Consider the following 56343-nt stretch of genomic DNA (forward strand, 5'->3'; position numbering starts at 1 on the left):
GCCGCGCAAGACAACGTGGCCGCCCTGCTCGCCGCCCTCTCCCAAGTGGCCGGCAGCGGGCTGGTGCGCGTGCTCTCCCTGTTTTCCTACATGGCCATCGCCTCCTCCTTCCTCGGCGTAACCCTCGGCCTGCTCGACTACCTCACCGACCTGTTCGGCTTCGGTACCAGCCGCGCCGGCCGCAGCAAAGCCGCCGCCCTCACCTTCCTGCCTCCGCTCGTTGCCTGCCTGCTGTTCCCCACCGGCTTCGTGCTCGCCATCAGCTACGTCGGCTTCGCCGCCACCGTATGGACGGCATTCGTGCCCGCCCTGCTGCTCTACGCCTGCCGCAAAAAATTCGGCGAAGGCAAAGGCTACCGCGTATATGGCGGGAAATGGCTGATGGCTTGGGTGTTCCTCTTCGGCCTGGCCAACGTGGCCGCCCAAATCCTCAGCCGAGCCAATATCCTGCCCGTGTTTAACGGCTGATACCCGCCAAAAATTTCAGGTAGCCTTCGGATAGCGGCTACCTGAAAAATGGTGGGGAACAGACTTTCCTCCATCTACAACAAAACGAAAGGCTACCTGAATTTTTTCAGGTAGCCTTTTGCTCTTGGTTCTACTCAACTTTCGTGCACTGCCGCCCCGTCCGACGCCGGCAGCAACTTACGCACCAGCAGCGTCAGCGCAAACGTGGCCGCAATCACCGGCAGCGTAGTGCCCAGCGGCGGCTGCCATTGCAGCATCAGGCGGTAGAACACAAAGCCCGCCAGCCACAAGGCCAGGCTCACCCAATCCACTTCCCCCGAAGCCGGCTTGCGTTTCAGCACAAAATAATCCGCAATCTGCACCGCAATCATCGGCGCAAACACCGAGCCGATAAAATACAGAAATCCTTCAAAACGGCTCACATCAAACACCAGCGCCAGCAGCGTGCCCAGCAGCGTAACCACCGCCGCCACCGCCACTTCACCAAAGCGGCTGCTGATGCTGTGGAAGCTCACCCCGGCCGAATACGCATCCAAAAACGTCGTGCTCACCGTAGACAACACCACCACCAAAATCCCAGCCGCGCCCAGCCCGGCATATTGCAGCATCGGCGCGATTTCGCTCTGGCCGGCAAACAGTGCCGCCGCCAGCCCGATAGCATACATCCACGAGCTGGTGCAGAAATAAGCCAGCGTAGCCGAGAGCGTGGCCGCCCGCGCCTTGGCTGCGCGGCGGGTGTAGTCCGACACCAGCGGCAGCCACGACAGCGGCATCACCGCCGCCAGCTCCACCGCCAGCCCGAAACTCATCGCCTCCGCATCTGCCTGCCCGGCTGCCGCCGGTTCGCCGGAGGCTACCTGAACACTCAGCCACAGCGTTAACGCAAATAGCGTGCCCATCGACACAAAATTGATTTTGCTGAAATTCCGCATTCCAATACGCAGCCACAGCAAAATCAGCACACCGATAATCACGCTCCACCCTATCTGTGCGGCGCTCCAGCCCGCCGTGAGCGCCGCCGCAGCCTGCGCCCCGGTGAAAATCATAATCGCCGTCCAGCCCACCAGCTGCACCACGTTGGCCGCCGAAAACAGCAGCGAGCCGCGACGGCCGAAGGAAAGCTGTACCGTTTCCATCGCACTGCGCCCCGTTTGCGCCCCAATCAGCCCGGCCAGATAAAACAGCACCCCGCCGATCACATGACCAATAGCCACTGCCAAAAGGCCCATGCGCCAACCCAATGGCGCAAACAGCATGCCGGTGAGAATTTCCGCCACCGACACCGCCGCCCCAAACCAAATCACCGCCGAAGCGGTAACCGAAAGTTTATCTGCCTGCTGTTCCATCAAACTGTTTCCTCTATATTGTGAAAAACTATTCCACCGAGCCGCGTATCAAATGCGCACAAAAAAGCCCGGCACACCAAGCCGGGGGAGCAGAGCAAAGCAGAGAAGACACCCATCCGTTCCGGATGGGGCAAAGCAACCCGAACAGCACCCGCCGCCCGCATTCCTCTGCCTGATAGTTCCCTACGCCGGTGCTAACCGGATCAGGTACAACGGGTATCCTCTCAGCCGCCCAAAGCAGCACCCCGACTAATTGGACGCGATTATACCCAGCCCGCCCGTTTTTTCAAACTGCGGCAGCAAAAGCAGCCGACACGCCAAATGGTTGAATGATTCCAACGGCAAAAATGTTTCTACACCCAGTCGTTGCGCTTCCGCACACCTGCAAATCCAAACGGGAAGCATGATAACGAAACGGAGTAATCGGGGCAGATTGCTGTTTGGCTTTAGAACTGTCGAGAAGCAGCCCATATGTTTTCAGGTAGCCCCTTTCCCCCACAGGCTACCTGAAAAACTTCAGTCAACTCTTACCTCATCACCGTAGTTCAACTTTGCCACACCAGACAGTTCCCTGCCTGCTAAGAATGCGGCAGCATTCAGCTTAGAAGCTAGCTGAAAGAGGATATAGTGAGCTTTCAGGTAGCCTTTTGCATACTCCTAACGACGGCCGCAAGGATGCTGGCGAGCCCTGCCCGGCCGCGTATCGCACAGCGACATGCCGCGCAGACGGCGTGCCGCATCGGTCAGTTCCTCCCGGCTCGGCAAGTGGCGGAAAGCGTATTGCGCCACATAAAGCGCACGTTCGCCCCGGATCGCTTTTATCCAAGTATATTCCGGCCTGCCGCTTTGCGGGTTGCGTTCGCAGGTCATTTGCCAAAAAGCGAAGGGATAGCCGTTTTCCTGCCCTTCGCTCAGATTGATTGTGTTGCCTCCCGGGCAGGCGCTCCGCCAGCTGTCCGACACCGCGCGGCGGAAATCGCTTACCGATTGGGCGTTGCCGGCGAAGGTTTGCAGGGTAACCATCCGCTCCCAGTTCTGCACCGTTTGCCCTCTCGGCACCAGCTCCACAATCGTCTGCCCGCCTTGCGAAGCCCGATACCCGATTTCAAAACCTACCGGCGGCGTGCTGAAATAAACGATTTCTTCACCGCGCTGGGCAGGCTTGGCCAGAGCCACCACGGGCAACAGCACCAATATGGCCGGCCATATGTTTAGTTTCATGTTTTCGTCCTTTTATTGGAGTGTGGATAGATCCAACCAGATAGCTGCGGGCAACGCACAATGTTTCCAAAATCTGCTTGCCCGTTGCCAAAAAGGCTACCTGAAACCTTATTCCCATTTTCAGGTAGCCTTTCTTCATACGATCAGCCGTGAAATTCTTCCACCCAGCCGCCTTCAAAGAAGCCCTGCAAAATCGCCTGTGCGGCCACTTGGTCGAGTACGGACTTTTGTTTGTGGCCGCGCAGGCCGGTTTGGTTGAGGAGTTCGGCGGCATAGAGCGAGGTGAGCCGCTCGTCTGCCCAATACACGGGCAAGCCGAAGCGGCCATTGAGTCGGTGGCCGAACTTGCGAGCCAAACGGGTCATTTCATGTTCGCTGCCGTCGGTGGAAAACGGCAGCCCCACCACGAATTGCACCGGCCGCCATTCTGCCACCAGGGCGGCGATGGCGGCAAATTTTTTGTCGTTGCCCTCGCCACTGACGGTGGCCAGCGGGTGGGCAATGCCCACTTCGGCATCGCCCTGCGCCACGCCGATGCGGGTTTCGCCAAAATCAAAGGCCAGCGTGGTGCCGTGTGGGATATTAAGCATGGCCGCCGGTTCGGATGAGTTGTTCGGGGGCGATGTTGAGCAGCGACATGGCGGCGTGGTAGCGCTGCTCGTGCGGCATGCCGAATATGATGTGTTCGCTGGCCGGCACGGTGAGCCAGCTGTTTTCTGCCAGCTCGCGCTCGAGCTGGCCGGCGCTCCAGCCGGTGTAGCCCATAAACAGCATGGCCTGCTTCACGCTTTGTTCGTCGTGCAGGTGGGGAAGGATGTCGCCGGAGGAAGTAAGCGCGAGGTTATCGCCCACGATGATGCTGCTCATCCAGTTACCCGCCGGGCTGTGCAACACAAACCCGCGATCCACCTGTACCGGACCGCCCAAGAAGATATAGTCGTCAAACAAATGCTGCGGCTCGGCGTGCTGCTGGGCAGACAGAATCTGCCGCAACGGCAGCGGCGAGGGCTTGTTGATAATCACGCCCATGCAGCCTTCGGCGGAATAGGAGCAAACATACACCACGCTCTCGGCAAAGAAATTATCCTGCATATCGGGCATGGCGATGAGGAAATGGTTGGTTAAATCCATAATCGGTTTCGGCGTGTGTGGAAATGATTTGATTATATAGCGGTTATGCCCGATTTAATACCGTGCTGTTTTATCTGGGCTGGCAACTTTCAGGTAGCCTCAAAACTGCCCGCTAGCATTCCTCCGCATCCGATATATCTTCAAACCCCACCACATCATCCCCGAAATAATTCACCAAAATCCCATACGGCTCCGCAATCGGAAACACACTTTCCCGATAAACAATGCTCCAACTCTCCGCCCCGCTGCCAAACGCGAATTCAGGGCAAGCAACGCAATCGCGATAATCCGCCAACCGCGCCCCTGCCGCCATGCCCAACCAATCGGGGCGGCTTTTGGCAATGCGCTCAAAAAACAATTCAGTCTGCCGCTTGATATGGGCAAACTTCGATACCTTGTCTTGAATAAAATCAAAATCCACCCGCTCAACATCAGACGATTCAAGCGCCACCGACACCGGCATCTGCAAAAATTTCCCCACTAAGAAAACTCTGCCCGTGGTTTCTTCCCGCACCCGTTCCCATTCGCCCAAGGGCGTTGCCAGCATATCCATACTATTCCTTTTCGTATTCACACCGCATTCTACCAAACCGCCGCAGGCTACCTGAAAGCAAGCCAAGCGAGCTGCTATGCAGCAAAAGACCTGCCCCACCCTACCTACCCACATGATGAAAATTTCGCTCAAGCTTACATTTCAGGTAGCCTGCTCCACCCCGCCCCGCATTCAATTCCCACCCAATCCGCTATATAATGCCGCCATCCCAATTTCCATCTGAAACGCACGCCATGAGCAAGCTCACCAAACCCATCGTCCTCCTCATTCTCGACGGCTTCGGCCACCGCCTCGAAGGCGACGACAACTCCGTCCTTCTCGCCAACACGCCCAATCTCGACCGCCTCAAAGCCCAATACGCCTACGGCACGATCGACGCCTCCGAACGCATGGTGGGCCTACCCTCCGGCCAGTTCGGCAACTCTGAAGTGGGGCATTTGAATATCGGTGCCGGCCGCGTGGTGGCGCAAGACATCACCCGCATCGATATGGCCATCGAAAACGGTTCGCTCGCGCAAAACCCCGCCCTCACCGCCGCCTGGCAAAGCCCCACGAAAACCGTGCACCTGCTCGGCTGCTTCTCCGACGGCGGCGTGCACAGCCACATCAACCACTTCTTCGCCGTGGCCGATGCCGCCCTGGCCGCCGGCATGCAGAAAATCGTGTTCCATCCCTTCTTAGACGGCCGCGACACCCCGCCGCAAAGTGCGGAAGGCTACCTGAAAACCCTGCAAAGCTATTGCGAGCAACACCCGCAAGTGAAAGTGGGCTGTGTGGTCGGCCGCTTCTTCGCCATGGACCGCGACAACCGCTGGGAGCGCGTTGAACAGGCCTACAACGCCCTGTTCGGCCAAGCCCCGTTCCGCGCCGACACGCCGCTGCAAGCCCTGGCCGCCGCCTATGAACGCGGCGAATACGACGAATTCGTGCAGCCCACCGTAATCGACCCCGCAGCCGCTCTGCGCGACGGCGATGCAGTTGTCTTCATGAACTTCCGCGCCGACCGCGCCCGCGAGCTGACCCAAGCCCTGCTGTTCGACGATTTCCAAGGCTTCCCGCGCCAACAGCGCTTCCGCCCCGGCTATTTCACCTCGCTCACCAGCTACGGCAGCCAATACCGCTTCCCGGTGCTGTTTGCCCAAGAAAGCATCCGCAACGGCCTGGGCGAATACCTGTCCGCCCAAGGCATCAGCCAGCTGCGCATTGCCGAAACCGAGAAATATCCGCACGTTACCTACTTCCTCAGCGGCGGCCGCGAAGAGCCATATCCCGGCGAAGAGCGCATCCTCGTGCCCTCGCCCAAAGTCGCCACTTACGATTTGCAGCCCGAAATGAGCGCGCCGCAAGTGTGCCAACACATCCTCGACAGCCTCGCCGCCAAGCGTTTCGACGTGATTCTGTGCAACTTCGCCAACGGCGACATGGTCGGCCACAGCGGCGTGCTGGCTGCCACCATCAAAGCGGTGGAAACGCTCGACGACTGCGTGGGCAAAATCGTGGCTGCCGCCCAGGCAGCCGGCGGCGAAGTGCTGATTACCGCCGACCACGGCAACTGCGAGCAGATGTTCGACCCCGCCAACGGCCAGCCGCACACACAGCACACCACCAACCCCGTGCCCTTCCTGTATGTGGGCCGCCCCGCCCGCATCAAGGCCGGCGGCGCACTGAAAGACATCGCCCCCACCCTCCTCGCCATGCTCGGCCTGCCAAAACCGCAGGAAATGAGCGGCGAGAGCCTGATTGAGTTTGTTTGACCGCCCAGCAGCAGGCTACCTGAAAGCTTCAGGTAGCCTCCACCCGCCATGAGCTTCCTCACCATCCTCGCCCTCGCCTTCGGCATGTCTATGGACGCCTTCGCCGCGGCCATCGCCCAAGGCGCCGCCATCGGCACACCCACCCGCCGGGGCACACTGCGCACCGCCGCCGTGTTTGGCAGTGTGGAAACCCTCACCCCGCTCATCGGCTGGGCAATCGGCTCCGTGGCACAACACTACATCGCCGATTGGGACCACTGGATCGCCTTCACCCTGCTGCTCCTGCTCGGCCTGCGCATGATTTACGGCGCGCTACAGCCGGAACAGCCCGCCGGGGAACAATCTGCAGAGGCACAGCCCGAAAGCGGCCAATCCGGCCGCCGCCCGCCCTCGCCGCTCATGCTCGTCGCCATTGCCTTCGCCACCAGCATCGACTCCATGATCGTCGGCGTCGGCCTGGCCTTCCTCGAAGTCAACATCCTGCTCACCGCCCTCGCCATCGGCCTGGCCACCACCATCATGGCCGCCATCGGCCTGCGCTTGGGCAGCTTCCTGGGCAGTGCCATCGGCAAACGCGCCGAAATCCTCGGCGGCCTCGTCCTCATCGGCATTGGCACGCTCATCCTTGCCGAACACCTCCATTTCCTCTAAATCCTTTTCAGGTAGCCTCTCCTTTTTTCAGGTAGCCTCATGAAGCACAGCCAAATCCTTATCCTCCTCGCCCTCCTCTGCAGCGCCCTGCCCGCCGTTGCCGCACCCAAAGACGACCTGCGCCAAGTGCAGCGCGCCATCGGCGAGAGCAACCGCAAACTCCAACAGCAGCAAAGCGAACAGCGCCAGCTGCAAAGCAACATCCGCCAAACCCAAAGCGAACTCGATACCGTGCGCCGCGAGCTCGACCGCCTCACCCGCAGCCGCCAAACCGCCTGGCGCGAGCTGCAAGCCATGCAGGCCAAGCTCGACAGCCTGCAAACCCGCATCCAAAACACCCAAGCCCAAGCCGCCCGCCTGCTCAACAGCCGTTATCGCAACCAGCAGCCCAACGCCGTAACCCTGTTTCTGCAAAACGCCGACCCCCAGCAGAAAGGCCGCCACCTCGAATACCTGCGCCACCTCAACCAAGCCAACGCCCAGGCTCTTACCCAGCTGCAACACAACCGCCAAGAGCTCAAACAGCAGCAAGACAGCATCAACGAGCAGCTGAAGCGGCTCGACGCCCTCAAACGCCAACAGCAAACCACCGCCGCACGCCTCGGCCGCCAACAGCAACAGCAGCAACGCCAACAGCAAAGCCTCGAGCAAGATATCAGCCGCGAAACCGCCAAGCTGCAAACCCTGCGCCAAAACGAAAGCCGCCTCAACGGCCTCATCGCCAGCCTCAGCCGCCGCTCCGCCCAACGGCAGGAAGCCGAACGCCAGCGACGCGCCCAAGCCCTGCGCCAACGCCGCCAGCAGCAAGCCCAAAACAGCAATAAACCCGCCCCACGCCCCCGAAGGCTACCTGAAAACGAACACAACGGTTCGAACCAAAGCGATCTCCGTCCAAACGAAACCCGCCCCGCCCCGCCCGAACAGCCGGACACCCCCAACCGCAACACCCTCACCGCCGAAGACCTCGCCCTCGAAGCCCCCGAAGCCCAAGAGCCGCAAAACCACGGCTTCAGCCGCATGCAAGGCCGCCTGCAACGTCCAGCTAGCGGCAGCATCAGCGGCCGCTTCGGCCAAGCCCGCCCCGGCGGCGGCACCTGGAAAGGCCTCTTCATCAGCACCCCGCCCACCGCCGTGCGCAGCATCGCCGAAGGCGAAGTCGCCTACGCCGCCCCCCTGCAAGGCTACGGCAACACCGTCATCGTCGACCACGGCAGCGGCTACCTCAGCATCTACACCGGCCTCTCCCAAATCAGCGCCGGCGCAGGCAGCCGCGTATCCGCCCGCCAAACCATCGGCCGCAGCGGCAGCCTCCCAGACGGCGAAAACGGCCTCTACTTCGAAATCCGCTACCGCAACCAAGCCATGAACCCCGCCTCATGGGTAAACTAGCCAAACCGGTGAGCGAAAATTTCAGGTAGCCTTTAATTCGCGTCAAAGGCTACCTGAAAATATAGCGCCAACACCCGCCGTATTTTCCAGCCAGCCTTGCCATCCATCTCCCCCCAACAATCCATCCCCGCCCCGTTTAACATTTATTTTCCCCCACCCCCTTGCTGGAACAAGCAAATTTGCCTAAAGTTCAGCCTTTCGAGCCACACGGCAGGCTACCTGAAAAAACACAGCTACCGCCACCGCCGATTATCCGGACTCAGATTAACAAAACCCGAAAGACCAACACTCATTATGTCCAACAACACCTTCAAAAAAATCGCCCTCTACACCCTGGGCACCTTCAGCGGCATCGCCGTGAGCCTGAGCATGCAGAGCTTTGCCGAAACCCGCAGCCAGCAGCCCCTGCCGGTAGATTCCCTGCGCACCATGGCCGAAGTGTACAGCCAGGTGAAAGCCAACTACTATCAAGACAAAACCGACGACGAAATCCTCGAAGGCGCGCTCAAAGGCATGGTTTCCAACCTCGACCCGCACTCCGAGTATATGAACCTCAAAGACTACGCCGACATGCAGGAATCCACCAAAGGCGAATTCGGCGGCCTGGGCATGGAAGTGGGCAGTGAAGACGGCTTCGTTAAAGTAGTCTCACCGATTGAAGACACCCCTGCCGAACGCGCCGGCATCCAAAGCGGCGACTACATCATCAAAATCGATGATGCCTCCACCCGCGGCATGAGCGTAAACGATGCCGTGAAACGTATGCGCGGCGAGCCGGGCACCAAAATCACCCTCACCCTCACCCGCAAAGACGCGCCCCAGCCCATCGTGGTTACCCTCACCCGTGCCGTGATTAAAGTGCGCAGCGTGCGCCACGACATCATCGAGCCCGGCTACGGCTACCTGCGTATCAGCCAATTCCAAGAGCGCACCGTGCCCGCTATGACCGAGGCACTGCAAGCCATGCACCAAACCAACGGCGGCCCGCTCAAAGGCCTGATCATCGACCTGCGCGACGACCCCGGCGGCCTGCTCAACGGTGCCGTGGGCGTATCTGCCGCCTTCCTGCAAAACGGGCAGCTCGTGGTGAGTACCAAAGGCCGTGACGGCAAAGAAAACATGAATCTCAAAGCCCAGCCCGCCGACTACCAAATCGGCAGCAGCAAAGACCCGCTTGCCGGCCTGCCTGCCGAATTTAAAACCATCCCCATCACCGTGTTGATTAACTCCGGTTCCGCCTCCGCCTCCGAAATCGTGGCCGGCGCCCTGCAAGACCACAAACGCGCCGTGATTGTGGGCACGCAAAGCTTCGGCAAAGGCTCCGTACAATCCGTAATGCCCCTTTCCAACGGCGGCGCGCTGAAAATCACCACCCAGCTCTACTACACCCCCAGCGGTCGTTCCATCCAAGCCCAAGGCATCGTGCCCGATGTGGAAGTGGCCGATAAAACCCGCCGTTATGAAAGTCGCGAAGCCGACCTCTCCGGCCACCTGAGCAACCCCAACGGCGGCAACGAAGTGCGCGGCCGCGCGCTGAACAACCACAGCGCTGAAAACAAAGCCGCCTCCGAGCCCGCTGCTAAAGACGAGGCCGACAACAACCCCGCCACCCGCTACAAACCCAATCCGGCCAAAGACGACCAACTGCGCCGCGCTTTGGAACTGGTGAAAGCCCCGCAACAATGGCGCGCCGCCCTAGGCCAAGCCGCCACCCGCCCGGCCAAACCGATTGAGCACTAAGCGGATTAGGCAAGCAAACAAAGGCTACCTGAAAATTTTCAGGTAGCCTTTTACGTTGATGCGGCCCACGCCACGTTTTCCAAAATATAGCGGAATAAAAAAGTAGGACAAAGCGGCTAGCCGCAGCAAGTATAAGCAGCACGGCAAAGCAAACCAACGCGCAGCAGCGTTCCTTTTCAACCCGCTATAAATGCCCGCCCCATTGCCTTATATCAACACCGAACCGCATCCCCTAGTGTACAATACAACACATTGTATTAAATGCTTTTCAACCAGATAGGAGCCCATGCAATGAAACCGATTTATCTCGCCGCCTTCCTACTCGCCGCCTGCGCCGCCCGCCCCAATCCGGCCGACAGCGCCCCCCCGCCCCCCGCAGCCCCTGAGCAGCCTGCTCCCGTGGCGCAGCCTGTTGCCACAGCGCCCAATGCAACCGCAACCGAACTCTCCCGCCACGGCTGGCGCATCATCCGCATCGGCCGCCACGCCGCCAACGGATCGTTGGCGTTCAACGCCAACAATCGCGTGAACGCCTCGTTCGGCTGTAATTCCCTATCCGGCCACTTCAGCCACCAAGGCCAAAACCTACAAATCGGCGAGCTCGCCACCACGCTGATGCTCTGCCCGCCGAATGTTCAGGCGCAGGAAGAATGGCTCTCAGCCGCCTTTGCTCGCACCGCCGCCTACCGCATCAACGGCAATAAGCTGGAACTGCTCGACCGCAGGCAGCATGTCATCCTGCAAGCCGAACCGGCACGCTAAGCCCCAATCAGGCTACCTGAAGATGGTTTTTCAGGTAGCCTGATTTGGGCTGTTGACAGCTACTTTTCCAAGCGGATTTTTGCCCCAAAGGCAGCAGATTCAAGTCGGAAACCGCAGTAAGGCTGGGCACCTTGCGAGGATTTCCAACGCGGAAAATGCCGTCTTTGGGGTGAAAAATGCGGAAACCAGCAGTTATCAACAGACCCTAACATAAGAAAAGATTAGTTAAACTCCAGCACATTGGCTATAATCTGCCCGTTGTTTCCCTTTTATTACTTTTTTAACCAAAAGGAGCATTCCATGCAGAAATTTACTCTCGCCGCCATCGCCGCTCTGATGGCTGCTGCCCCTGCCTTCGCCGCACCTGCGCAGGCCGACGACTGGCTGCCCGAAGCACAAAGAATCAACCGCGAAATCGTGCGTCAACGGAGTAGCGATGCGCGAGAACTCCAGCTGTTCAATGGCAATCTGGCACAAAACCGCAGCCAAAACCATACCATTCAGCTCCAAGCCGGCAAATCCTACGTATTTTTTGCCGACTGCGACCGCCAATGCTCCGACATCGACCTCAAGCTGACCGATAGCAACGGCAAAACCATCAAAGAAGATGACGACGACGACGACAATCCCGTCATCAACAGCGCTATTGCAACCAGCGGTACCTACACCCTTACCGCCAACATGACCAAATGCGAAGCCTCCTCCGGCTGTGCCTACAGCATCCAAGCCTTTGAAAACGGCCCATGGCTGCCTGAAGCTCAAAAAATAAACCGTGATATCGTGCGTAGAAAAGACCCCCAAGCCCGCCAAGTTCATCTGTTTAACGGCCGTGCTGCCAAAGAGCAAAATCGCAGCCACCAAGTACAGCTCACCGCCGGCAAATACTACAGCTTCTTCGCCGATTGCGACTACTCTTGCAGCGATATCGACCTGACCCTCAAAGCAGCCGATGGCCGCGTAATTAAAGAAGATAACGACGACGACGATTCTCCAATATTCGGCTGGCGTGCCAACCGCACCGGCAGCTACACCCTCACTGTTACCATGCCGAAATGTGACACCGAACAATGCGAATACAGCAGCCAAGTATTCATGGGCACCAAACCCGTGTTTGATCACTAAACTCTAGTGTTCTTAAAGAAGGCTACCTGAAGATTTCAGGTAGCCTTTTGCCTTCCTTACTCAGCCAAAAATACTAGCATTCAACCGTAATCAAATGATTTAAAAAGAATATAAAAGTAGAGTATTTCTCTAATTTACATTATAATGCGCACACTCTTTCACTTAACCAATCAAAAGGAAGACATATGAAAAAATTTGCCGTTTTAGGCCTGGTTGCCCTGATTGCCGCTCCTGCCGCCCTGGCTGCACCTAATGGCTCATGGCTGCCCGAAGCCCAGCAATTCAACAGACAAGCTGTTCGCTCTAAAGACGAGAGCGCCCGCCAAGCCGACCTATTCCAAGGCGCAGCTAAAGTGAGCGAGACCAAAAACCACCAGGTTCAGCTCACTGCCGGTAAATACTACACCTTCTTCGCCGACTGCGACCGCGACTGCGACAACATCGACCTGACCCTCAAATCAGCCGATGGCAGCGTAATTAAAGCCGACACCGAAGATGACGACGCCCCCATGTTCAGCTGGCGTGCCAATCGCACCGGCCGCTACACCCTGAGCGTAGCCATCCCCGGCTGCCATACCGACAGCGGCTGCAAATACAGCGGTCAAGTATTCGTTGGCAACCGAGATATTTTCGCCGACTAATCACGCTAAATCATGCAAACAGGCAGGCCGCAAGCTTGCCTGTTGTTATTGCCCGGAACCATCTGATAAAGGCTACCTGAAACTTTCAGGTAGCCTTACTGCATCCGTACCCCATAAAACACCAAATATATAAATAATAGAATGATTTTAAAAGAATAAAAAATTACAGTGTTCCCTAAGCTTACATTATAATGCGCACACTCACCTAACCAATCAAAAGGAAAAAACATGAAACAATTTGCCGTCTTGGGCCTAGCCGCTCTGATTGCCGCCCCCGCCGCCCTAGCTGAGCCTAGGAGCTCATGGCTGCCCGAAGTCCAGCAGGTTTACAAACAACTTATGCAGGAAAAAGACCCGGGTGCCCGCCAAGCAGAGCTGTTCCAAGGCAGCGCCAAAGTGGGCGAAACCAAAACCCACCAGATTCAACTCACCGCCGGCAAATACTACACCTTCTTCGCCGCCTGCGATCACGACTGCAACAACATCGACCTAACCCTCAAATCAGCCGATGGCAGCGTAGTCAAAGCCGATACTGAAGAAGACGACGCCCCCATGTTCGGCCTGCGCCCCACCCGCACCGACCGCTACACCTTAAGCGTAACCATCCCCGGCTGCAAAACCGCCTCCGGCTGCCAATACAGCAGCAATGTATTCGTGGGCAACCAACAAATCTTCCGAGATTAACCGCCCAACTTACAAACAGGCATGCCTCAGGCTTGCCTGTTTTTTATTTGCCTTGGTTCAAGCTGCCAGCTGGAAGGCTACCTGAAACTTTAGCTTCGCGGAAACTCACAAGCTCGTTTTCAGCCAGCCTGTAAAGCAGAAACCCAGCCCATCCGCTATAATCAGCCACAGCCCATCTGTGCAGGAAACCATCATGCCTCAAACCATCGCCACCGTCAGCGAAATCCGCATTGCCCAGCCCAAACCCTTTGCCCGCGGCCAAATCAGCGGCATCGACAAACAGCCCGTAGCCGGCCCCATCGAAGCCACCCCCACCGGCCTAGTAGGCGACGGCGTGGGCGACCCGCGCTACCACGGCGGTGCCGACAAAGCCCTGCATTGCTACGCCCAACACCACTACGAACACTGGCAAGCCCAATTCCCCGGCAATCCGCACTTCCGCGCCGGCGGCTTTGGCGAAAACCTCTGCATCGAAGGCACAGACGAATGGCAAGTCTGCCTCGGCGACCAATGGCAAATCGGCAGCGCCCGCTTCGAAGTCAGCCAAGGCCGCCAGCCCTGCTGGAAACTCAACGAACGCTTCGGCGTGCCCGACATAGCCGCCCAAGTACAGCACAATCTGCGCTGCGGCTGGTATTTGCGCGTATTACAAAGCGGCCACATTCAAGCGGGCGACAGCGTGCACCTCCTCGCCCGCCCCTATGCCGAATGGCCGCTCAGCCGCATCCTCGAACTCATCGATAGCCGAAACTGCCAGCCTCAGGCCATGCGCGAAGTGCTGCAACTGCCCCTGCCCCCTTCCTGGCAGCATATGTTCCAACGCCGCCTCGACACCGGCGAATGCGAAGATTGGCAACGCCGCCTCTTCGGCTGAACCACCATTTCAACCCTACTAATACTTCGCTTCAACCGCATTAAAACCCTGCTTTCAGGTATAGCTGAATAATGATTTCTTCATACAGCTAGCCACAAACCGTATGGCAACGCAGTGAGCAACCGTTTTGAACTTCATACCAATATGAGCAAAATCTTCTTTACCTCCGACCTCCACTTCTCCCACAAAAACATTGCCAAATTCTGCCCCCAGTTCCGCCGCTTCGCCAGTGTTGAAGAAATGGACGAACACCTTGTGGCCATGTGGAACCGCACCGTCTCCCCCGAAGATGAAGTGTACAACTTGGGCGACCTCAGCTTCTCACACGACCTCAAGCACATCACCCACCTGCTCTCCCGCCTCAACGGCCGCCACCACCTGATTTTCGGCAACCACGACGACCTCATCCAACGCCACATCAGCCGATTCTTTCAAACCACCAAAGCCGACGGCCACCCCCTGCTTGCCTCCGCCCAGCCCTATCTCAAACTCAAGCTACCCGAAATCAACAATACCCTGATTTTATTCCACTACCCCATCAACGAATGGGACGGCTGCCACAAAGGCTGGTATCACCTCTACGGCCACCTGCACGACCGCCTCGCCCCCCTCTCCGGCCGCGCCCTCAACGTCGGATTCGACCTGCACGGCCGATTTCTAAGCCCGCAAGACATCGACACCCTCCTGCGCCCCCTGCCCGCCGTGTCCCACTTCGGCGAAGCCGAACCCATGCCCGATACTCCCGATACCGCCAGCATCTGGGTGGAGCAGAAACTGGCCGAATTCAATCCCCGAGCAGCCGAATAGAGTTTTCAGGTAGCCTGCTCCACGAATGTAGAAACTGCCCGTAAGAGGCTACCTGAAAATATCAACACCTGGTAAAACCGACCTCACAGAAACAAAACCCTATGCCCAACGCCGACCTAATCCGTACTTTCGCCCAAACCTTCGGCTTGCCTTACACACCAGAACCGCAAAACCTGCCCGCCTTGGCCAACCACCGCCACCTGCATTTAGGCAAGCTGGCAGATTTCTACCGCCATATGGATGGCACATGGCAGGGCGAAAATCCGCGTGCCGACTACTGGCTGGAAATGCAAACCTTATTCCTGCAATGGCTGCCTTATGCGGGTTTGCCCGAGATTTGGAACGATTGGGCGTTCGGCTGGAACAACAAGGCGAAACAATATTTGCCAACCGACGGCTGGCGAGAAGAATGGGCGGTATTTGGCAATATGTTTGACGACTCAATCCTATTTGCCGACACCGCCGCGCCCGGCAGCCCCGTTTATTGGCTGACGACCGGCTACAGCACCGTGGAAAACCGCCGCCTGATTGTACCGTCGGTGGCAGCCTTAATACACACACTACTGGCCATACACCGCTTCGAACAAGAATGGCAGGCCGCCGGCGGGCTGTTTTATGATGAAGCAGAAGGTGGCAAACCCGAAGATTTGCTTACAGCCCTGCACGATTTGCTGCTCCACGAATTACCGCCGGAATGTGCGGTAGGATTTGAAGCGGCATTTTGGGGTTGAGGCGGCACGCACGCTTTACTTTTTCTGCTGCCAAACACCGGCACTCCATGCAGATGGAAGAGTTTGGCCGGTTCGGATGAAAAAAGGCTACCTGAAACTTTTCAGGTAGCCTTTAACACGAGCATTTCTTGCTACGCCAAGACAACTTTCATCCTGCCGCCAGTTAATCCAACAGCGCCATCAGTAACAGCATCAGCGCAATCAGTGCGAGCCACATATTCTGCCGCTGCTGGGTGCGCACCAGGTGCAGGTAGGCATCGCGCATTTCCTGTTGGCGGGCTTCATCCACTAGCATATTCAGTTTGCGCGGCAGGGCGGGCAGGATTTCCGCCCAGTCGGGGGCTTCCTGCTTCAGATTGCGCCACAAGGCTTTCACGCCAACCTGTTCGTTCATCCAACTCACCAAAAACGGCTTAGCCGTTTCCCATAAATCCAGCTGCGGATCCAGCTGGCGGCCCAATCCTTCGATGTTGAGCAGGGTTTTTTGCAGCAACACCAGCTGCGGCTGAATTTGCACGTTAAAGCGGCGGCTGGTTTCAAACAGGCGCATCAGCACGAGGCCGAAGGAGATTTCGGCCAACGGCTTGTTGAAAAACGGCTCGCACACGGCGCGCACGGCAGCTTCCAACTCTTCCGGCCGCGTATCTGCCGGCACCCAGCCGCTTTCAATATGCGCCGTGGCCACGCGGTGATAGTCGCGGTTGAAGAAGGCGAGGAAATTGATGGCGAGATAGCGTTTGTCGTAGTCCGTGAGGCTGCCCACAATGCCGAAATCCAGCGCGATATAGCGGCCTTCGTCGTCCACCAGTATATTGCCCGGGTGCATATCGGCGTGGAAAAAGCCGTGTTTGAACACTTGGGTGAAGAAGATTTCCACGCCGTAGCGCGCCAACCGTTTCAAATCCACGCCGCGCCGCTGCAGCTCGGCCACTTCGGCAATCGGCGTGCCGTCCATCCACTGCATGGTCATCACGCTTTCGCTGCAATAGTCGTAATATACCTTCGGCACGCGCAGCATGGTGCTGCCGCTGAAATTGCGCCCGATTTGGCTGGCATTGGCTGCTTCGCGCAGCAAATCAAGCTCGTCATGCAGATATTTGTCGAACTCGGCCACCACTTCGCGCGGGCGCAGGCGTTTGCCGTCGGGCAGCAGCTTTTCAATCAGCCGCGCGGCGGTGCGCATCAGGGCCAAATCCTGCTCGATCACCGGCTCCAGATTCGGCCGCAACACTTTCACCGCCACCGCCTCGCCGCCAAACAGCCGCGCGCGGTGCACCTGCGCCACCGAAGCCGCTGCCACCGGCTCGGCTTCAAACTCGGCATAGATTTCTTCCACCGGCCGCCCGAACGATGCTTCAATCTGCTGCCGCGCCAAATCCGCATCAAACGGCGGCACTTTGTCTTGCAGTCGGCTCAATTCCAGCGCATAGGCCGCCGGCAGCAAATCTGGCCGGGTGGAAAGCACCTGACCGAGCTTCACAAAAATCGGCCCCAAGCTCTCCAACGCCAAGCGCAGGCGCACCGGCAGCGGCGTATCCCGCATTTTGCCTGAGCGCGGCAATAGTTTGACAAACCAAGGGGTTTTGCCACGCGCAGCCAAAAGGTCGGCCAGCCCGAAGCGGTATACGGTTTTGAGGATGACGGCCAGGCGGCTCAGCCATTTCATAATAGAAGTCCGAAGGGGTGGAAAAGGAAGCGATTATAAAACAAAGCCTGCGGCAGGGGCAGCAGGCAGCGAATACGAAATGGAGCAGACAATTTTTCAGGTAGCCTTAGTCAGGCCTAAAGGCTACCTGAAAGCGAAACTTCATCGAAGTTCAAACACAAACTGCAATTAAAGTCGAAACGCCTACCCCACCTTCAAACCCTTGCCCGTGCGGTAAAACAGGCCGTTGCCCACATAATGCAGCGTTTTCAATTCGTCCGGCACGCTGTCGAACAGCCAGCGGCCATCGGCATACACACGGTCGTCCGCCCACACGGCAGCCACTTCGCCGATAAACAAATCATAAGTTTGCTGATTGTGCGGCTCGGGCAGCAGGCGGCAGATAAGGTAGGCGCCACAACCTTGCACCAGCGGCACATCGAAGCCTTCCTGATAAAACAGTTCCACGCCGCAATCAGCTAACTTGACCGGATTATTTTTGCGGCTCTGACTGCCCACCGCCAGCACGGTTTCAGCCTGCTTGGCCAGCGGCACTTGCAGCGCAAACCAGCCGCTGTGCTCCAACAAGCCGCGCGTGAACGCGCCTTTGTCCAGCACCACCGTTACACGCGCGGGTGCATAATCCAGCGCACACGCCCAGGCGGCAGACATCACGTTTTCCATGCCGCCGGCCTTGGCGGACACCATCACCACGGGGCCGTGGTTGATTAAACGGGTGGCTTGGGAAAGTTCGAGGGCTTGGAGCATGGTTTTCCTTAAAAATAAATGAGTTGGTTTAAATCATAAAGTGCTATTTTACAGAAATTTATATTTTTCAGGTAGCCTCAGGCCGCCCGAAAGCCGATGCCGACCGTGCAACAATGGTTTAACAAAACCATGCATCCAGCTATAATTCATTAACAATCTGTAGAAGGACCATCGGAAATGTTCACCCCAAATCCGGACGAAATAGTGATTTACGGCGCCACCGCCGACGGCAAACCCTTCCGCCCCAGCGATTGGGCCGAGCGGCTGTGCGGCCTGCTCTCCTCTTTTGGCAAAGAACACCGCCTCTGCTACCACGAATGGGTGCGCCCGCTGCTCATCGGCAAAGTGCGCAGCATAACCGTGGGCAAAAGGCTGGAAACCATCAATCCGCCGATGTTCCAATTCTTAATGGATTTCGCCGCTACCAACGGCCTGCAAGTGCTGGATGAAGCCGGACTGAAGGAACTGCTGGGCGACGAAGTCAGCAACACCACGGCGTGAAGCAGCTTTGTTGCCGCTACACAAATCATCTTTAATCCAACTCTAGGATTGAATAAAAACAAACACAAAACAGCATGCTATATGTTTCAGGTAGCCTACTTCAGGCTACCTGAAAGCCAATCTGCCCATCGGTTTAGGATAAAACCATGTCCATCCCCACCATCAATATGCTCAACTTCTGCCGCAGCGGCGAATTCGGCGGCCTGAAACTGGGGCAAACCAAAGCCCACTTGGCTGCCTATTTCCCGCCGCCCGACTCTGTCTATCCCGAAGAGCTGGATGCAGAATGCGTGATTTGGCGTTACGGCTCGATTGATTTAATCTTCCGGGGCGATGAATTAACCAATATTTATGCAGACGGTTTCCCTTGGGACAAGCTGGACGCGGGTAGCCATATCGCCATGCAACCTTGGATTTTCAAGCACCCGAAAAAGCTGCGCCTTGCCTTCGTTATCAAAAAACTCAATTTCCACGGCATCGATTTCAGAAAGAAAACTTTTGCCCTCAACACGCGCTTGTTGCTGGCAAGCGGCGTAGAGCTTTATTTTGAAAACCAGAGCACCCCAAACAACTGTGATGCCAACAAGTTTGTGCTCACTGCCTTCAACTTGGGAACCACACCAAAAGATTGGGCAAACTAGTTTTCAGGTAGCCTTTTAAGGATTGAACCCAAGGCTAGCTGAAACGTTTGGGGTTAAGGCAAATGGCAGGTTCGCCATCAACCAGAGAAAAAGCAGATTAGTGGAACCGCCACGACTTGAGCCTCAACCCAACAATTTTTCAGGTAGCCTTCCCACAGCAGAAAGGCTACCTGAAAACATAATCAGCCAAGTCAAACCCTACTTGGGCGTTTCGGCAATCTGGAACACTTGGCGCAAGTAGGCGAGGAAGGTATTGTTGTCGCTCATGGTTTTGCCGGGGCTGTCGGAGAGCTTAGCCACGGATTGGCCGTTGCACTCCACCAGCTTGAGCACGATGTTCAACGGCTTGTGCCCCATGTCGTTGGTGAGGTTGGTGCCGATGCCGAAGCTGGTTTTGAAGCGGTCTTTGAAGTATTGGTGCAGCGCCCAGGCCTTTTCCAAATCGAGGCCGTCGGAGAAGGTGAGCATTTTGGTGCGGCTGTCGATTTTGAGCTTTTGGTAGTGGGCGTAGGCTTTTTCGCCCCACACATAGGGGTCGCCGCTGTCGTGGCGCAGGCCGTCGAAGAGTTTGGCGAAATAAAGGTCGAAATCGCGCAGGAAGGCATCCATGCCCACCACGTCGGTGAGGGCGATGCCGAGGTCGCCGCGGTATTCGCGCACCCAGCTTTCCAGTGCGGCTTTTTGGAAATCGCGCAGGCGTACGTCTAGGGCTTGGAAGGCCTGCATAAATTCGTGCGCCACGGTGCCGATGGGGATGAGGCCGAGTTTTTTGGCCAGATAAACGTTGCTGGTGCCGCGCAGGCAGTCGGGCGCGGCTTGGTTGAGCGTGCGGACAACGTGCTCCTGCCAGGCGAGGTTGTAGCGGCGGCGTGTGCCGAAATCGGATACGAGGAAGGGCGGGTCTCCGGGCTCTTGGGCGGCGGCATAGCTGCGCAGCAGGTCGGCCTTGGCCTGCAGCCTGCGCTCGCCCTCGGCCAGCACTTCGGGGGTTTCGAGGCGGCGGAAGTAGAGCTCATTCACAATCGCCAACACGAAAATCTCGAAGAACATGGCTTGGATAATCGGCCCTTCCACGCGGATGCAGAGCCGGTTCTGCTCGTCCACGGTTACTTGGATGAAGCGGCGTTTGAGCTGGAACAGCTCCAAATAATCCACAAAATCGCTTTTAATAAAGCGCAGACTACGCAGATAGTTGAGCTCATCAGGAGTGAAACGCAGAGTACACAGGGCATCGAGCTCGGCTTCCAGCTCGCTGCGGATCTCCACCAGCGGATACACGCATTCGTCTAGGTTGCGGCAGCGGAATTCATACACGCCGTGCGCCTGTGGGAATTGGTGCAATACCACTTGCAGCATGGTGAATTTATAGAGATCGGTGTCCAACAAGGATTGGATGATGTGGCGTTGCATAGCTGCTCCGTGAGGTGGGTAAACAGAAAAGCAGGGAAGGTTGTTTGGGCTTCATCAGGCGCCGGGGCTTTCAGGCAGCCCGAATGGATGCTAAGCTTATGATTTTATTTCATTTAAACAAATTAAACCGAGCTGGCCGCGCATACGGCAGGCGGCGCAATCGGAATAATTGTGTGGCATTAAAACACGTTTTACCGCTTTCAGGTAGCCTGCTGCATCGGTCGGCAGCAGTTTCGGGTATCATGCCACCATTTATTGTCTTTACAACACGCAAACCTATTTTTCCCAACCATTACTATGAAGAAACTCGCATTACTTTGCCTTCTGGCCGCCGCCGGCACTGCCGCCGCCAACAACACCCCGCTGCCCGATTTCTCACCCGTGGCCGCAGGTCAGCATGTCGTTATCAACATCCCGCAGATGCGCCTTTTCCTGTATGAAAACGGCCAACTGAAAAACGTTTATCCCGTGGCGGTGGGCAAAAACCGCACCCGCACCCCGCTGGGCAACTACCACATCGGTTCCAAAGCCTACAATCCCACTTGGTCGATCCCCGCCAGTATCCGCCGCGAGCGCGCCGCCGCCGGCCTGCCTGAAATCAGCAGCATTCCGCCCGGCCCGAGCAACCCGCTGGGCCCGGTATTCGTGCGCTTGGGCCCGCCGCGCTTAGGCTTGGGCATCCACGGCACCAACGCCCCCGCCAGCGTACCCGGCATCCGCAGCCACGGCTGCGTGCGCATGCACAGCAACAATGCCCTGCAATTTGCCCGCAACGTGCGCACCGGCGCCAGCGCCGCCGTGATCTACCAGCTGGCCAGCCTCAATGCCGATACCAACAACCACCTCTGGCTTGCCGCCTATGCCGACCCCTATCAGCAGCGCAACTTGAACACCACCGCCCTGCGCCAAAGCATCGACGCCTGGTCGCAGGCCAACGGTCTCACCGCCAATCCCGCCCGCATCAACAGCGTTTTGCGCAGCCGCAACGGCCGCTTGGTGTGCATCACCTGCCAAAACGCCAACGCCCGCGTGCAAGGCAAATTGCAATCCGTGGCCTGGCAAAACGGCGCGGCCGAGCTGAGCCGCCCGCAAGCCGTGGATGCCTCCGAACCCCTGCAAGCAGACGAAATCCTGCCTGAAGGCAGCGCCGTGGAAGCGCTCACCGACGGTGCCGGCAGCACCGAAACCCCGATTCCCGCCAGCACCCGCCCTGCCCCACGCCGCCGCACCGAGCCGCGCGAGCGGCCCCTGCCCGCCACGCCCGTGCAGCCGCAGGATATTCCGCTATCGGACACCTTGCTGTAAGCCATATCGAAACCTGCCGTTTTAAAGAGCGGCAGGTTTTTGGTTTCAGGTAGCCTTCAGCTGCTAAGAAGGCTACCTGAAAATATTGGCCTCAACGTAAACCAAAACCACCACCTCCCCATCTATCCGACCCATCTCCCCAAGCCAAACCATTCATAACCGGCTATAATCTCGCCTGCATACTTTAGGCAACCTCACTCCCAATCAAAGGCTACCTGAAAACCCGCTTCCAACGAAGCCACACCAACCCTTCCGTGCCTCCGCGCACCTGCTCGCTGCCTGGCTCAGGCAGCCTGATACAGAAAGACCAACATCATGAAACCCACCATCGCCCTAGTCGGCCGCCCCAATGTGGGCAAATCCACCCTGTTCAACCGCCTCACGCGTACCAAAGACGCGCTGGTGCACGACCTGCCCGGCCTCACGCGCGACCGCCACTACGGCCACGGCAAAGTGGGCAGCAAGCCCTATCTCGTGGTGGACACCGGCGGCTTCGAGCCCGTGGTGGACAGCGGCATCCTGCACGAAATGGCCAAGCAAACCCTGCAGGCCGTGGATGAAGCCGATGCCGTGATTTTTCTGGTGGACGCGCGCACCGGCCTCACGCCGCAAGACAAAATCATTGCCGACCGCCTGCGCCAATCGCCGCGCCCCGTGTATCTGGCTGTAAACAAAGGTGAGGGCGGCCGCCGCGACGTGCTGGCTGCCGAATTCTACGAGCTGGCGCTCGGCGAGCCGCACGTGATTTCCGGCGCGCACGGCGACGGCGTGTATTACCTAATGGAAGAAGTACTGGAAAACTTCCCCGAAGCCGCGGAAGAAGACAGCGAGGTCAAACACCCCGTGTTTGCCGTTATCGGCCGCCCCAATGTGGGCAAATCCACGCTGGTGAACGCTATTTTGGGCGAAGAGCGCGTGATTGCCTTCGATATGGCCGGCACCACCCGCGACAGCATCCACATCGACTTCGAACGCGACGGCAAGCCCTTCACCATCATCGACACCGCCGGAGTGCGCCGCCGCGGCAAGGTGGAAGAAGCGGTGGAAAAATTTTCTGTCATCAAAGCCATGCAGGCCGTGGAAGCCTCCAACGTGGCCGTATTGGTGCTGGACGCGCAGCAAGATATTGCCGACCAAGACGCCACCATCGCCGGTTTTGCGCTGGAAGCCGGACGCGCGCTGGTGGTGGCGGTAAACAAATGGGACGGCATTTCCGAAGAGCGGCGCAACACGATTAAAAAAGACATCGAACGCAAGCTGCACTTCCTTGATTTTGCCAAATTCCACTTCATTTCCGCCCTGAAAGAGCGCGGCATTGACGGCCTGTTTGCCAGCATCCAATCGGCCTACGACGCGGCCTTTATCAAAATGCCCACGCCCAAAATCACCCGCGTGCTGCAATCGGCCATCGAACGCCAGCAGCCCGCCCGCGCCGGTCTGGTGCGCCCGAAAATGCGCTATGCCCACCAAGGCGGCATGAACCCGCCCGTAATCGTGATTCACGGCAATTCGCTGCAACACGTGGCCGACAGCTACACCCGCTACCTCACGCAAACCTTCCGCAAAGCCTTCAACCTGCAAGGCACGCCGCTGCGCATCCAATACAATATTTCCGACAACCCCTACGAAGACACGGCGGAAAAGACCAAAAACAAACCCCTGCGCCGCACCACCTTGAGCAACCGCATCGCCAAACGCGATGAAAAAGCCCGCAGCAAAGCCAAAACCAAAAAACGCCAAGTGAGCGTGAAAAAACGGCAAGGCCAGTCTTAAATTAAAAGGCTACCTGAAAACTTTCAGGTAGCCCCACCTAGAAACCAAACATTATGCCTACCCCGCAAAACATCATCGTCGGCCTGTCCGGCGGTGTCGATTCCTCCGTAACCGCCCACCTGCTCAAACAGCAGGGCCATCAAGTGCGCGGCGTGTTCATGCAAAACTGGGAAGACGACGACAACGACGAATACTGCAGCATCAAGCAGGATTCTTTCGACGCCATCGCCGTGGCCGATATCATCGGCATCGACATCGACATCGTCAATTTCGCCGCCCAATACAAAGACAAAGTATTCGCCTACTTCCTGCAGGAATACCAAGCCGGCCGCACCCCCAACCCCGACGTACTGTGCAACGCCGAAATCAAATTCAAATGCTTTTTGGATTACGCCGTCGAGCAAGGCGCCGAAGCCATCGCCACCGGCCACTACGCCCGCAAAGAAGTGCGCAACGGCAAGCATTACCTGCTCAAAGGCTTGGATGCCAACAAAGACCAAAGCTACTTTCTCTACCGCCTCCAGCCTCATCAGCTCGAGCGCGCCCTCTTCCCGCTCGGCCACTTGGAAAAACCCGAAGTGCGCCGCATCGCCGCCGAAGCCGGCCTACCCACCGCTGCCAAAAAAGACAGCACCGGCATCTGCTTCATCGGCGAGCGCCCCTTCCGCGAGTTTCTGCAAAAATACCTGCCCACCCGCGAAGGCGACATGGTTACGCCCGAAGGCCAAGTCGTGGGCAAGCACGTCGGCCTGATGTTCTACACCCTCGGCCAGCGCAAAGGCTTGGGCATCGGCGGCGCAGGCGAGCCGTGGTTTGTGGCCGGCAAAGATTTGGCCGCCAACCGCCTAATCGTGGTGCAAGGCCACCAACACCCGCTATTATTTTCAGGTAGCCTCACCATGAGCCAATTAAGCTGGACGCTACCTGAAAACCCCGGCGAAGCACACGGCAGCCGCCCGCCCGAAGGCCGCTACACCTGCAAAACCCGCTACCGCATGGCCGATGCGCCCTGCCAACTGCGCTATTTAAGCGACGACTCCGCCGAGCTGGTATTCGATGCGCCGCAATGGGCGGTTACCCCCGGCCAATCCGCCGTGCTGTATGATGGCGACGTTTGTCTGGGCGGCGGCATTATCGACCAAGCCGGCGCAGGCGTTTAACCTATTTAAACCAAACATAAAACCCAGCAACACAAACCTTAAAGGCTACCTGAAAGCACGGCGCGGCAAGTTGCTGCGAAGCTGAATTTTCAGGCAGCCCCTATCAGGAGACCAAATTGGAAAAAATCTGGCTGCAAAGTTATCAGGAAGGCGTACGCCCCGAAATCGACGTGCGCCGCTATAGCTCGATCTGCGAAGTATTCCACGAAACCGCCTACCTCTACGGCAAACGCTCCGGCTTTACCAACTTCGGCAAGGTGCAAACCTATGCCCAAACCGCGCGCCTGGCCGAGCAGTTCGCCTCCTATCTACAAAACGTGCTCAAGCTGGAAAAAGGCGCGCGCGTGGCCGTGATGCTGCCCAACCTGCTGCAATACCCCGTGGCCGTATTCGGCATTTTGCAGGCTGGCGGCATCGTGGTGAACGTCAACCCGCTCTACACCCCGCGCGAATTGCAACACCAGCTGAAAGACAGCGGCGCCACCACCATTCTGGTGTTGGAAAACTTTGCCCACACGCTGGCCGAAGTGGTGGCCGAAACCGATGTGAAACACATCATCCTCGCCTCGGTGGGCGATTTGCTCGGCTTCTTCAAAGGCGGCCTGATGAACCTGATTGTGCGCCATGTGAAAAAGATGGTGCCGCCCTACGAACTGCCCCACTTCGTGCGCTTCAACCACGCGCTCAAACAAGGCGCAGCACACACCTTCCATCCCGTGCCGGTTACGCTGGAAGACACCGCCTTCCTGCAATACACCGGCGGCACCACCGGCGTATCCAAAGGCGCCGTCCTCTCGCACGGCAATATCTGCGCCAATATGCTGCAGGCCGAAGAGTGGATTCAATCCAACCTCACTGTTGAGGGCGAATTGGTGGTAACCGCGCTGCCGATGTACCACGTGTTCGCGCTCACGGTAAACCTGATGATCTTCACCCGCATCGGTGCGCAAAACCTGCTCATCACCAACCCGCGCGATATTAAATTCTTCATCAAAGAGCTGAAAAAATACCGCGTGAGCGTGCTGCCCGCCGTCAACACCCTGTTCAACGCCCTGCTCCACCACCCCGACTTCCAAAGCATAGACTTCTCCAGCTGGAAGCTGTGTCTGGGCGGCGGCATGGCGGTGCAGGAAAACGTGGCCAAACAATGGAAAGCGCTCACCGGCCAGCCTATTGTGGAAGTGTACGGCCTCACCGAAGCCAGCCCCGGCGTGTGCGCCAACCCGCTGAATATCAGTGAATACAACGGCACCATCGGCCTGCCCGTTTCCAACACCGTGGTAGAAATCCGCGACAACGACGGCAACGAAGCGCCGCTGGGCGAAATCGGCGAATTGTGCATCCAAGGCCCGCAAATCATGCAGGGCTATTGGCAACACCCCGAAGAAACCGCCGCCGTGATGGACGAGCGCGGCTTCCTCGCCACCGGCGACATGGTGAAAATGGACGAAAAAGGCTTCATCAAGCTGGTGGATCGCAAAAAAGACATGATTGTGGTGTCCGGCTTCAATGTTTATCCGAACGAAGTGGAGGATGTTGTAACGAAGCACCCGATGGTGCTGGAAGCCGCCTGTATCGGCGTGCCCAGCAACAAAACCGGCGAAGCCCTGCGCCTGTTCGTGGTGAAAAAAGACCCGGCGCTCACCCGCGAAGAGCTCATCGCCTTCTGCCGCACCCAACTCACCGCTTATAAAGTGCCGAAAGACATCCAGTTCCGCGAAGAGCTGCCAAAATCCAACGTGGGCAAAATCCTGCGCCGCGAGCTGCGGGAAGAAAAATAGCCGCTGGCAGCAAAGCAAAACATGGGCAGCCCTGTTGTACGCCGGCTGCCTATTTTTTGCAAACTGGCGTAAAGTGAAATTAAGCTTCGGCAATTCTGCCAGACATAGAAAAGGCTACCTGCAACCACCATCGTGGTTTTTCAGGTAGCCTTTATTCATAAAAAGCTTATAAAAATAAACTGCTAAAACAATGCCAAGCAAAATGCCCCTGCTCTGCTATTTCAGCAACACCCTTCTGTGTAGTAAAATTAATTCTTATTTTGCTTACCATCTAGCCATAAGAAATCCTATGCCCGCCACCGCCTCCCCGCCCGCCATCCAAACCATCCGCTGGCCATCGAAAGAAGCCGCGCCGCAGGCCTTTCCTGAAAGGCAGGCGTTGATGCCGATTTGGGGCGGCGTGCCCGTGCCGATGCCGCAATGGCAGCAACTGTGGCAAAGCCAAATCGCCCATTCGCTCGATGAAGACGGCCTGGCCTACCTCCACATCCCCTTCTGCGCCAACCACTGCGTGTTCTGCGGCTTCTACCGCAACGCCTGGAAAGAAGAACACGGCGGCACGTATGTGGACAAAGTCATCGAAGAGCTGGCTGCGGAAGCCGAACAACGCAGCGGCAACGGCAAAATCCAAGCCGTGTATTTCGGCGGCGGCACGCCCACCGCGCTGGATACGCCCGACTTGGTGCGTCTCATCCGCGCCTGCTACCAATACCTGCCGCTAGCCGACGACTGCGAATTCACCCTCGAAGGCCGCATGAGCCATTTCGGGCTCGACAAAGCCCGCGCCGCCGTCGAAGCAGGCGTGAACCGCATTTCTATCGGCATTCAAACCTTCAACACCGCCATCCGCCGCCGCCTCGGGCGCAAACACAGCGGCGAAGAAGCCTATGGCTACCTGAAAGAACTGTGCGGCCTCGACGCCGTGATTGTGGCCGACCTGATTTTCGGCCTGCCCGGCCAAACCGACGACATCTGGGCGCACGATATCGAACGCGCCGCCGGCCTGCCACTGTCCGGCCTCGACACCTACGCCTTCAACTGCTACCCCTTCCTGCCCATCAACCGCATGATTGAAAAAGGTGCATTCCCGCCGCCGCTCGGCTTCGACGTGCAATCCCAACACTACGCCTACGCCGTGCGCGAACTCACTCGGCTCGGCTGGCAGCAAGTGAGCAACAACCATTTCGCCTACCCCGGCCGCGGCGAGCGCAACCGCTACAACACCCTCGTCAAATCCAATATGCCCTGCCTCGCCTTCGGCTCCGGCGCAGGCGGCAACTTCGGCGGCTTCAGCTACCAAGTGCAGAGCGACCTCAAAGGCTACCTGAAAGCCCCGCCGGGCCAAAAAGCCCTCTCCTTCATGAGCCGCCACGGCAAACACAAAACCCTGCTCGGCCAAGTGCAGCACGACATCGAACTCGGCCGCATCGACACCGCCCTGTTTGCCGACAACGCCGAAGCGCAAACCCTGCTGCGCCAATGGCGGCAAGCCGATCTGCTAACCATTCACGAGGACGGCCAAGCCATCCTCAACACCAGCGGCCGCTATTGGTCGCCCACCCTCACCCGTAAACTCATGATGTCCCTCCCACCTGACGAAAAGGAAAACACGATGCAAAAACTCTCCAGCGAACAACAAACCGTATTGCGCAACTCACTGGCCGAAAACCCCGGCCAAATCCTCGAAATGCTTGCCGGGCAACACCAATGCAGCTTTGAAGACGTCATCAACTGCCTGCCCGCCCAACTCATCAAAAAAACCGAAGGCAGCCGCTTTGTCGAAATCATGCAGGCGCTGGCCGGCTGGAACGAAGCCGTCACCTTCATCGCCCACACCCCCGACGTGATTGCCGAAGTGACCGGCAAAATCCCCAACGGCAAAGTCGGCCGCGGCTTCTACAACTTCGAACACGCCGAAGAAGGCGGCATCCACGGCCACATCTACTACGAAAACTGCGCCGCCATCTACCTGATCGAACGCCCCTTTATGGGCAAAGACACCGTGTCGCTCAACTTTGTGAACCGCAACGGTGGCGCCATGTTCAAAATCTTCGTCGGCCGCGACGAAGCCGGCGAACTCAAACAAAACCAAATCCAAGCCATGCGCGCCCTGTTCGCCTAAACCCGCGCCAAGCATTTAAGGCCACCTGAAAGCAGCCTGCACCCAGAATCATCAAAGTGCAGGCTGCCTGAAACATCAAAAGCAGCCTGCACATTCGACCAGCACAGCTTTGGAATACGCCGGCAACGGTAAAACAAACACCGTCCGCGCAACAGCAGCCCAATCCCCTCTCCCGCGGGAGAGGGTTAGGGAGAGGGCTTGACCGGCAACCCAAACCCTGTTTAAACCCACACCCGAAAATACCGCTTAAAGGCTACCTGAAAACCCAAAAAGTAGCTTGCACCCATTCAACCCAAAACAGGAGCACCCCCATGCTGATAATATTCGGCGCCAACGGCCCCAGCGGCCGCCAACTCATCCAACAGTTAAGCCCCCTCGAACGCGAAACCACCGTCGCCGCATTAAGGCTGCCCGAACAGCAATCCGACGATTTTTTCGCCAACCAGCACATCCGCACCACCGTTGTCGACACACTTGATGCAGAAGCCGTCGCCCAAGCCGTGCAGCAATACCGGCCCGACACCGTCGTCAGCTTTGTCGGCGGCAAAAACGAACAAGGCATCCGCAGCGACGCCACCGGCAACCTCCACATCATCCGCGCCCTCGAACAGCACGCCCCCCAAGCCCGCTTCATCCTCGTGACCAGCATGGGCTGCGGCGAACAATACCCCCTGATGAGCGATATGTTCAAACAAGCCCTGGGCGAAGCCGTGGCCGCCAAAACCGAAGCCGAAAACGCCCTGCGCCAAAGCCCCCTCGCCTGGACCATCCTGCGCCCCTGTGGCCTCGCCAACGGCGACGACACCGCTTATCAACTGCACGAACAGCTCCCCGCCATCCCCCGCCAATACATGACCCGCACCGCCCTCGCCGCCGCCGTGCGCCAAATCATCGGCGAAGACGGGCACGAAGGCAAAGCGTATTCGGTCACTTCCGGGGAAGCCGCCTAAACCATCCAGCCAAAACCAACGGGCAAACCGCTTCCAAACAGCAGTTTGCCCGTTTTTGCAGGCTACCTGAAAACCGGATGGAACTTTCAGGTAGCCTTAAACGCAGTAAAGGCTACCTAAAAAATATTCAGCCGAGCAGAAGAAGCTTGGCTTTTTCAGGTAGCCTCATCTTGCAACAGCAGCCGTGCAATCCTCTCGTCTGCCGGCCAAGTCAGTTTCAAATTGCGGCTGTCGCCCTGCACCAACAGTGGCTGCAAACCCAGCCGTTCAACGGCGGAGGCCTCGTCGGTAATCTCCGCTGGATTGGCGGCGGCCAGCGCCTGTTGCAGCAGCGCAGCGGGAAAAAGCTGCGGGGTTTGTGCCTGCCACAAACCGCTCCGGCTCACCGTTTCGGCAATATGATTTTCGCCGTTGCCGCGCTTAAGGGTATCGGCCACGGGCAAAGCCAAAATGCCGCCAACCGGATGCTGCCCTGCTTCTTGCAACAGCCGCCGCAAGGCTCCGGCCGGCAGGCAGCAGCGAGCGGCATCGTGCACCAGCACTTTGTCGTCCGGCCGAATCACGCCGTGTTTCAGCAGCGAATTCAGCCCGTTAAACACACTTTCAGCCCGGCTCTCGCCGCCGCAATACAGCGTTCGCAGTTTGGCAGCCAAGTTTTCAGGTAGCCTCACTTCCTGTTCAAACCACGCATCATCCCGCGCCAACACTACAGCTACCTGAACAATCTGCGGCTCGGCCAATAGGCGGCGCAGGGTATGCTCCAGCACGGTGCGGTCGGCGATCCGCACGTATTGTTTGGGCAGGGCGGCGCCGAAGCGGCTGCCCACTCCGGCAGCGGGCACGAGGGCGAAATAACGGCTCATGGCGTTTTCCGCCAAATGCTGCCGCCTTCGGCTTTTTTGTCTAATTCGTCCAGATAGGTTTCGTGGGCGGCGTTTTCCTCGGCGTTGGCGGCCAGCACTTTCAGTTGCGCCGGGCGTTCGATAGGCGCGATTACCACGGCGGGCGCGTCGGCTTCGGCGCTTTCTTCTTCGGCAAACTGGTCGGCCAGGCTGAATTGCGAGCGGGTCATGCCCAGATAAACTTCGCTCAGCAGTTCGCAGTCGATTAATGCGCCGTGGAATACGCGTTTGCTGCGGTCCACTTCAAGGCGGGTACACAAGGCATCCAGCGAGTTTTTCTGGCCGGGATACATGGCGCGCGCCATCACCAGCGTATCCACCACATTAGCAGTCAGCTCCTCCACGCTCGGCAACCCGGCACGGCGGAATTCGGCGTTGAGAAAGCCCACGTCGAACGGGGCGTTGTGGATAACCAGCTCGGCGCCAGCAATGAAATCGGCAATCTGCTGCCCGATTTCGGCAAACTTGGGCTTGCCTTCGAGCTGGTCTAGCGTAATGCCGTGCACTTTGGCGGCTTCTTCGGGAATGTCGCGTTCGGGATGGACGTATAAATGCAGATAGTTGCCGGTGAGGCGGCGGTCGATCATTTCCAGGCCGGCAAATTCGATGAGGCGGTCGTCGCGGTCGTAATAAAAACCGGTGGTTTCGGTATCAAGAATGATTTGGCGCAAATGTTTCATCAGGGCAGGGCTTTATAATGTTGGCAAACGGTCGGCATCTTACCCCATAGCGGATGAACTTTAAATCGGGATTGGCAGTCGCGCCAACGATGCGCTGATTTAGAGTGAGCTGCCGGAAACTGCCAGAGTAGCTATCGCTAGGCAGATTTAGGCTTTACCGCATTGATTTAGCTTATCTTATAGCAATTACAACGCACCAAATTAACAAGATATTACATCATTTTAATATAATAAAAATAATTATCATTTGCTAATTCGGTTATTTTTCGGTATGATGCATTCACATTCGGCAAAGCAAGGTTGCTCTGCCTTGTGCCGAACCGCCAAATTTCAACATTCTGCCTGAGGGCGGGATGCCCAATTTTGGTAGTGGTTTGTGTTCCTTTTGCGCCCCGCTTTTGTCGGGGCGATTTTTTATGCGCGGTTTTCACCAAACTATTACTCTCGATGATACGGATGATTATGCAGAATCGACACCGCCCGATACAGCTGTTCGGTGAGCAACACGCGCACCATGCTGTGCGGCAGGGTGAGGCTGGAGAGTCGCAGCATCAGGCCGGCTTGTTGTTTGATGCGCTCGGTGAGCCCGTCCGCCCCGCCGATTACCATGCAAACATGCCGGCCGTTCTGCTGCCATTTTTTCAGGTAGCCTGCCAGCTCCTGCGAAGTGGGCGCAACACCGCGCTCGTCTAACACCACCAAAAACGCATCGGCCGGCATGGCTTCCAAGATGCGTTTTTCTTCCGCCGCCATGCCCTGCGCCGCATTCACGCCCGCGCCGCGCTTTTCCGGCTTGATTTCTTTCAAGGTGTATTTGATGTCGCGGCCGAAACGTTTGGCGTATTCCTTCACAGCTTCGTCCACCCAACCGGGCATTTTGTTGCCCACGGCCAATACGGTGATGTTCATGGTTTGCCTCGCTCCCGCCCTGCCCTGGCAGGATGGTTTTGTCTTTTCAATAACATTATTTTACAATGCGGCAGGCCGACTGATTCGGCTGGCCCGCAACGCTATTATTTTAAAACATTCAGCCGCCATCATTTAAACCAAATACACAGGCTACCTGAAAAACCAAAACGGGTTTTCAGGTAGCCCCAACACACCATGCGCCTACTGCCAAAATTCTCCCTGCCCGAACCCCTGCGCCGCTCGCGGACGCTGGCGTTTGCCCGTTTCCTCTATGCGCGCTTTTATGAAGTGAACATTCCGCAGGTATCGTCAAGCCTCACATTTACCACGCTGCTGGCCTTGGTGCCGCTGTTTACCGTGGTCGTGGTGGTGGTGTCCTCTTTTCCCGTGTTTGCCGATTTTTCTGCCCAATTTCACCGCTTGGTATCGGAAATCATGATGCCGGCCGGCGTGGCGGCAGTAAGCGACTATATTTTCCAATTCCGCGACCACGCCAGCCACCTCACCGCTATCGGTATCGCCATGATGATCATCACCTCGCTAATGCTGGTGCACACCATAGAGCGCACATTCAACCAAATTTGGCGGGTGAAACGCCCGCGCAGCATCGTTACCCGCGTGCTGGTGTACTGGGCGCTGCTCAGTCTGGGGCCGCTGCTGGTGGGCGTGGGTATGTCGCTATGGGGCGTGGTGTGGCGGCGCACCCTGTTTTATCTGCACTACCCGCTGCTCGCCTCGCTGCTGCAATTCACGGTTGCCCTCACCGCCACCTGGAGCATGCTCTGCCTGCTCTACAAGCTCGTGCCCGCCCGCTATGTGCCCCTCCGCCACGCCCTGATCAGCGCTGCGTTGGCGGCCGTGTCTATCGAGCTGTTGCGGCGCGGCTTCGGTCTGTATGTGGCCAACTTCAACAGCTATCAGTTGGTGTACGGCACCTTTGCCGCCGTGCCAATGTTCCTGCTGTGGCTCAACTTAAACTGGATTGTCATCCTCAGCGGCGCGCTCCTGGCCGCCTCGCTTTCCTATTGGGAAGGCAATGCCTTCCGCCGCCAAGGCTGCCACGGCACGCGGTTTCACGATGCTTTAGGCATCCTCACCCTGCTCGCCCAAGCACAAAGCCAAGGCAAAAGCCTGAAAACCCAACAGTTCCGCCGCCACATCCAGCTGGGCTACGACGAACTGGGCGACCTGCTGGAACAACTCGCGCGACGCGGCTACATTGCGCAAAGCCTGCGCAACGGCTGGATGCTGAAAACCAGCCCCGAAGCCATCCGCGTGGCCGACTTATTCCAGCTGTTCGTGTATGGCAGCCATACCCACACTAACGATTCCATCGGCCGCACCGTGCAACAAATCATGACGCCCGCCATCACCGCCGCCGACATGACCATGGCCGAATTTATCCGGCTCAATCAACAGCAGGATAGTTAATACACAAGGCGTTGTTTTGCTTTTCAGGTAGCCTTTTACAAACGATAAAGGCTACCTGAAAATTATTCAGTAAAGGTATAAGCCGATACCATGTTCCGCCGCTATCCAGCGTTCATAACATTTTTTAGGTAGCCTTTACGCAAAGAACAGGCTACCTGAAGCCAAAATTCCCAATCAAACCCAGCCGTTTGCCGAGCCTGTGTCGGTTTCCAGCCGCACCCTAGTTCAATAACAAGTAAAAAACCGCAAAGCGGCACCCGCCCTGCCCTGCCTATCCATTAAAATAGCGCGCTTCTGATAGACCCGTTTGCCGCAACGGCATCCTGCCAAATCGTGTCCCCATCCGCCCTATTTTCCCGCCTGCCACGCCGTGCCCGCATCGCCCTTGTTGCGGCCGCTGCGCTGCTGGGCGTGTTCATTTTAATTGCCATCATCGCTGCCGCCTCGGCCAAGCCGGAAGGCGCGATGCAGAGCAAACGCATTGTGGAAAAACTCGCCACCGTGCGCGCCAAAGGCAAAACCCCGGCCACCGGCTACTGGAGCGATGAAGTCATCCAGCCCGGCGACTCCCTGCGCAACGTGTTGGAGCGTTTCAACCTTTCCGCCCAGCAAATTCAAGACATCACCCAAGCTGCCGCCTCAGAAGGCAAACAGCCCCACCTGCACCCCGACCAAACCGTCAGCCTCAGACTCGATGCCCAGCGCCGCCCCGTGCAGGTGCAGTTTTTCAACGACGACGACAACGGCGAAACCCAACTGGTTGATTTAGCCTATGCCGGCAACCGCTGGCAGGCCAAAACCGACGACGTGAAAACCACCACCCTGTCCACGCTCAAATCCGTTATCATCCGCTCCAGCGGCACCACCGCCGGCACCATGTCGCGTGCCGAAATTCCTGCCGAAGTCCGTGATTCACTGCGCGAACTGTTCAGCAACCGGCTTGATCTCTACAAACTCGAAGCCGGCGATACCGTGCGCATCCTTTATCAGGTAAACTACTTTCACGGTCAGCAAATTTCCATGGGCGACATCCTCGCCGTAGAAATCAGCCACCAAGGCAAGCTCTACCGCGCCTACTACTTCGGCGAAGACGGCAACGGCCGCTACTACGATGAACACGGCCAGCCGCTGAAGAAAGGTTTTGAAACACAGCCCGTGCCGGGCAGCCGCATCAGCTCGCCCTTTGGCGTGCGCGTCCACCCGATATTAGGCTATTTGCGCATGCACACCGGCATCGACTACGCCGCCCCCACCGGCACGCCGATTCACGCCCCGTCCGACGGCATTGTGGAATTCCGCGGCCCCAAAGGTGGCTACGGCAATACCGTGATCCTGCGCCACAGCGACAGTATGCAAACGCTCTACGGCCACATGAGCGCGTTTTCCGCCAATGCCGCCCCCGGCCAGCGCGTACGCGCCGGCGACATCATCGGCTTCATCGGCACCACCGGCCGCAGCACCGGCCCGCACCTGCACTACGAAGTGCGCCTCAACGGCGTGCCGGTCAACCCCGCCGGTGTCGCCCTGCCCGCCAAACGGCTCACCACTGCCGAGCTGGCCGAATTCCGCCGCCAGCAGCAAACTGTGGAACAAAAACTCGCCCAACTGCGCGGCATCGGCAAAACCGTCGCCCAGCTGGATTGATGGGCGGTTGATTTAACGATAAGAAACCAAGAAACTGATTTTCAGGTAGCCTCAAAGCAGCGATTTTGTGGCAATATATTGCCTGATTGCCGCAACAATAAAAGACTACCTGAAACCTCGGCTTTACCACATAAAAGCAATAAACCAGTTTCGCCAAGAAACTACCGCATCCAACAGCACACCCAACAACATTCCCGCCAAAGCGGCACAACAACATCATGCCGCAGCGGCCAGTAGTAAACATAAAGCAGAAGCCCAAGGGCTACCTGAAACCAAACCACCCAGACTGATACCGTGAAGCGCATAATCCTCTTCCTCCTCACCAATATGGCCGTGCTCCTGGCCGCCCGCCTGCTGTTCGGGCTGCTCGGACTCAATCCGCAAGACATCTCCGGCCTGCTGCTGCTCTCCGCCATCACCGGCTTTTCCGGCTCGCTGATTGCCCTTCTCATGTCGAAAAGCAGCGCCAAGCAGGCCGTGGGTGCCTACGTTATCCGCCAGCCGCGCAACGAAACCGAAGATTGGCTCGTGCGTGTGGTGGAAGCCCAGGCCAAACAATGGAACCTGCAAACCCCCGAAGTGGCCGTTTATGAGTCGCCCGAGCCCAATGCCTTTGCCACCGGCGCTAGCCGCAACAGCTCGCTGGTTGCCGTCAGCACCGGCCTCTTGCAGCTCATGAGCCGCGATGAGGTGGAAGCCGTGCTCGCGCACGAAATGGCCCACGTCGGCAACGGCGATATGGTTACGCTCACCCTGATTCAAGGCGTGGTGAATACTTTCGTGCTGTTTTTCTCCCAAATTATCGCTTCCATGATTGCCTCCTCCCTGCGCCAAAATCGGCAGCAAGACAGCGGCGGCAACGCCATCCAAACCATAGTCAGCATGGTGCTGCAAGTGATCTTCGGCTGGCTGGCCGGCATCATCGTGATGTGGTTTAGCCGCCAGCGCGAATACCGTGCCGATGCCGGCGCCGCCAAATTGGTGGGCGCGCCCAAAATGATCTGCGCCCTGCAACGGCTCAAAGGCAGCCAAAGCAGCCTACCGCCGCAAATGGCCGCCATGGGCATCAACGACAGCACCCTGCGCTCCCTGTTCAGCACCCACCCCACCCTCGACGACCGCATTGCCCGCCTCCAACGGCTGAACTATTAAATCAGTTTGGCGGGCAGGTTCTGCCAGCCCAAACAGTAAAAGGCTACCTGAAAATGCCGGCAAGCAATTTTCAGGTAGCCTTTATCATCCAGCCAGCCAATAGCAAACTCATCTCAGCTATGCACTTCTACGAAAAACTCAGCAGCCTTCTCGGCCTAGCCTGCCACCCCAAGATGCAAGACTGGGAATTGGAAAACGCCAACCCGGATCGCCTGCCCGAGTTCATCCATGCCTACCAAACCAGCAGCTTCTCATACCACGAGCAGCACGCCTTGATGGGGCTCATCCTTGCCTCATTCAATGATTACCTGGCTGAAGAAGCCGCACCCGATTCGGCAATCGAACACTCTATTTGTGCCTTGCTAGAACAGCAATGGCAGGATTTCCACCCGCTCGTGCGCTATTGGTCGCTGCTGGATGAAGACTTGGATGATGAATTTCCCATCACCCCTATCATGCGGAAACTATGGGCGCAACATTTCAGCTAGCCATCACTTGGATACCTGTGCCCGGTACAATGCTTACTCAAGGCTACCTGAAACTTGAAAAAGATAAATACAACATCGATACAATAAATTCAAGCCCACTATACCCGCTACCTTTGGAGGCATCCCAACAGTATTTCTGCCTATTCCAACACCATGCCCTATAACAAAAGGCTACCTGAATTTTCAGGTAGCCTTTGATTCCATCACACTTCTTCACGCTTAACGGGTTGGATCGATATTGCTGCGTAAGTCGTATTGGTGATGGTCGTATTCATACGGGCCTTGCGGATTATTGGGTACATGGCGGTACTGATGCCCCATATCATCCAAATCGTGACCGGGCTCGGTGGCCAAATCACCCACTGATACGTTTACTCTAGATTCCAGCACGATGGCGGAAGAAACATGTTCGCCCACGTTATACACCATAGCCAAGCCGATTTCTTCAGCCGGAATACTTACATATTTCACAGTCGGGCTCGGATTGATATCGGTGCGCACTTGGCGGCTCTGACGGTACAGGCTTACCACGGTACCTTTATCCAAACCATCAGCAGAACCTTTGTTCAAGATAATGGTGCTGAAGCGGCCGGCTTCGCTGATACCATCCAGTACGTCCACGATACGGGCACGCACTTGGTTTTCCGGCTCATGCGGCATCATATTGAAGGCGTTTTCTTCGCCGTTATAGCGCAACAGATAGTCGCCTTGGCGGATTTCAGCCACTTGCTCACGAATCTGCAAAGCTTGTGCGGTTTCGGTCGGCACTTTCACCAGCGGATGATGGCGGGTGTAATATTGGTTGTCCGGCAGGGCTTGACGATCGCTTTCAGAACGTTCGGCCAAAGCAGTACTGGTTACCGGCAGAGTAGCCAATTTGCCACTGAACACAACCAGCTGACCGATAAATTTGCCAGTTTCAGGATCAATAATGTCTTTAACCGGGCGGTAAACCAAGTATTCACCCGATTCAGTAATGCCGTAGGCATAAATACGGTCACCCAAGGAGTACATGGTTTTGCCTTCCGGACCGGCGATGATGCGCGGTGCATCTTGAGTGGTACGGCGGGCAATCACCTGCGGGTGTTTCATGAACATGCGGTAATAGTTCAGATTCAGGGTGGAGATGCCGTAGCCGGAAGAAGTTTCACGCACGCGCGGCTGCAATTTAACGGTGGGGATACCACCAGCGTTATCTACGCGCAGGCGCGGCTGGCCGTTTACATAGTGCAACACCAGCACTTGGCCCGGATAAATCAGATGAGGATTGCGGATGGTGCGGCGGTTGGCGCCCCACAGCTGCGGCCATTTCCATGGGCGATAAAGGTATCTGCCGGAAATGCCCCACAAGGTGTCGCCGGTACGCACGGTGTAGCGTGCAGGAGCGTTGGGGCGCACACGCAGAGGCCCGGCCTCGGCGGGCAATGCAGAAACAGTCAAGCCAATGGCGCAAAGCAAGGTTATAATATGTTTTCTCATGAGAGAGTTTCCCTTTAGGATTAACGTTAGGATTAACGAACCTGATAACGCTTTATTTACGTTGTTGTTGATGAAATTAACGGAATCATAGAACATTTTAGGTATCTTGCGCCAGTATTCAGGCGAAAAAACCGTTACAACTGCAACAAGAACGTATCTATCTATGCACACTTAAGAAAGAAATCAAATGGCTTTACTGAATATTTTGCGCTATCCCGACCCCCGCCTGAACTTGGTGGCCAAACCAGTAGAACAGGTGGACGAGCGCATCAAACAACTGGTGGCCGACATGGCCGAAACGATGTACGAAGCAAAAGGCATCGGCCTGGCCGCCACTCAGGTGGACGTGCACGAACGTGTGGTGGTGATGGACTTATCTGAAAGCCGCGACCAACTGCAAGTACTGATTAATCCAGTGATTATCGAACGCGATGGCGAAACCATATATGAAGAAGGCTGCCTTTCTGTACCAGGCGTATACGACAAGGTAACCCGTGCCGAAAGCATCGTGGCTGAAGCGTTGGATGCAGAAGGCAAGCCCTACACCATCCATGCCGACGGCCTGCAAGCCATCTGTATTCAGCACGAAATCGACCACCTCGACGGCAAAGTTTTCGTGCAATATCTGTCGCGTCTGAAGCAGGAACGCATCAAAACCAAGATGAAGAAACTCGACAAACACACGCTCTAATCCAAGCAAGAGGCTACCTGAAACCATGATTCGCAAAGTAATTTTTGCCGGCACCCCCGATTTCGCCGTCGATGCCCTGCGCGCCATTGCCGAGGCCGGCTTCGATATCCCGCTGGTGCTCACCCAGCCCGACCGCCCTAAAGGGCGCGGCATGAAGCTGCAAGCTTCACCCGTGAAAAAAACCGCGCTCGAACTTGGTTTTCAGGTAGCCCAACCCGAAAGCTTGAAAAGTGAGTCCGCACAAGAAATGCTACGTGCCGTGGAAGCCGACATCATGGTAGTGGCCGCCTACGGTCTGTTACTGCCGCAAGCCGTGCTCGATATTCCGCGCCACGGCTGTCTCAATATCCATGCTTCGCTATTGCCACGCTGGCGCGGTGCCGCACCCATCCAACGTGCTATTGAAGCAGGCGATAGCGAAACCGGCATCTGCATCATGCAAATGGATGCCGGGCTCGACACCGGTGCCGTCATCAGCCGCCATCCCTGCCCAATTCTCCCTAGCGACAATGCCCAAACCCTGCACGACAAACTGGCCGAAATTGGTGCGCACGCCATTGTTGCCGATTTGCAACACCATTCTCAACGCAATGCCCAGCCCCAGCCTGAACACGGCATCACTTACGCCCATAAATTAAGCAAAGCCGATGCCCAAATCGATTGGACACAGCCCGCCGAAGCCATCGAACGCCGCATCCGTGCCTTCAATCCCGTGCCCGGCGTTTGGTGCGACTACCATGGCAAACCACTGAAAATCTGGGCTGCACAAGTTAGTTCCGCTGGCGGCGTGGCTGGCAGCGTGTTACAAGCCGATAAAAACGGTATTCAGGTAGCCTGCGGCAGCGGCTCATTGTTGATTCAAATCCTGCAGCCTGCCGGCAGCGCCCGCATGGAAGCCGCCGCCTTTCTGGCCGGCCACCCTGTCGCCGCCGGCAGCCGATTCGGAGCGGAAAGCACATGAGCCTGGCCAACATACAAACCCTCGCCGCCCACAGCGTGGCCGCCGTTGAAGCCGGGCGCAACCTGTCCGACGTGCTGGCCGAAATCTGGCGCGACCACCCACAGCTCTCCGCCCAAGAACGCGGTGCGCTACAAGATATTGCCTACGGCTGCCAACGCTTTTCAGGTAGCCTGCGCGCCCTGCTCGGCCTGATGCTGAACAAACCCCTGCCCCGCGCCGACATCCGCAGCCTGATATTGGCCGCACTCTACCAGCTCGCCTACAGCCGCAATGCCGCCCATGCTGTGGTAAACGAAGCCGTGCGCGCTGCCGGCAAAATCGGCAAAGGCCAATACAAAGCCCTCGCTAATGCCCTGCTCCGCCGTTTCCTACGCGAGCACGACAGCCTGATGCAGCAGGCGCAGCAAAGCTCAGAGGGCCGCTACAACCTGCCCGACTGGTGGCTAGAACGGCTACAGCGAGACTACCCCGAACACTGGCTGCAAATCACCGAAGCCTTCAACAGCCATCCGCCAATGACCCTGCGCATCAACCGCCGGCACACCGATGCGGAAGGCTACCTGAAAATCCTGGCCGAACACGGCATGCAGGCCGAAATCCTCGGCAGCCACGCTGTGATGCTGGCTACGCCCGTGCCCGTGTCCGCCTTGCCACTGTTTGCCGAAGGTGTCGTATCCGTGCAGGATTGGGGGGCACAACAGGCCGCCGCTTGGCTCAACGTGCAAAACGGCGAACGCGTACTCGATGCCTGTGCCGCACCCGGCGGTAAAAGCGGCCACCTGCTCGAATGGGCAGACTGCAAGCTTACCGCCATCGACATCGACCCCACCCGCCTGCAACAAGTGCGCGACAACCTAAGCCGCCTCAATCTAAGCGCCGAGCTGCACGCCGCCGACGCACGGCAATGGGCTTCGTGTTATGATGGTCTCCTGTTCGACGCAGTGCTGGCGGACGTGCCCTGCACCGCCTCGGGCGTTGCCTGCCGCCATCCCGACATCAAATGGCTGCGCCGGCCGCAGGATGCCAAGAACACAGCTGCCCAGCAAACTGATCTGCTCGATGCCCTGTGGCGCACGCTCAAGCCTGGCGGCAGGATGCTCCTGTCCACTTGCTCGCTGTTTACCGAAGAAAACGGCAGCCAGCTGCAAGCCTTTTTGCAACGCCACCCCGACGCTGCCTGCACACGTAGCGAAACCCTGTTACCCAATCCGCACCAAGATGGCTTCTATTACGCGCTTATCCACAAAACTGCTTAGCCTGCTCGCCTGCTGCCTGCTGGCCTTTGCAGCCATGGGCGCGCGGGCGGAAGGCATCAACGTTACCCGTTCCAGCGCCACGCTCACCACCGATGGTCGCCTGTCGGTAAACAGCCGCTTCCAAACCGAGCTGCCCGGCCAGCTTCAGGTAGCCCTCAAACAAGGCGTACCGCTCAACTTCCAGCTCAGTTACCGCCTGCAATCGCCCACCCTGGCCGCCTACCGCTGGCGACTCGGCCAGCTGGTCGGTTCGGCGCAAACTATCAACTACAAACTCGCCTACCACCCGCTCACCGACCGCTACCGTGTCAGCGTCGGCTCGTTTTCCACCGAATACGGCACCCTGCCCACCGCACTGAAGGCCGTTGGCGCGGTAGCCAACTGGCAAGTGCTCGACAAAGGCACACTCTCCGACACCGCCCCCGCCGACGTGGCTGCCGACATCCGCTTAAGCCTGAGCATCAGCGATTTGCCGCGCCCCTTCCAAATCAACGGCGAAACTTCAAAGAGCTGGCAGCTCGATTCCGGCTGGCGCAAACTGCTCATCAGCCAGCAATAAAGGGAAACCATGCGCCGTCTGCTCACCTTCATCGCTGTTCTGGGCATGCTCGCCCTGTATGTGCTGGCGCTCGCTACCGGCCACGCCAGCAAGCTGGCGCAGTATTTCTGGTGGATTCTCACCTTCAGTGCCGCCCTCTTAGGCATTCTGCTCACCATTCTTATCTCCCAGCTGTGGAAACTCTGGCTCGACCGACGCAGGCGGGTGTTCGGCTCGCAAACCGCCCTGCGCCTGGCCAACATGTTTATGTTGGTGGCCATTCTGCCCGGCCTGTTCTTATTCGGCGTGTCGGCTCAATTTATTTCACACAGTATCGATTCCTGGTTTGGCAATGAAACCGAACAAGCGCTAGAACGCAGCCTGAATCTAAGCAAATCTGCGCTGGATTTGGCGCTGGATACCTCGGTGCGCAAGGCTGCCGCCGTTCAGGTAGCCTTAATCGGCGAAATGTCGTTGCAGCAAGATGCAAAGCAGGCTCTGGGGCAGCTTTCTGCAAACAGCGACTTCGACCAACTCGCGCTCTACGACAGCAAAACCTTAAGCCCTGCCGCCGAATACCGCCAGCCGGATGCCGACAAATTGCCGCCACCCGAGCTCACACGCGACATTCTTGAACAGGTGAAAACCACCGGTAGTGCCCGTAGCGTGGCTAACGTCGGCCACACGCTCTATGCCCAAGGCTGGCTCGCCCTGCCAGAGCTGCACGGCCAACACTATATTTTGTTCTTCCGCCAGCCGGTGCAGAAACAAGTGGCCGACGACGTCACCCTGATTGAAGCCGCCCGCGCCCGCTACGCCGAAATCAGCTATGCCAAACAAGGCCTGCAAACCTTCTTCCTGTTCACCCTCTTGATGGCTACCCTGCTGGCGATTTTGCTCGCGCTGGTGATTGCCCTGTTTTTCGCCCAACGCTTCACCGCGCCGATTCTCTCCTTGGCTGCCGGTGCACGCTCCGTGGCACAGGGCGATTATTCACAGCAGCTGGCCGTATACCGCAACGACGAGCTCGGCCGCCTCACCACCCTGTTTAACCACATGACCGCCGAGCTCAACTCCTCCCATATCCGCCAGGAGGCTGCCCGCCACTATCTCGAATGCGTGCTCTCCAGCCTGACCAGCGGCGTGGTTACGCTCGATAACCAAGGCTACCTGAAAGCCTGCAACAGCAGCGCCGGACAAATCCTGATGCTCGATTTGGCCGCCTGCAGCGAAACCAGCGTGCACGAATGGCATAAGCTCGGCGTAGCCGAGGCGCTAGCCGCCCAAGTACTGCTTGCTATCCTCCCTACTGTCGATAGCGACAAACCCGTGCAGCTCACCTACGCCGCACCCGACGAATCCCGTATCCTGCTGGGCAAGGCCACCCGTCTGCCTGAAGACAACGGCGCCGGCACCGTACTCGTGTTCGACGACGTAACCGCCCTGGTGCAGGCGCAGAAAGAAGCTGCCTGGGGCGAAGTGGCCCAGCGCTTGGCGCACGAAATCCGTAATCCGCTCACTCCCATCCAACTTTCCGCCGAGCGCCTGGCCTGGAAGCTCGACGGCAAGCTGGACGATAAAGACGCCGCCATGCTTGAGCGAGCCACCAACACCATCGTCAACCAGGTGGCTGCCATGAAAGACATGGTTGAAGCCTTCCGCAACTACGCCAAAGCCCCAAAACTCAAACTGGAACGTATCGATTTAAATGTTTTGGCTGCCGAGCTTTTGGTGCTGTATGAGGGCTCAAATTGTACATTTGAAGCGGATTTCAGTAATATAGAAGCCGTGGTCGAAGCCGATGCCGGCGCCATGCGCCAGGTGTTGCACAATATTTTGAAAAACGGTGCCGAAGCTGCCGCTGCAGATGAACAGCCAAAAGTGTTCATCCAAACAGCGGTGCAAGATGAGAAAGTGGCGCTAAACATTTGCAATAACGGCAAAAGTTTCAGCGAAGACATGCTTCTCCACGCCTTCGACCCCTACGTTACCGACAAACCCAGCGGCACCGGTTTGGGCTTGCCGGTGGTGAAAAAAATCATTGAAGAGCACAAAGGCCGCATATCGCTGGCCAACCGCCCGGAAGGCGGGGCTTGTGTGAAAATTACTTTACCCCTACTGATGGAAAACGATGCGCAGCAGTGATATTTTGATTGTAGATGATGAAGTGGGCATCCGCGATTTGCTGTCGGAAATCCTGCAAGACGAAGGCTATTCGGTTACTCTGGCCGAAAATGCCGAAGAAGCCCGCCAACTTCGAAACCAAACCCGCCCCACCATGGTGTTGCTGGACATTTGGATGCCTGATTGCGACGGCATTACCCTGCTCAAAGAGTGGGCCAAATCCGGCCAGCTCAACATGCCCGTGGTGATGATGAGCGGCCACGCCAGCATCGACACCGCGGTGGAAGCCACCAAAATCGGCGCGCTGGATTTCTTGGAAAAACCCATCGCCCTGCAAAAGCTTTTGGCTGCCGTAGAACGCGCCTTCAAGCATAGCGCCATGCAGGCCTCCTCCACCATGTCGCTGGACAAACTCGGCACCAGCGAAGCCGTGAAGCAGCTCAACCAGCAGCTCGAACGCGCCGCCCGCACCCAAACCCCCGTGCTGCTCTCCGGCGAGCCCGGTTCACCGTTCGAACTGGTGGCGCACTACTTCCAAACCGGCAACGCCCCCTGGGTGGAACCCGGCAAAATCGAGCAAATCAGCAGCAGCCCCATCGAATTGCTGCAAAAAGCCAGCAACGGCGTGCTCTATCTGGGCGACATCGCCCAATATGGCAAAAGTATCCAGCAAGGCATCCTCTTCCTCTTAGGCAAGGCCGATCGCTACAACGTGCGTATCATCTGCGCCTGCAGCCAGCCGGTGCAAGAGCTGATCACCAGCCCAGACTACGACAGCCGCCTGCTCAACAATCTTTCGGCCATCATGGTCAGCATCCCTCCATTGCGCAACCAGCCGGAAGACATTGTTTTCTTGGTAGAGCAGCTGATTCAAGAGTTTTCCGAAAGCCGCAAAACCGCCGTTAAATTCAACACCGCAGCCCTGAATGCCCTGCGCCAATACGACTGGCCGGGCAACTTCGAGCAGCTGCGCAGCGTGGTGAAAAGCATCGTACTCACCGCCGAGAGCAAAGAAATCGGTTTGGAAAACGTGCAGGCCGTGCTCAGCCAATTCACGCTCAACCAACCCTCCGAACTAGTGGGCGGCTTCAACTTCGACCTGCCCTTGCGCGAATTGCGCGAAGATTTGGAACGCCGCTATTTTGAATACCACATTGCCCAAGAAGGGCACAACATGAGCAAAGTGGCGCAGAAAGTCGGCCTTGAGCGTACCCACCTGTACCGCAAGCTCAAACAGCTCGGCATTCAATTCTCCCGCCGAGGCAGCAACGATAATAAATAGTTCCGCCCAATCAGGCTACCTGAAAATCCCATCCAACGGTTTTCAGGTAGCCTGTAGCATTATTTAGCAGCTGCCCTATTCGCAACATCCACCAACAGGCTACCTGAAAGCACGGCTTAGAAATAAAAACCAGGGCTCCGAAGAAAGCCGAGTTGCTGCCCAGCTAAAACCAGCTGCCTCCATTTATAAACATAACAAAAATTAGCAAAAGCCCCAATACAACAAAATAGTTAGCTACTTTAAAGGCTACCTGAAACCAACCTGACCCACGAAAAATCAGCAGTAACAGCTGCACAAACTGCGCATCTTAGCGTATCATTGCAGCGGTTCAGACCGCAAAGTAATGTTAAGAAACCGTCTCCGCGCTACAGCTATAGATAAAGCACATTTTTTCTGCACAGCAGAACCCATGCCGTAGGAAATAAAGTGTTTTAGCCTCCCTAAGCGTGCTTAGCTTGGGCTGCCTCCGTCAATCGGTGCAGCCGCAACAAGGAAACAGACACATGAAACAGATTTTTCTCGATTTCGAACAGCCCATTGCCGAACTGGTGCAGAAAATAGAAGAGCTGCGCTTCGTGCAAAATGACTCGGTATTGGATATTTCCGAAGAAATCGAACGCCTGCAAAAGAAAAGCAACGAGCTCACCAAAAACATTTTTGCCAAGCTCACTCCCGCGCAGATTATGCAGGTTTCGCGCCATCCGCAGCGCCCCTACACCCTCGACTACATCGAAGCGCTGTGTACCGATTTTGAAGAGCTGCACGGCGACCGCCACTATGCCGACGACTATGCCATCGTGGGCGGGCTGGCCAAGTTTGAAGGCCAGAGCGTGGTGGTTATCGGCCATCAAAAAGGCCGCGACACCAAGGCTAAAATCCGCCGTAATTTCGGCATGCCCCGCCCCGAAGGCTACCGCAAAGCCCTGCGCCTGATGAAGATGGCGGAAAAATTCGGCCTGCCCGTGCTGACCTTTATCGACACCCCCGGTGCCTATCCCGGCATCGGTGCCGAAGAGCGCGGCCAATCCGAAGCCATCGGCCGCAATCTGTATGAACTCACCCGCCTGCGCGTGCCAGTTATCTGCACCGTCATCGGCGAAGGCGGCTCCGGCGGTGCGCTGGCCATTGCCGTGGGTGATGCCGTGAACATGCTGCAATACGCCACCTATTCCGTGATTTCGCCCGAAGGCTGCGCTTCCATTCTGTGGAAAACCGCCGAAAAAGCCGCCGATGCCGCGCAAGCCCTGGGCATCACTGCCAAACGCCTGAAGAGCCTCGAGCTGATCGACCAAGTCATCGCCGAGCCCTTGGGCGGCGCCCACCGCGATTACGAAACCGTGATGAACAACGTGCGCAAAACCATCCGCCAGCAACTGGCCGATTTGGAACACCAGCCGGTGGAGCAGCTGCTGGCCAAACGCTTCGACCGCATCATGGCCTATGGAAAATTCACCGACAAATAACCCCCTGCGGCAACACCTTGCCCAACAATGGCCGGCGCCAAACGCTGGCCGTTTTGCCGTGGAAGTCGGTTTCAGCGGCGGGCTCGATTCCGTGGTTTTGCTGCACCTGTTATGCAGCCTGCGCAACGAATTGCCGCTGGAATTGAGCGCGGTGCACATCCACCACGGCCTCGACGCCCCCGCCGACCAATGGGTGGAATTCTGCCGCGAATGCTGCATCCGATGGCAAGTGCCGCTGCGCATAGAGCGCGTGCAGGTTCAATTCGGCAAGCTCGGGTTAGAAGCCGCCGCCCGTGCCGAACGCTACCGCTGCTTCGCCCAAAGCCGCGCCGATGCCGTCGCCCTCGCCCATCATGCCGACGACCAGGCCGAAACCCTGCTGCTGGCCGCCCTGCGCGGCGGCGGGCTGCGCGCGCTTTCCGCCATGCCCGCCCTGCGCGCGCTGAACGAACGCGTCAGCCTGTGGCGCCCCCTCTTAGCCATTCCCCGCGCCGAGCTGTTCGCCTACGCCCAAGAGCACAAGCTGGCATGGGTGGAAGACAGCAGCAATGCCGACACCTCCCTGCTGCGCAACTGGCTACGCCGCGAAGGCCTGCCCCCGTGGCAAAAACGCGTGCCGCACCTCACCCGCCAACTGCTCGCCACCGTCAGCCACCTGCAACACGACTTGGCGCTATTGGAAGACTACGGCCAAACCGAACACAACAGCCTGTATGATGCCGCCGGCCGTTTTCAGGTAGCCTCTTGGCGGCAGCTTCCCCCCTTGCGGCAAACCCATCAGCTGCACCTATTCGCCCGTAACCACCGCCTCGGCAGCCCCCGCGCCGACAGCGTACGCCAATTTGCCGCCACCCTCGCCAACCCCGCCGTGCAACAAGCCCAATGGCTGCTGCCGCATGGACGCGCCATCCTCTACGCCGGCTGCCTGTTCCCCGTTCCCGCCGAATGGACCGCCGGTAAACTGCTTGCCCAACCCGCATGGCAACCTGCCGCCCACGGGCTACCTGAAAACCTGATTCAGCCCGACAGCGGCATCTGGCGCACCCCGCAACCTAGCGACACCCTGCCCCTGCTGCACGGCCGCAAAAAAATCAGCCGCCTGCTGCAAGAAAAAAAAGTGCCCCCCTTCATGCGCGCCCTATGGCCGCTGTGGGTGCACAAACAACACGGCTGCCTCGCCGCTGCCAACCTGCAAACCCATTGCCACCTCTCCGTGCCAAACGGCTGGCAGGCGCAGGCAGAAGAATTGAACCAGTTCATTTTGTCGATTCAGACAACCTGACTGCAGTTTGAACTCGCTAAAAGTGCGTTAAATGATATAAAACAGAATCATACGGTGTAGAAATCAAACATATCAATATCATTGGTTTCCATACAAGTTAACGGACTACAGGCAATAGCAAGCATGTAGCAAAGTCATCCCATGCCGTAGTAGCTGCAGAACTTCCACTGTGACTAATGTAAAATTCGTTCCTTATTTAAAGTCCAGCATAAGCCAAAGACTTTATTTCCTCATTTCCCTCAACCAAAGGAGAAACCATGTCCCCTAAAGCCAAGAAAATCCTCATCGGCGGTGCCCTGGCCCTCGCCCTTTTGGGCTGGCGCGGCTACGATGCCGTCAAAACCGTGAAACTGAAAGAGTTTGTCGAACACTACAATGTGTTTATCAACAATGAAAACCGCTTCATCACCCATCTCAATGAGCGCACCGATTTCGGCAGTGTGCCCGAAGCCGTGATGATGCCGGTGCGGCATAGTGCCGGTTTTATGGCCAATTCCGACCGAGGCGGCTGCCACTCGATTCCCGATGATGCCCTGCTGGCCGAATGCACCAGTGCCTTTAGCGAATACCACAGCGTGCTGCAAGAAGTAGAAAAACAGGGGCTGGACGAGGCGCGGCTGAAACAGGTGGTTGAACGCGGTGCCCGCACGCACAGCATCATCACCCAAGTGGCCGCGAAGTTTCCGAGCCGGGTTCAGGTGCAGAGCAATTAATTGCACACCCAGACACCATAAAGGCTACCTGAAAACTTTTCAGGTAGCCTTTGCTATTTGCTGCACATCAGTATTCGCTCAAGGGCTTATTCGGGTCGTATTGCGCCACTTCTTTCACAATCGCCTGCCCCACGCGCACACCGTTGTCGGTGTACGCCATGGTCGGGCTGCCGTGCAGTTCCCAACCTTGTTGCAGGGCTTCGGTGACGCGGCGGCAGAACACGGAATCGTCTGTGCCGGTGAGCAAGCGGTAAACTTTCATTATCTCTCTCCTCTGATACAGGCCATGAGGCATTGCCGCACATCATGACCATAAACAGGCTACCTGAAACTTCGCTGCCCTGCGCTTTAACTGCGTTGCAGTTTTGCTTTCAGGTAGCCTCCGTTTTAAAACAGGCTATCCACCGGATTGCCGCCACCATCTCCACCGGACTGGCGCGGCTGAGGCTGCGGCGCGGGTTTTACCGGCACCTCAATCGGCCGGATTTCGGTTTCCTGCTGCGGGACAATCGGCTGAATCGGCACTTCTTCCCCAGCAGGGGTGGCCGGGGTGGCGCGACGCGACGCAGCGGGGCGCTCTTGTGCCGGCTCGGACGCCTGGGAAGCAGCATTCATATCGGCAGCCGGCGGCAGGCTGTAGGTTTGGCCGGCCGCGGCCGATGCGCCGTTGGGCTGCCAAATTTCCACGCCCTGCTGCGGTGCGGAAGCATCTCCGGGGCTCCGCACTGAATCGGACCTTTGTATCGTGAGCCAAGCCATGGCCACCAGCGCAAGCACCACGATAAAGGCCACAATAAACGCGATCCACACAATGCGGCTAAACGTGCTGCGCGGCGGCTTTTTAGAAGAAGAAGGCATTTCTTTGCCGGTCATGAACTTTCCTTACAATTCAAAGATAAGCGTATTAGCGCACATTGCTGGGCACAAAGGTTTCATACAGCGTAACCACCTGCTGCACGCCGGCGGTGGTGCTCACGGTGTTGCTCACCAGCGCCTGTTCTTCAGGCGTGAGGATGCCCATCACATAAGTAACGCCGTTATACGTTACCACTTTCACATGGTTGGACGACACGCCCTTGGTGCCGAGCAAAGTGGTGCGTACTTTGGAAGTAACCCACGAATCGTTGCTTACCTCGCCAAAACCGCGCGCGCTGGTGGCTACCTGAATATAGTTGTAAATTTTCTCGGCATTGGGCTGGGCACGCGCCACGCGCTCTACAAATGCCTTGTCGGCCTCGCTGGCCACCAAGCCCATCAACAGCACCTGGCGGTTGAAGCTCACTACAGAAAGCTTCGGCTCAAAGCCCTGCATGGTGTTGTTGTTGCGCAGATGAGTGAGTGCCGTGTTTTGGATGCGCACTTCCATCACTTGGTCATCAGCCTGCGCGCCGGTGCTGCGGCGGTCGGTGGCCGACATCACGCCGAATGCGCCAGCACCCACCAGCGCGGTAACACAGCCGGAGAGCGACAACGGCAGCAGGCACAACAGCAGGAGGCGGAAACTTTTTTTCATGATTTATTGTCCTTTTGAGCGGAAATAGGTGAAGCGTTTATTCTTCAAACAAAGCGGTATCGATATGATCGCACAGGGCGTGAATCAACAGGATATGGATTTCCTGAATCCGTGCCGTGCGTTGATGCGGCACATTGAGCAGCACATCGCCCTCAGCCAGCACACCGGCGATTTTGCCGCCGTCGCGCCCGGTGAGCGCCACCACGCTCATGCCCTGCTCGCGGGCGGCTTCGATGGCGGCAAGCACATTGCCGGAATTGCCGGACGTGGAAATCGCCACCAGCACATCGCCCGGGCGGCCGAGGGCTGACACTTGGCGGGCAAAAATCTGATCAAAGGCATAATCATTGCCGATGGCGGTGAGCGCGGAAGTATCGGTGGTGAGCGCGATGGCGCCCAGCGGCATGCGTTCTTTTTCAAAACGGCCGGTGAGCTCGGCGGCAAAATGCTGCGCATCGGCTGCCGAACCGCCGTTGCCGCACACCAAAATCTTGCCGTCGGCCATCAGCGAATCCAACAGCAACGCCGCGGCCCGCGCCGTCGGCTCGGCCAATTGTTCGGCACACTGCTGTTTGGCGGCAATGCTTTCCTGGAAATGCTGTAATACGCGTTGGGCGGCTGGGTTCACAACAGGCTACCTGAAAATAGTAAATGAGAACGCCGGCTATTGTAGCGGCATATGCTGGTTTGAACAATTACCGATAACAGGTAAGCGGGAAGAGATTTGCTGAAAGCATTGGCTGCAATACGGCCAAAACAAGCAGCGCTAGTTCGGCGAAGCGCAACACACAATCACAAGTTTCAGCCAAGCCAAAAACCTCATCCTTTTTCAGCTAGCCTGTCTGCTCCACAACCGCCAGCTTCAATACCCGCCGATATTCTGCAACCACTGCGGCGGTTGATCACTTTCAATCAAGATGGCATCGATACGGCAAGGTTGATTCGGCGCATTTTGCTGGAGCCAGGTTTCGGCGCTGCGGCTGAGTTTGGCCAGTTTGGCCGGAGTGATGCTCGCTGCCGCGCCGCCGAAGCTTTGGCTGCGCCGCTGCCGCACTTCCACAAACAAATACACCCCGCCCTGCTCGGCGATGATGTCGATTTCGCCATAGCGGCAATGCCAGTTGAGCGCCAGGATGCGGCACCCCTGTTTTTTCAGGTAGCCTGCGGCGGTATCTTCGGCAGCTTGGCCGGTGGCGTGGTTGAGGCGCATGGTTTTCCTTTCGTGCGATACCGCAAATCAGCTCCGCTTCCGCCACGGCCTACCCCGCCTTGTATCGGAAGCTAGTTTAATTTGCTATAGTTTGCGGCATTTCAAACGCAATCATACCCGAAGACCATGTGGCAAAAAATATTGGATAAGGCGGCCGCGCAGATTGAGCCGCAAACGCTGTATGTGGTGGCAACGCCCATCGGCAACCTGGCCGACATCACACTGCGCGCGCTGGCAGTGTTGCAACGGGCAGACTTGGTGTGCGCGGAAGACACGCGCGTGAGCCAGCAGCTGCTCTCGGCCTACGGCATCCGCGCCAAGCTCGTGAGCGTGCGCGAACACAACGAGCGGCAAATGACCGACACCATCACCACCGCGCTCGCCGCCGAGCAGGTGGTGGCGCAGATATCGGATGCGGGCACGCCTGCCGTGTGCGACCCCGGGGCGCGGCTGGCCGCGGGCGTGCGGGCAGCGGGCTTCAAGGTGGTGCCGGTGGCCGGAGCCAGCGCGGTGATGGCGGCTTTGAGCGTGGCCGGGGTAACGCAGTCGGATTTTTATTTTGCCGGCTTTCTGCCGCCCAAGGCGGGCGAACGGGCGCAATGGTTTGAGCGTTGGCGCGAAGTGCCCTATGCCGTAGCGATGTTTGAAACGCCGCACCGCATCGAGGCGGCACTCACCCAAATGGCCGAAATCCTGCCCAACCGGCATTTGGTGCTGGCACGCGAAATTAGCAAGACATTTGAAACCTTTATCAGCGGCAGTGTGGCCGACGTGCTGGCTGCCGTGCGTGCCGATGCCAACCAAACGCGCGGCGAAATGGTGCTGGTGCTGCACCCGCCCGAAGCCGCCGCTGCCAACGAACTGAACGACCAGGCGCGACACATCATGAGCCTGCTCGCCGCCGAACTGCCACCGAAAAAAGCCGCCGCGCTGGCTGCGGAAATCAGCGGGGCGAATAAAAAGGCGCTGTATGAATGGGCAGTGGCACAGAAGCGGGAATAGAAACAACTGAATCACATAAAAGGCTACCTGAAACACGATTTACCGTTTTCAGGTAGCCTTTTGCCATGCCGGACTACCCTGCCCGCTAAGGCAAAATCTCAATTTCAGCCTGCGGTTTGACGTGGGCGTAAAGTTCGTCGATTTCGCCATCGGTTACAGCAATGCAGCCGTGGGTCTAATCGCGGCGCAGGTGTTGCGCGCCGATAAGGCCTAAGCCGTTGCGCAGGCCGTGGATTTTGATGTCGCCGCCAGGGTTTTTGCCTTGTGCGGCGGCATGGTCGCGGTCGGCGGCGTTGGGGTAGGAAACGCCGAGATTTTTATGGTGGCTGCTGTGGGGATTACGGTCGTTGATGGTGTAGCGGCCTTCAGGGGTTTTGCCGTCGCCTTCAAATTGTTTGTGGCCAACCGGGCTAAAGCCGAGTGTGATGGGATAGGTTTTCAGCAGATTGCCTTGCGCGTCGTAGGCATCCATTTCACGCTCGGCTTTGCGCACAACGAGTTTGACAATGTTGCTGCCCGGCGGCAGGGCGGGCTGTTGCAATAGGCTTTGCTGCCTGGGGCTGAGGCCGGCACTGTTGCCTGTGTTGGGCAGGCTGCCGGGCGGATTGCTGCTGTGCCGCAGAAAAACATAGCCGCCGAGCAGCAGAAGAATGGTGCCGAACAGGGCAAGTAGCGGTTTTTTATTCATGGGTTTGGCATCGATTTGAGCTTTGCCGCAACTCGCGTGGCTCGTTTCCACTGCATTGAAGATTCGGTTTTCAGGTAGCCTTTAGGCTTCTTTGCCTGCTTCGTAGTGATAGTGCTCCAAATGGGCACTGCTGAAATTTTGGATGAATTGGGCGGTTTGTTGCTCGTCTTTGGTGGGTCGGATGATTTGGCTTTGCACTGCCCAATCATACACCGGCTGGTCAATCGGATAGGCGGTGAGCAGGCCGCTGAGGGCGTGTTGCCGAATCCAGCGCTCTGCGTTTTCTTTACCGGAGAAGCAAGCCGACACATTCCGGCTGCCGCTGCCTTGAAACACCCAAACCCGATTATCCGCCCGGCTCATGCCGCTGCCCCTTGTTTCAACCGCTCAAGCAGTGCGCCGTCTTTGCCGAATTCGGCCAACGTGCCGCCGATATCGAACCAGACTTGCTGGTTTGGTTCGCCGCTGCCGTCCAGATGCCAGGCCGCCCAGCTATACACGCCTTGGAGTTCGTGGGTGCGACCGCCGCCGGACACATGCAGGCAAAACTCAAAGGCCACGGCGGTGCGGTTTATGGTTACGGCTTCGGGATGACTTTCGGAGCGGGTGCCGACGGTAAGCCAATCGGGCGGGGAGGTAACGGCAAAATCGAGCAGGCGGCTGTCGGCCACTTGTTCGCGCAGAATGCTTTCGATGCTACGTCGGATTTCTGCATAAGGCTCATCGGCAAGCCATTGCAACATATGCCGGGTGTCGTCGAGGAGTTGGAAGTTGTCTTTCATGATTTTAAATCAGGTAGTTGTGATTTCAGGTAGCCTCTATCCGGCATATAAGGCTACCTGAAAGCGTGCGCCGCAACGCAGGTAAAACGATGTTTCGGCGTAGTAAAAGTAGGTTGGGTTAGCCACAGGCGTAACCCAATATAAAGAGTATCCAATTGTTGGGTTACGGCTTGCAGCCTAACCCAAGCTACAGCTCATTTGCCCGTGAGTTTAAACACACCAACGAATACCAAACACACCAGCACAATCGAACCCAAAATGATCAGAGGGATAATGCCATCACCGAACATAAACATCAGCATTACTGCTGGCCAGATCAAAAAGTGGCCAGCCACATAAACAATTATTGCCGTCATAAATAAAGCTGTTAAAAACCGGACAATTTTATTATCCATCAATCCCCCAGCCTTCTTCTGAAAAACAGCACAATCTATTTTCAGGTAGCCTCCATCCCAACCAAGAGGCTACCTGAAACCTTATCGGCTAGTGCGTGTGATGGTGATGATGATGGTGGTGATGCCCGCCGCCCGCTTCATCACTCGGGCTTTTCACTTCCACCTGCACGGTTTGCTCGGGGGCGTGGCGGAATTTCAGCGTGAGCGGGAAACGGCTGCCTGCGGTAAGGGGCTGTTTGAGGCCGATCAGCATCACGTGGTAGCTGCCGGGCTTGAGCTCGGTGCGTTCGTTGGCGGGCAGCGGCAGGCCTTGTGGCATGGCCTGCATGCGCATATTGCCGCCGGCCATCACGTGTTCGTGGATTTCCACGCTTTCGGCCACGGGGCTGCTGCCGCCGATCAGCGCGTCGGCGGGGCTGCTGTTTTCCAGCTGCATAAACACGCCGCCGGAATTCATGCCGGGCACGGTAAACCGCGCCCAAGCCTCGCTGGCGCGCACTTCTGCCTGGGCGGCTGCGGCCAAGAGCAGGCCGGAGAGGATAACGATTTGCTTAAGCTTCATATGCTTTCCTTTCTATCAAACGGGGTTGGACTACAGGGTGTTTAAGGCCATCAGCCAAAAAATGCCAACGAGCAACAGCGCCACCAGTTGCGCGGCGGAGCCGGCATCTTTGGCGATTTTAGAGAGCGGGTGCAGCTCTTCGGAAATCCTGTCCACCACAGCTTCGATGGCAGTGTTGAACAGCTCCACAATCAGCGAGAGCAGCGATGCGCCCACCAGCAGCATGCGCACGGGCGTATCAAAATCGAAGCAGAACACCAGGGGCAGCAGCACGGCGTGCAGCCACACCAGCTGGCGGAAGGCGGCTTCGTTGCGGTAGGCGGCGGCGAGGCCGTCGCGGGAATATTGGGCGGCGGCGATCAGGCGCGCGAGGCCGCGTTTGCCGGGTTTCATCGATGCTCCTTTTGATGTTGGTAGTTGGAATAAAGGCAATACCAAGCGAAGGCGAAAAACACCGCCTGGGCGATATTGAATGTTGCTCCGCCGATGCAGGCCGCTGCGGCCGATTGTGGAAACAGGCTGCACACGCCCGCCACCACAGCGCCCACCGGCAAGGGGTTTGCCCATACAGAAGCACGCGGCAAGACAGTTTGTCCGCGCACGGTTTGCACCAGCAGCACCAGCCAGCCCGCAGCCAGCAGCCCCACCGAGGCAAACCAATGTACCGCCAACATGGCATGAAATGCCCGAAATTGTGCCAGCAACATCGGATAGGCTTCAGGCGGGCTATGCAGCAGGGTTTGCGCACTGATTCCCATATAATAAAAGCCCGCATGCCCCAAGGGCGAGAGTGCATAGCCTGCCGAGAGCAGGCTCAACACCGCACCTGCCGCCTTGCCTCGCAGCAAACGGCGCACACCGAAAGCCGAGGCCAAATAAAACGGCAGGCTGAAAGTGGCGGGCAACACGCCCCAAAACAGCCGCTGCGGCGATCCGGCCAGCATCAGCACCGCCAAATCCACATCGTCGCCTAAGGCGGAGGCCAGTGTGTGCGAAAACAATGGATACTGCTCCGGCGACTGCACAAAGCCCACCAGCAGCATATCCGCCGCCGTCCAACACAGCGCGGCAAACAAGCCGGACAGCAATAATGTAAGTGGTTTGGTCATATTGGCGTGCTCCGAATGATGTGCGGGGCTACCTGAAAAATAAGTTCGGCAACAAAGTGGAAACGGGCAATCCTGCTCAACGACGCTGAAAATATACAGCTCGGCATGGAGCCAAACTATGGTTTGCCGCCCTGAAATTTTCAGGTAGCCTTCAATC

Annotated in this window: 57 protein-coding genes, 2 pseudogenes and 1 riboswitch (1 of these 60 only partly in view); of the genes and pseudogenes, 35 read left to right on the top strand and 24 right to left on the bottom strand. The window is 57.5% G+C overall.

Annotated elements, in window-relative coordinates; translation table 11 throughout:
* On the top strand, positions 1–468 hold the 3' end of the coding sequence (locus HMPREF2541_RS03995; RefSeq protein WP_064083884.1) for an aromatic amino acid transporter. It extends 750 nt beyond the left edge of the window; only the last 468 of its 1218 coding nucleotides appear in the window; the start codon falls outside the window, past its left edge; its stop codon occupies positions 466–468.
* A 134-nt stretch (positions 469–602) separates the two neighbouring features.
* On the opposite strand, the gene cytX is transcribed toward HMPREF2541_RS03995, so the two are convergent.
* The 5 genes from cytX to HMPREF2541_RS04020 all read right to left on the bottom strand — a co-directional run bounded on the left by cytX (position 603) and on the right by HMPREF2541_RS04020 (position 4719).
* A complete protein-coding gene (gene cytX, locus HMPREF2541_RS04000) occupies positions 603–1814 on the bottom strand; it encodes a putative hydroxymethylpyrimidine transporter CytX (RefSeq protein ID WP_070541815.1) in 1212 nt (403 codons plus the stop codon).
* A gap of 163 nt (positions 1815–1977) precedes the next feature.
* Positions 1978–2072: riboswitch (TPP riboswitch) on the bottom strand.
* Between the two features lie 399 nt (positions 2073–2471).
* Positions 2472–3035: a hypothetical protein gene (locus tag HMPREF2541_RS04005; protein ID WP_064086493.1), complete on the bottom strand. Its 564-nt coding sequence runs from the start codon at positions 3033–3035 to the stop codon at positions 2472–2474.
* Positions 3036–3178: 143 nt separating this feature from the next.
* A complete protein-coding gene (gene ruvX, locus HMPREF2541_RS04010; RefSeq protein ID WP_064086492.1) occupies positions 3179–3625 on the bottom strand; it encodes a Holliday junction resolvase RuvX in 447 nt (148 codons plus the stop codon).
* Complete coding sequence (locus tag HMPREF2541_RS04015) at positions 3618–4166, bottom strand: YqgE/AlgH family protein (RefSeq protein WP_003823247.1); 549 nt, start codon at positions 4164–4166, stop codon at positions 3618–3620. The genes ruvX and HMPREF2541_RS04015 overlap by 8 nt, the downstream gene beginning before the upstream one ends.
* A gap of 112 nt (positions 4167–4278) precedes the next feature.
* Positions 4279–4719, bottom strand: coding sequence for a hypothetical protein (locus tag HMPREF2541_RS04020; RefSeq protein ID WP_064086491.1), 441 nt, complete (start codon positions 4717–4719; stop codon positions 4279–4281).
* A gap of 76 nt (positions 4720–4795) precedes the next feature.
* Here HMPREF2541_RS04020 and HMPREF2541_RS12150 point away from each other — a divergent pair, with 76 nt between their 5' ends.
* From HMPREF2541_RS12150 to HMPREF2541_RS04075, 12 genes are all read left to right on the top strand, one after another.
* A complete protein-coding gene (locus HMPREF2541_RS12150) occupies positions 4796–4942 on the top strand; it encodes a hypothetical protein (protein ID WP_153712119.1) in 147 nt (48 codons plus the stop codon).
* Positions 4943–4952: 10 nt separating this feature from the next.
* The gene (gene gpmI / locus HMPREF2541_RS04025) at positions 4953–6473 is read left to right on the top strand and encodes a 2,3-bisphosphoglycerate-independent phosphoglycerate mutase (protein WP_070541818.1); all 1521 of its coding nucleotides are present in this window, start codon (positions 4953–4955) and stop codon (positions 6471–6473) included.
* Positions 6474–6521: 48 nt separating this feature from the next.
* Positions 6522–7124 (top strand): manganese efflux pump MntP, encoded by a 603-nt coding sequence (locus HMPREF2541_RS04030; protein ID WP_003823251.1) that lies wholly within the window; start codon positions 6522–6524, stop codon positions 7122–7124.
* A 39-nt stretch (positions 7125–7163) separates the two neighbouring features.
* Positions 7164–8513 carry a murein hydrolase activator EnvC family protein gene (locus HMPREF2541_RS04035; RefSeq protein ID WP_070541821.1) on the top strand — a complete coding sequence of 450 codons (1350 nt, stop codon included), beginning with the start codon at positions 7164–7166 and terminating at the stop codon, positions 8511–8513.
* Positions 8514–8807: 294 nt separating this feature from the next.
* On the top strand, positions 8808–10253 hold the full coding sequence (locus HMPREF2541_RS04040) for a S41 family peptidase (protein ID WP_003823256.1): 1446 nt from the start codon (positions 8808–8810) through the stop codon (positions 10251–10253).
* A gap of 291 nt (positions 10254–10544) precedes the next feature.
* Positions 10545–11015 carry an META domain-containing protein gene (locus HMPREF2541_RS04045; RefSeq protein WP_070541824.1) on the top strand — a complete coding sequence of 157 codons (471 nt, stop codon included), beginning with the start codon at positions 10545–10547 and terminating at the stop codon, positions 11013–11015.
* Positions 11016–11315: 300 nt separating this feature from the next.
* Positions 11316–12137: a hypothetical protein gene (locus HMPREF2541_RS11550; protein WP_050754437.1), complete on the top strand. Its 822-nt coding sequence runs from the start codon at positions 11316–11318 to the stop codon at positions 12135–12137.
* Between the two features lie 185 nt (positions 12138–12322).
* Positions 12323–12778: a hypothetical protein gene (locus HMPREF2541_RS04055; RefSeq protein WP_003823261.1), complete on the top strand. Its 456-nt coding sequence runs from the start codon at positions 12323–12325 to the stop codon at positions 12776–12778.
* 228 nt (positions 12779–13006) lie between these two features.
* Positions 13007–13462, top strand: a complete 456-nt coding sequence (locus HMPREF2541_RS04060) for a hypothetical protein (protein WP_070541827.1) — start codon at positions 13007–13009, stop codon at positions 13460–13462.
* Positions 13463–13655: 193 nt separating this feature from the next.
* Entirely contained in the window at positions 13656–14336 is a 681-nt protein-coding gene (locus HMPREF2541_RS04065) for an MOSC domain-containing protein (protein ID WP_035580162.1), read from the top strand.
* A gap of 144 nt (positions 14337–14480) precedes the next feature.
* Positions 14481–15143, top strand: a complete 663-nt coding sequence (locus tag HMPREF2541_RS04070; protein ID WP_003823266.1) for a metallophosphoesterase — start codon at positions 14481–14483, stop codon at positions 15141–15143.
* Between the two features lie 101 nt (positions 15144–15244).
* The gene (locus HMPREF2541_RS04075) at positions 15245–15874 is read left to right on the top strand and encodes a hypothetical protein (RefSeq protein WP_070541830.1); all 630 of its coding nucleotides are present in this window, start codon (positions 15245–15247) and stop codon (positions 15872–15874) included.
* A 163-nt stretch (positions 15875–16037) separates the two neighbouring features.
* Here the strand turns inward: HMPREF2541_RS04075 and ubiB are convergent, their stop codons facing one another.
* Together ubiB and HMPREF2541_RS04085 are read right to left on the bottom strand one after the other, a co-directional pair.
* Positions 16038–17540 carry a ubiquinone biosynthesis regulatory protein kinase UbiB gene (gene ubiB / locus HMPREF2541_RS04080; protein ID WP_023886858.1) on the bottom strand — a complete coding sequence of 501 codons (1503 nt, stop codon included), beginning with the start codon at positions 17538–17540 and terminating at the stop codon, positions 16038–16040.
* Between the two features lie 183 nt (positions 17541–17723).
* Complete coding sequence (locus HMPREF2541_RS04085) at positions 17724–18287, bottom strand: flavin reductase family protein (protein WP_070541833.1); 564 nt, start codon at positions 18285–18287, stop codon at positions 17724–17726.
* Positions 18288–18464: 177 nt separating this feature from the next.
* On the opposite strand from HMPREF2541_RS04085, the pseudogene HMPREF2541_RS04090 reads away from it, so the two are divergent.
* Positions 18465–18752: pseudogene (locus HMPREF2541_RS04090) on the top strand (DUF3579 domain-containing protein); the annotation flags it as partial.
* Positions 18753–18934: 182 nt separating this feature from the next.
* Complete coding sequence (locus HMPREF2541_RS04095) at positions 18935–19429, top strand: hypothetical protein (RefSeq protein ID WP_070541836.1); 495 nt, start codon at positions 18935–18937, stop codon at positions 19427–19429.
* A gap of 198 nt (positions 19430–19627) precedes the next feature.
* Here the strand turns inward: HMPREF2541_RS04095 and pncB are convergent, their stop codons facing one another.
* Entirely contained in the window at positions 19628–20839 is a 1212-nt protein-coding gene (gene pncB, locus HMPREF2541_RS04100; protein WP_003823275.1) for a nicotinate phosphoribosyltransferase, read from the bottom strand.
* 297 nt (positions 20840–21136) lie between these two features.
* On the opposite strand from pncB, the gene HMPREF2541_RS04105 reads away from it, so the two are divergent.
* The 6 genes from HMPREF2541_RS04105 to HMPREF2541_RS04130 all read left to right on the top strand — a co-directional run bounded on the left by HMPREF2541_RS04105 (position 21137) and on the right by HMPREF2541_RS04130 (position 29930).
* Positions 21137–22144 (top strand): L,D-transpeptidase, encoded by a 1008-nt coding sequence (locus tag HMPREF2541_RS04105; RefSeq protein WP_064086482.1) that lies wholly within the window; start codon positions 21137–21139, stop codon positions 22142–22144.
* A 315-nt stretch (positions 22145–22459) separates the two neighbouring features.
* A complete protein-coding gene (gene der / locus HMPREF2541_RS04110) occupies positions 22460–23917 on the top strand; it encodes a ribosome biogenesis GTPase Der (protein WP_064088143.1) in 1458 nt (485 codons plus the stop codon).
* Between the two features lie 53 nt (positions 23918–23970).
* Entirely contained in the window at positions 23971–25077 is a 1107-nt protein-coding gene (gene mnmA / locus HMPREF2541_RS04115; RefSeq protein WP_070541839.1) for a tRNA 2-thiouridine(34) synthase MnmA, read from the top strand.
* Between the two features lie 116 nt (positions 25078–25193).
* Positions 25194–26858: an AMP-binding protein gene (locus HMPREF2541_RS04120; RefSeq protein WP_064086479.1), complete on the top strand. Its 1665-nt coding sequence runs from the start codon at positions 25194–25196 to the stop codon at positions 26856–26858.
* A 289-nt stretch (positions 26859–27147) separates the two neighbouring features.
* A complete protein-coding gene (gene hutW, locus HMPREF2541_RS04125; protein ID WP_070541842.1) occupies positions 27148–28980 on the top strand; it encodes a heme anaerobic degradation radical SAM methyltransferase ChuW/HutW in 1833 nt (610 codons plus the stop codon).
* A 311-nt stretch (positions 28981–29291) separates the two neighbouring features.
* Complete coding sequence (locus tag HMPREF2541_RS04130; RefSeq protein WP_070541845.1) at positions 29292–29930, top strand: NAD(P)-dependent oxidoreductase; 639 nt, start codon at positions 29292–29294, stop codon at positions 29928–29930.
* 155 nt (positions 29931–30085) lie between these two features.
* On the opposite strand, the gene ispD is transcribed toward HMPREF2541_RS04130, so the two are convergent.
* The 3 genes from ispD to rlmH form a co-directional block, all read right to left on the bottom strand.
* The gene (gene ispD / locus HMPREF2541_RS04135) at positions 30086–30793 is read right to left on the bottom strand and encodes a 2-C-methyl-D-erythritol 4-phosphate cytidylyltransferase (RefSeq protein WP_070541848.1); all 708 of its coding nucleotides are present in this window, start codon (positions 30791–30793) and stop codon (positions 30086–30088) included.
* Positions 30790–31512 (bottom strand): DNA polymerase III subunit epsilon, encoded by a 723-nt coding sequence (dnaQ, locus tag HMPREF2541_RS04140; protein WP_070541851.1) that lies wholly within the window; start codon positions 31510–31512, stop codon positions 30790–30792. The genes ispD and dnaQ overlap by 4 nt, the downstream gene beginning before the upstream one ends.
* A 438-nt stretch (positions 31513–31950) precedes the next feature.
* The gene (gene rlmH / locus HMPREF2541_RS04145) at positions 31951–32421 is read right to left on the bottom strand and encodes a 23S rRNA (pseudouridine(1915)-N(3))-methyltransferase RlmH (RefSeq protein WP_070541854.1); all 471 of its coding nucleotides are present in this window, start codon (positions 32419–32421) and stop codon (positions 31951–31953) included.
* Between the two features lie 195 nt (positions 32422–32616).
* Between rlmH and HMPREF2541_RS04150 the strand changes: the two genes are divergently transcribed.
* The 4 genes from HMPREF2541_RS04150 to HMPREF2541_RS04165 all read left to right on the top strand — a co-directional run bounded on the left by HMPREF2541_RS04150 (position 32617) and on the right by HMPREF2541_RS04165 (position 37136).
* Positions 32617–33852: a YihY family inner membrane protein gene (locus HMPREF2541_RS04150; protein WP_070541857.1), complete on the top strand. Its 1236-nt coding sequence runs from the start codon at positions 32617–32619 to the stop codon at positions 33850–33852.
* Between the two features lie 333 nt (positions 33853–34185).
* Positions 34186–35496, top strand: coding sequence for a M23 family metallopeptidase (locus HMPREF2541_RS04155; protein ID WP_003823297.1), 1311 nt, complete (start codon positions 34186–34188; stop codon positions 35494–35496).
* Between the two features lie 294 nt (positions 35497–35790).
* The gene (gene htpX, locus HMPREF2541_RS04160) at positions 35791–36648 is read left to right on the top strand and encodes a protease HtpX (protein ID WP_070541860.1); all 858 of its coding nucleotides are present in this window, start codon (positions 35791–35793) and stop codon (positions 36646–36648) included.
* A 53-nt stretch (positions 36649–36701) separates the two neighbouring features.
* A complete protein-coding gene (locus HMPREF2541_RS04165; RefSeq protein WP_003823301.1) occupies positions 36702–37136 on the top strand; it encodes a hypothetical protein in 435 nt (144 codons plus the stop codon).
* A gap of 219 nt (positions 37137–37355) precedes the next feature.
* On the opposite strand, the gene HMPREF2541_RS04170 is transcribed toward HMPREF2541_RS04165, so the two are convergent.
* Positions 37356–38615, bottom strand: coding sequence for a LysM peptidoglycan-binding domain-containing protein (locus tag HMPREF2541_RS04170; protein WP_003823303.1), 1260 nt, complete (start codon positions 38613–38615; stop codon positions 37356–37358).
* Positions 38616–38802: 187 nt separating this feature from the next.
* Here HMPREF2541_RS04170 and def point away from each other — a divergent pair, with 187 nt between their 5' ends.
* The 9 genes from def (at position 38803) to HMPREF2541_RS04215 (ending at position 48925) form a co-directional block, all read left to right on the top strand.
* Complete coding sequence (gene def, locus HMPREF2541_RS04175) at positions 38803–39306, top strand: peptide deformylase (protein WP_003823304.1); 504 nt, start codon at positions 38803–38805, stop codon at positions 39304–39306.
* 25 nt (positions 39307–39331) lie between these two features.
* Positions 39332–40267 carry a methionyl-tRNA formyltransferase gene (gene fmt, locus HMPREF2541_RS04180; RefSeq protein ID WP_003823305.1) on the top strand — a complete coding sequence of 312 codons (936 nt, stop codon included), beginning with the start codon at positions 39332–39334 and terminating at the stop codon, positions 40265–40267.
* Entirely contained in the window at positions 40264–41523 is a 1260-nt protein-coding gene (gene rsmB, locus HMPREF2541_RS04185; RefSeq protein ID WP_049258115.1) for a 16S rRNA (cytosine(967)-C(5))-methyltransferase RsmB, read from the top strand. The genes fmt and rsmB overlap by 4 nt, the downstream gene beginning before the upstream one ends.
* Positions 41486–42082 carry a DUF4390 domain-containing protein gene (locus HMPREF2541_RS04190; RefSeq protein ID WP_035580169.1) on the top strand — a complete coding sequence of 199 codons (597 nt, stop codon included), beginning with the start codon at positions 41486–41488 and terminating at the stop codon, positions 42080–42082. The genes rsmB and HMPREF2541_RS04190 overlap by 38 nt, the downstream gene beginning before the upstream one ends.
* 9 nt (positions 42083–42091) lie before the next feature.
* Positions 42092–44206, top strand: coding sequence for a sensor histidine kinase (locus HMPREF2541_RS04195; RefSeq protein WP_070541863.1), 2115 nt, complete (start codon positions 42092–42094; stop codon positions 44204–44206).
* Positions 44193–45467, top strand: coding sequence for a sigma-54-dependent transcriptional regulator (locus tag HMPREF2541_RS04200; RefSeq protein WP_003823311.1), 1275 nt, complete (start codon positions 44193–44195; stop codon positions 45465–45467). Before HMPREF2541_RS04195 ends, HMPREF2541_RS04200 begins: the two co-directional genes overlap by 14 nt.
* Before the next feature lie 503 nt (positions 45468–45970).
* Complete coding sequence (locus tag HMPREF2541_RS04205) at positions 45971–46930, top strand: acetyl-CoA carboxylase carboxyltransferase subunit alpha (RefSeq protein ID WP_023886885.1); 960 nt, start codon at positions 45971–45973, stop codon at positions 46928–46930.
* Positions 46908–48212, top strand: a complete 1305-nt coding sequence (tilS, locus tag HMPREF2541_RS04210; protein ID WP_070541866.1) for a tRNA lysidine(34) synthetase TilS — start codon at positions 46908–46910, stop codon at positions 48210–48212. The genes HMPREF2541_RS04205 and tilS overlap by 23 nt, the downstream gene beginning before the upstream one ends.
* A 257-nt stretch (positions 48213–48469) precedes the next feature.
* On the top strand, positions 48470–48925 hold the full coding sequence (locus HMPREF2541_RS04215) for a hypothetical protein (protein ID WP_049258110.1): 456 nt from the start codon (positions 48470–48472) through the stop codon (positions 48923–48925).
* A 67-nt stretch (positions 48926–48992) separates the two neighbouring features.
* On the opposite strand, the gene HMPREF2541_RS04220 is transcribed toward HMPREF2541_RS04215, so the two are convergent.
* From HMPREF2541_RS04220 to HMPREF2541_RS04240, 5 genes are all read right to left on the bottom strand, one after another.
* The gene (locus HMPREF2541_RS04220; RefSeq protein ID WP_070541869.1) at positions 48993–49187 is read right to left on the bottom strand and encodes a DUF1737 domain-containing protein; all 195 of its coding nucleotides are present in this window, start codon (positions 49185–49187) and stop codon (positions 48993–48995) included.
* Positions 49188–49312: 125 nt separating this feature from the next.
* Complete coding sequence (locus tag HMPREF2541_RS04225; protein WP_070541872.1) at positions 49313–49798, bottom strand: hypothetical protein; 486 nt, start codon at positions 49796–49798, stop codon at positions 49313–49315.
* A 31-nt stretch (positions 49799–49829) separates the two neighbouring features.
* Positions 49830–50438 carry a BON domain-containing protein gene (locus tag HMPREF2541_RS04230; protein ID WP_064086464.1) on the bottom strand — a complete coding sequence of 203 codons (609 nt, stop codon included), beginning with the start codon at positions 50436–50438 and terminating at the stop codon, positions 49830–49832.
* Positions 50439–50475: 37 nt separating this feature from the next.
* On the bottom strand, positions 50476–51066 hold the full coding sequence (locus tag HMPREF2541_RS04235; RefSeq protein WP_064089592.1) for a phosphoheptose isomerase: 591 nt from the start codon (positions 51064–51066) through the stop codon (positions 50476–50478).
* A 234-nt stretch (positions 51067–51300) separates the two neighbouring features.
* Complete coding sequence (locus HMPREF2541_RS04240; RefSeq protein WP_070541875.1) at positions 51301–51648, bottom strand: YraN family protein; 348 nt, start codon at positions 51646–51648, stop codon at positions 51301–51303.
* 126 nt (positions 51649–51774) lie between these two features.
* Here HMPREF2541_RS04240 and rsmI point away from each other — a divergent pair, with 126 nt between their 5' ends.
* A complete protein-coding gene (rsmI, locus tag HMPREF2541_RS04245; protein WP_070541878.1) occupies positions 51775–52650 on the top strand; it encodes a 16S rRNA (cytidine(1402)-2'-O)-methyltransferase in 876 nt (291 codons plus the stop codon).
* An 85-nt stretch (positions 52651–52735) separates the two neighbouring features.
* Here rsmI and HMPREF2541_RS04250 read toward each other — a convergent pair.
* The 7 genes and pseudogenes from HMPREF2541_RS04250 to HMPREF2541_RS04280 form a co-directional block, all read right to left on the bottom strand.
* Positions 52736–53338: pseudogene (locus tag HMPREF2541_RS04250) on the bottom strand (murein L,D-transpeptidase family protein).
* 81 nt (positions 53339–53419) lie between these two features.
* Positions 53420–53701 (bottom strand): DUF7710 domain-containing protein, encoded by a 282-nt coding sequence (locus HMPREF2541_RS04255; protein ID WP_003823330.1) that lies wholly within the window; start codon positions 53699–53701, stop codon positions 53420–53422.
* Complete coding sequence (locus tag HMPREF2541_RS04260) at positions 53698–54120, bottom strand: hypothetical protein (RefSeq protein ID WP_070541881.1); 423 nt, start codon at positions 54118–54120, stop codon at positions 53698–53700. The genes HMPREF2541_RS04255 and HMPREF2541_RS04260 overlap by 4 nt, the downstream gene beginning before the upstream one ends.
* 194 nt (positions 54121–54314) lie before the next feature.
* Positions 54315–54515, bottom strand: a complete 201-nt coding sequence (locus HMPREF2541_RS04265) for a hypothetical protein (RefSeq protein ID WP_003823332.1) — start codon at positions 54513–54515, stop codon at positions 54315–54317.
* Between the two features lie 88 nt (positions 54516–54603).
* Positions 54604–55077, bottom strand: coding sequence for a copper chaperone PCu(A)C (locus HMPREF2541_RS04270; RefSeq protein ID WP_003823333.1), 474 nt, complete (start codon positions 55075–55077; stop codon positions 54604–54606).
* 30 nt (positions 55078–55107) lie between these two features.
* The gene (locus tag HMPREF2541_RS04275; RefSeq protein ID WP_064083931.1) at positions 55108–55470 is read right to left on the bottom strand and encodes a diacylglycerol kinase; all 363 of its coding nucleotides are present in this window, start codon (positions 55468–55470) and stop codon (positions 55108–55110) included.
* Complete coding sequence (locus HMPREF2541_RS04280) at positions 55467–56186, bottom strand: hypothetical protein (protein WP_003823335.1); 720 nt, start codon at positions 56184–56186, stop codon at positions 55467–55469. The genes HMPREF2541_RS04275 and HMPREF2541_RS04280 overlap by 4 nt, the downstream gene beginning before the upstream one ends.
* Between the last annotated feature and the right edge of the window lie 157 nt (positions 56187–56343).

This window comes from Eikenella sp. HMSC061C02, from assembly GCF_001809035.1.
Lineage (GTDB): Bacteria > Pseudomonadota > Gammaproteobacteria > Burkholderiales > Neisseriaceae > Eikenella > Eikenella corrodens.

Coding starts and splice junctions, on each gene's coding strand:
- HMPREF2541_RS04035 (WP_070541821.1), top strand. CDS start 7,164: ATGAAGCACAGCCAAATCCTTATCCTCCTCGCCCTCCTCTGCAGCGCC.
- HMPREF2541_RS04265 (WP_003823332.1), bottom strand. CDS start 54,515: ATGGATAATAAAATTGTCCGGTTTTTAACAGCTTTATTTATGACGGCA.
- HMPREF2541_RS04030 (WP_003823251.1), top strand. CDS start 6,522: ATGAGCTTCCTCACCATCCTCGCCCTCGCCTTCGGCATGTCTATGGAC.
- HMPREF2541_RS04065 (WP_035580162.1), top strand. CDS start 13,656: ATGCCTCAAACCATCGCCACCGTCAGCGAAATCCGCATTGCCCAGCCC.
- HMPREF2541_RS04020 (WP_064086491.1), bottom strand. CDS start 4,719: ATGGATATGCTGGCAACGCCCTTGGGCGAATGGGAACGGGTGCGGGAA.
- rlmH (WP_070541854.1), bottom strand. CDS start 32,421: ATGAACATCACCGTATTGGCCGTGGGCAACAAAATGCCCGGTTGGGTG.
- HMPREF2541_RS04275 (WP_064083931.1), bottom strand. CDS start 55,470: ATGAAACCCGGCAAACGCGGCCTCGCGCGCCTGATCGCCGCCGCCCAA.
- HMPREF2541_RS04215 (WP_049258110.1), top strand. CDS start 48,470: ATGTCCCCTAAAGCCAAGAAAATCCTCATCGGCGGTGCCCTGGCCCTC.
- ruvX (WP_064086492.1), bottom strand. CDS start 3,625: ATGCTTAATATCCCACACGGCACCACGCTGGCCTTTGATTTTGGCGAA.
- der (WP_064088143.1), top strand. CDS start 22,460: ATGAAACCCACCATCGCCCTAGTCGGCCGCCCCAATGTGGGCAAATCC.
- HMPREF2541_RS04060 (WP_070541827.1), top strand. CDS start 13,007: ATGAAACAATTTGCCGTCTTGGGCCTAGCCGCTCTGATTGCCGCCCCC.
- ispD (WP_070541848.1), bottom strand. CDS start 30,793: ATGAGCCGTTATTTCGCCCTCGTGCCCGCTGCCGGAGTGGGCAGCCGC.
- HMPREF2541_RS04055 (WP_003823261.1), top strand. CDS start 12,323: ATGAAAAAATTTGCCGTTTTAGGCCTGGTTGCCCTGATTGCCGCTCCT.
- HMPREF2541_RS04280 (WP_003823335.1), bottom strand. CDS start 56,186: ATGACCAAACCACTTACATTATTGCTGTCCGGCTTGTTTGCCGCGCTG.
- HMPREF2541_RS04170 (WP_003823303.1), bottom strand. CDS start 38,615: ATGAGAAAACATATTATAACCTTGCTTTGCGCCATTGGCTTGACTGTT.
- ubiB (WP_023886858.1), bottom strand. CDS start 17,540: ATGAAATGGCTGAGCCGCCTGGCCGTCATCCTCAAAACCGTATACCGC.
- pncB (WP_003823275.1), bottom strand. CDS start 20,839: ATGCAACGCCACATCATCCAATCCTTGTTGGACACCGATCTCTATAAA.
- HMPREF2541_RS12150 (WP_153712119.1), top strand. CDS start 4,796: ATGCAGCAAAAGACCTGCCCCACCCTACCTACCCACATGATGAAAATT.
- rsmB (WP_049258115.1), top strand. CDS start 40,264: ATGAGCCTGGCCAACATACAAACCCTCGCCGCCCACAGCGTGGCCGCC.
- HMPREF2541_RS11550 (WP_050754437.1), top strand. CDS start 11,316: ATGCAGAAATTTACTCTCGCCGCCATCGCCGCTCTGATGGCTGCTGCC.
- HMPREF2541_RS04130 (WP_070541845.1), top strand. CDS start 29,292: ATGCTGATAATATTCGGCGCCAACGGCCCCAGCGGCCGCCAACTCATC.
- HMPREF2541_RS04085 (WP_070541833.1), bottom strand. CDS start 18,287: ATGCTCCAAGCCCTCGAACTTTCCCAAGCCACCCGTTTAATCAACCAC.
- def (WP_003823304.1), top strand. CDS start 38,803: ATGGCTTTACTGAATATTTTGCGCTATCCCGACCCCCGCCTGAACTTG.
- HMPREF2541_RS04105 (WP_064086482.1), top strand. CDS start 21,137: ATGAAGAAACTCGCATTACTTTGCCTTCTGGCCGCCGCCGGCACTGCC.
- HMPREF2541_RS04230 (WP_064086464.1), bottom strand. CDS start 50,438: ATGAAAAAAAGTTTCCGCCTCCTGCTGTTGTGCCTGCTGCCGTTGTCG.
- tilS (WP_070541866.1), top strand. CDS start 46,908: ATGGAAAATTCACCGACAAATAACCCCCTGCGGCAACACCTTGCCCAA.
- HMPREF2541_RS04005 (WP_064086493.1), bottom strand. CDS start 3,035: ATGAAACTAAACATATGGCCGGCCATATTGGTGCTGTTGCCCGTGGTG.
- rsmI (WP_070541878.1), top strand. CDS start 51,775: ATGTGGCAAAAAATATTGGATAAGGCGGCCGCGCAGATTGAGCCGCAA.
- HMPREF2541_RS04015 (WP_003823247.1), bottom strand. CDS start 4,166: ATGGATTTAACCAACCATTTCCTCATCGCCATGCCCGATATGCAGGAT.
- HMPREF2541_RS04225 (WP_070541872.1), bottom strand. CDS start 49,798: ATGACCGGCAAAGAAATGCCTTCTTCTTCTAAAAAGCCGCCGCGCAGC.
- HMPREF2541_RS04095 (WP_070541836.1), top strand. CDS start 18,935: ATGTCCATCCCCACCATCAATATGCTCAACTTCTGCCGCAGCGGCGAA.
- HMPREF2541_RS04075 (WP_070541830.1), top strand. CDS start 15,245: ATGCCCAACGCCGACCTAATCCGTACTTTCGCCCAAACCTTCGGCTTG.
- HMPREF2541_RS04070 (WP_003823266.1), top strand. CDS start 14,481: ATGAGCAAAATCTTCTTTACCTCCGACCTCCACTTCTCCCACAAAAAC.
- HMPREF2541_RS04200 (WP_003823311.1), top strand. CDS start 44,193: ATGCGCAGCAGTGATATTTTGATTGTAGATGATGAAGTGGGCATCCGC.
- HMPREF2541_RS04255 (WP_003823330.1), bottom strand. CDS start 53,701: ATGAGCCGGGCGGATAATCGGGTTTGGGTGTTTCAAGGCAGCGGCAGC.
- HMPREF2541_RS04220 (WP_070541869.1), bottom strand. CDS start 49,187: ATGAAAGTTTACCGCTTGCTCACCGGCACAGACGATTCCGTGTTCTGC.
- dnaQ (WP_070541851.1), bottom strand. CDS start 31,512: ATGAAACATTTGCGCCAAATCATTCTTGATACCGAAACCACCGGTTTT.
- mnmA (WP_070541839.1), top strand. CDS start 23,971: ATGCCTACCCCGCAAAACATCATCGTCGGCCTGTCCGGCGGTGTCGAT.
- HMPREF2541_RS04195 (WP_070541863.1), top strand. CDS start 42,092: ATGCGCCGTCTGCTCACCTTCATCGCTGTTCTGGGCATGCTCGCCCTG.
- cytX (WP_070541815.1), bottom strand. CDS start 1,814: ATGGAACAGCAGGCAGATAAACTTTCGGTTACCGCTTCGGCGGTGATT.
- HMPREF2541_RS04045 (WP_070541824.1), top strand. CDS start 10,545: ATGAAACCGATTTATCTCGCCGCCTTCCTACTCGCCGCCTGCGCCGCC.
- fmt (WP_003823305.1), top strand. CDS start 39,332: ATGATTCGCAAAGTAATTTTTGCCGGCACCCCCGATTTCGCCGTCGAT.
- hutW (WP_070541842.1), top strand. CDS start 27,148: ATGCCCGCCACCGCCTCCCCGCCCGCCATCCAAACCATCCGCTGGCCA.
- HMPREF2541_RS04190 (WP_035580169.1), top strand. CDS start 41,486: ATGGCTTCTATTACGCGCTTATCCACAAAACTGCTTAGCCTGCTCGCC.
- HMPREF2541_RS04040 (WP_003823256.1), top strand. CDS start 8,808: ATGTCCAACAACACCTTCAAAAAAATCGCCCTCTACACCCTGGGCACC.
- HMPREF2541_RS04270 (WP_003823333.1), bottom strand. CDS start 55,077: ATGAAGCTTAAGCAAATCGTTATCCTCTCCGGCCTGCTCTTGGCCGCA.
- HMPREF2541_RS04165 (WP_003823301.1), top strand. CDS start 36,702: ATGCCGGCAAGCAATTTTCAGGTAGCCTTTATCATCCAGCCAGCCAAT.
- HMPREF2541_RS04150 (WP_070541857.1), top strand. CDS start 32,617: ATGCGCCTACTGCCAAAATTCTCCCTGCCCGAACCCCTGCGCCGCTCG.
- HMPREF2541_RS04240 (WP_070541875.1), bottom strand. CDS start 51,648: ATGCGCCTCAACCACGCCACCGGCCAAGCTGCCGAAGATACCGCCGCA.
- gpmI (WP_070541818.1), top strand. CDS start 4,953: ATGAGCAAGCTCACCAAACCCATCGTCCTCCTCATTCTCGACGGCTTC.
- HMPREF2541_RS04205 (WP_023886885.1), top strand. CDS start 45,971: ATGAAACAGATTTTTCTCGATTTCGAACAGCCCATTGCCGAACTGGTG.
- HMPREF2541_RS04260 (WP_070541881.1), bottom strand. CDS start 54,120: ATGAAAGACAACTTCCAACTCCTCGACGACACCCGGCATATGTTGCAA.